The 56,127-nt window shown below is 62.5% G+C and carries 56 protein-coding genes and 1 tRNA gene (2 of these 57 only partly in view); 22 read left to right on the plus strand and 35 right to left on the minus strand.

The features are described 5' to 3' along the window. Positions 1–1,612, plus strand: partial view of a chloride channel protein gene (locus A4A58_RS01805; protein WP_068729247.1) — the 3' portion only. The gene continues 143 nt to the left of window position 1, outside the view; only the last 1,612 of its 1,755 coding nucleotides appear in the window; the start codon falls outside the window, past its left edge; it ends in the stop codon at positions 1,610–1,612. A gap of 10 nt (positions 1,613–1,622) precedes the next feature. On the opposite strand, the gene A4A58_RS01810 is transcribed toward A4A58_RS01805, so the two are convergent. Together A4A58_RS01810 and A4A58_RS01815 are read right to left on the minus strand one after the other, a co-directional pair. Then, positions 1,623–2,717, minus strand: a complete 1,095-nt coding sequence (locus A4A58_RS01810) for a DUF2855 family protein (protein WP_068729249.1) — start codon at positions 2,715–2,717, stop codon at positions 1,623–1,625. A gap of 132 nt (positions 2,718–2,849) precedes the next feature. Continuing rightward, complete coding sequence (locus A4A58_RS01815) at positions 2,850–3,506, minus strand: DNA-3-methyladenine glycosylase family protein (protein ID WP_068729251.1); 657 nt, start codon at positions 3,504–3,506, stop codon at positions 2,850–2,852. Between the two features lie 134 nt (positions 3,507–3,640). Here A4A58_RS01815 and A4A58_RS01820 point away from each other — a divergent pair, with 134 nt between their 5' ends. Next, positions 3,641–3,856, plus strand: coding sequence for a hypothetical protein (locus A4A58_RS01820; protein WP_068730379.1), 216 nt, complete (start codon positions 3,641–3,643; stop codon positions 3,854–3,856). A 95-nt stretch (positions 3,857–3,951) separates the two neighbouring features. On the opposite strand, the gene A4A58_RS01825 is transcribed toward A4A58_RS01820, so the two are convergent. From A4A58_RS01825 to A4A58_RS01845, 5 genes are all read right to left on the minus strand, one after another. Then, entirely contained in the window at positions 3,952–4,629 is a 678-nt protein-coding gene (locus A4A58_RS01825) for a DsbA family protein (RefSeq protein WP_068729253.1), read from the minus strand. A gap of 33 nt (positions 4,630–4,662) precedes the next feature. Continuing rightward, the gene (locus tag A4A58_RS01830; RefSeq protein WP_068729255.1) at positions 4,663–5,442 is read right to left on the minus strand and encodes a sulfite exporter TauE/SafE family protein; all 780 of its coding nucleotides are present in this window, start codon (positions 5,440–5,442) and stop codon (positions 4,663–4,665) included. Between the two features lie 108 nt (positions 5,443–5,550). Further along, a complete protein-coding gene (locus A4A58_RS01835) occupies positions 5,551–6,273 on the minus strand; it encodes an LrgB family protein (protein WP_068729257.1) in 723 nt (240 codons plus the stop codon). Further along, positions 6,270–6,656, minus strand: coding sequence for a CidA/LrgA family protein (locus tag A4A58_RS01840; protein WP_068729259.1), 387 nt, complete (start codon positions 6,654–6,656; stop codon positions 6,270–6,272). Before A4A58_RS01840 ends, A4A58_RS01835 begins: the two co-directional genes overlap by 4 nt. Before the next feature lie 78 nt (positions 6,657–6,734). Then, positions 6,735–7,256, minus strand: coding sequence for a hypothetical protein (locus A4A58_RS01845; RefSeq protein WP_068729261.1), 522 nt, complete (start codon positions 7,254–7,256; stop codon positions 6,735–6,737). Positions 7,257–7,450: 194 nt separating this feature from the next. On the opposite strand from A4A58_RS01845, the gene A4A58_RS01850 reads away from it, so the two are divergent. The 3 genes from A4A58_RS01850 (at position 7,451) to A4A58_RS01860 (ending at position 11,360) form a co-directional block, all read left to right on the plus strand. Then, positions 7,451–7,720, plus strand: a complete 270-nt coding sequence (locus tag A4A58_RS01850; RefSeq protein ID WP_068729263.1) for a PsiF family protein — start codon at positions 7,451–7,453, stop codon at positions 7,718–7,720. Positions 7,721–7,835: 115 nt separating this feature from the next. Then, on the plus strand, positions 7,836–8,900 hold the full coding sequence (locus tag A4A58_RS01855) for an AbrB family transcriptional regulator (protein ID WP_068729265.1): 1,065 nt from the start codon (positions 7,836–7,838) through the stop codon (positions 8,898–8,900). Between the two features lie 189 nt (positions 8,901–9,089). After that, a complete protein-coding gene (locus A4A58_RS01860; protein WP_081421658.1) occupies positions 9,090–11,360 on the plus strand; it encodes a TonB-dependent siderophore receptor in 2,271 nt (756 codons plus the stop codon). 31 nt (positions 11,361–11,391) lie between these two features. Here A4A58_RS01860 and A4A58_RS01865 read toward each other — a convergent pair whose 3' ends face one another. Continuing rightward, positions 11,392–11,931, minus strand: coding sequence for a disulfide bond formation protein B (locus A4A58_RS01865; protein WP_068729269.1), 540 nt, complete (start codon positions 11,929–11,931; stop codon positions 11,392–11,394). A gap of 177 nt (positions 11,932–12,108) precedes the next feature. Here A4A58_RS01865 and A4A58_RS01870 point away from each other — a divergent pair. The 4 genes from A4A58_RS01870 (at position 12,109) to A4A58_RS01885 (ending at position 15,809) form a co-directional block, all read left to right on the plus strand. Next, positions 12,109–12,193, plus strand: a tRNA-Leu gene (locus A4A58_RS01870). A 109-nt stretch (positions 12,194–12,302) separates the two neighbouring features. Further along, positions 12,303–13,607 (plus strand): hypothetical protein, encoded by a 1,305-nt coding sequence (locus A4A58_RS01875; RefSeq protein WP_244499626.1) that lies wholly within the window; start codon positions 12,303–12,305, stop codon positions 13,605–13,607. 175 nt (positions 13,608–13,782) lie between these two features. Next, on the plus strand, positions 13,783–14,697 hold the full coding sequence (locus A4A58_RS01880; protein WP_068729271.1) for an alpha/beta fold hydrolase: 915 nt from the start codon (positions 13,783–13,785) through the stop codon (positions 14,695–14,697). A 98-nt stretch (positions 14,698–14,795) separates the two neighbouring features. After that, positions 14,796–15,809: an LLM class flavin-dependent oxidoreductase gene (locus A4A58_RS01885; RefSeq protein WP_068729273.1), complete on the plus strand. Its 1,014-nt coding sequence runs from the start codon at positions 14,796–14,798 to the stop codon at positions 15,807–15,809. 6 nt (positions 15,810–15,815) lie between these two features. On the opposite strand, the gene A4A58_RS01890 is transcribed toward A4A58_RS01885, so the two are convergent. From A4A58_RS01890 to A4A58_RS01905, 4 genes are all read right to left on the minus strand, one after another. Further along, on the minus strand, positions 15,816–17,177 hold the full coding sequence (locus tag A4A58_RS01890) for a carbohydrate porin (protein WP_244499627.1): 1,362 nt from the start codon (positions 17,175–17,177) through the stop codon (positions 15,816–15,818). Between the two features lie 5 nt (positions 17,178–17,182). After that, the gene (locus A4A58_RS01895; RefSeq protein WP_068729275.1) at positions 17,183–18,214 is read right to left on the minus strand and encodes a transporter; all 1,032 of its coding nucleotides are present in this window, start codon (positions 18,212–18,214) and stop codon (positions 17,183–17,185) included. A 139-nt stretch (positions 18,215–18,353) separates the two neighbouring features. After that, positions 18,354–19,127: an acetoacetate decarboxylase gene (locus tag A4A58_RS01900; protein WP_068729277.1), complete on the minus strand. Its 774-nt coding sequence runs from the start codon at positions 19,125–19,127 to the stop codon at positions 18,354–18,356. 36 nt (positions 19,128–19,163) lie between these two features. After that, entirely contained in the window at positions 19,164–19,946 is a 783-nt protein-coding gene (locus A4A58_RS01905; protein WP_068729279.1) for a 3-hydroxybutyrate dehydrogenase, read from the minus strand. 205 nt (positions 19,947–20,151) lie between these two features. Between A4A58_RS01905 and A4A58_RS01910 the strand changes: the two genes are divergently transcribed. Further along, positions 20,152–21,312 carry a patatin-like phospholipase family protein gene (locus A4A58_RS01910; RefSeq protein ID WP_081421722.1) on the plus strand — a complete coding sequence of 387 codons (1,161 nt, stop codon included), beginning with the start codon at positions 20,152–20,154 and terminating at the stop codon, positions 21,310–21,312. Positions 21,313–21,539: 227 nt separating this feature from the next. On the opposite strand, the gene A4A58_RS01915 is transcribed toward A4A58_RS01910, so the two are convergent. From A4A58_RS01915 to A4A58_RS01950, 8 genes are all read right to left on the minus strand, one after another. Then, positions 21,540–23,168, minus strand: coding sequence for an inorganic phosphate transporter (locus tag A4A58_RS01915; RefSeq protein ID WP_068729281.1), 1,629 nt, complete (start codon positions 23,166–23,168; stop codon positions 21,540–21,542). A 136-nt stretch (positions 23,169–23,304) separates the two neighbouring features. Continuing rightward, on the minus strand, positions 23,305–23,982 hold the full coding sequence (locus A4A58_RS01920) for a hypothetical protein (protein ID WP_068729283.1): 678 nt from the start codon (positions 23,980–23,982) through the stop codon (positions 23,305–23,307). Positions 23,983–24,085: 103 nt separating this feature from the next. Further along, positions 24,086–24,334: a hypothetical protein gene (locus A4A58_RS01925; protein WP_068729285.1), complete on the minus strand. Its 249-nt coding sequence runs from the start codon at positions 24,332–24,334 to the stop codon at positions 24,086–24,088. Positions 24,335–24,450: 116 nt separating this feature from the next. Next, the gene (locus tag A4A58_RS01930; RefSeq protein WP_244499628.1) at positions 24,451–26,445 is read right to left on the minus strand and encodes a hybrid sensor histidine kinase/response regulator; all 1,995 of its coding nucleotides are present in this window, start codon (positions 26,443–26,445) and stop codon (positions 24,451–24,453) included. Positions 26,446–26,504: 59 nt separating this feature from the next. After that, positions 26,505–28,001 carry an ATPase domain-containing protein gene (locus A4A58_RS01935; protein WP_068729289.1) on the minus strand — a complete coding sequence of 499 codons (1,497 nt, stop codon included), beginning with the start codon at positions 27,999–28,001 and terminating at the stop codon, positions 26,505–26,507. 81 nt (positions 28,002–28,082) lie between these two features. Further along, positions 28,083–28,856, minus strand: coding sequence for a thioesterase family protein (locus A4A58_RS01940; protein ID WP_068729291.1), 774 nt, complete (start codon positions 28,854–28,856; stop codon positions 28,083–28,085). Positions 28,857–28,880: 24 nt separating this feature from the next. Then, a complete protein-coding gene (locus A4A58_RS01945) occupies positions 28,881–29,849 on the minus strand; it encodes an NAD(P)H-dependent flavin oxidoreductase (RefSeq protein WP_068729293.1) in 969 nt (322 codons plus the stop codon). 235 nt (positions 29,850–30,084) lie between these two features. After that, positions 30,085–30,729 (minus strand): glutathione S-transferase, encoded by a 645-nt coding sequence (locus A4A58_RS01950; protein WP_068730383.1) that lies wholly within the window; start codon positions 30,727–30,729, stop codon positions 30,085–30,087. Positions 30,730–30,884: 155 nt separating this feature from the next. Here A4A58_RS01950 and A4A58_RS01955 point away from each other — a divergent pair, with 155 nt between their 5' ends. Continuing rightward, the gene (locus tag A4A58_RS01955; protein WP_068729295.1) at positions 30,885–31,448 is read left to right on the plus strand and encodes a TetR/AcrR family transcriptional regulator; all 564 of its coding nucleotides are present in this window, start codon (positions 30,885–30,887) and stop codon (positions 31,446–31,448) included. A 2-nt stretch (positions 31,449–31,450) separates the two neighbouring features. Here A4A58_RS01955 and A4A58_RS01960 read toward each other — a convergent pair whose 3' ends face one another. From A4A58_RS01960 to A4A58_RS01975, 4 genes are all read right to left on the minus strand, one after another. Further along, complete coding sequence (locus A4A58_RS01960; RefSeq protein ID WP_068729297.1) at positions 31,451–32,038, minus strand: hypothetical protein; 588 nt, start codon at positions 32,036–32,038, stop codon at positions 31,451–31,453. A gap of 46 nt (positions 32,039–32,084) precedes the next feature. Next, on the minus strand, positions 32,085–32,666 hold the full coding sequence (locus A4A58_RS01965) for a YqaA family protein (RefSeq protein ID WP_068729299.1): 582 nt from the start codon (positions 32,664–32,666) through the stop codon (positions 32,085–32,087). A 67-nt stretch (positions 32,667–32,733) separates the two neighbouring features. Next, positions 32,734–33,132: a phosphoribosyl-ATP diphosphatase gene (gene hisE / locus A4A58_RS01970; protein ID WP_068729301.1), complete on the minus strand. Its 399-nt coding sequence runs from the start codon at positions 33,130–33,132 to the stop codon at positions 32,734–32,736. Between the two features lie 150 nt (positions 33,133–33,282). Beyond that, positions 33,283–33,714, minus strand: a complete 432-nt coding sequence (locus A4A58_RS01975; protein WP_068729303.1) for a hypothetical protein — start codon at positions 33,712–33,714, stop codon at positions 33,283–33,285. A 235-nt stretch (positions 33,715–33,949) separates the two neighbouring features. Between A4A58_RS01975 and A4A58_RS01980 the strand changes: the two genes are divergently transcribed. The 6 genes from A4A58_RS01980 to A4A58_RS02005 all read left to right on the plus strand — a co-directional run bounded on the left by A4A58_RS01980 (position 33,950) and on the right by A4A58_RS02005 (position 41,760). Further along, the gene (locus A4A58_RS01980) at positions 33,950–35,023 is read left to right on the plus strand and encodes an ABC transporter substrate-binding protein (RefSeq protein ID WP_068729305.1); all 1,074 of its coding nucleotides are present in this window, start codon (positions 33,950–33,952) and stop codon (positions 35,021–35,023) included. 201 nt (positions 35,024–35,224) lie between these two features. Next, a complete protein-coding gene (locus A4A58_RS01985; RefSeq protein ID WP_068729307.1) occupies positions 35,225–37,021 on the plus strand; it encodes a glucan ABC transporter ATP-binding protein/ permease in 1,797 nt (598 codons plus the stop codon). 207 nt (positions 37,022–37,228) lie between these two features. Continuing rightward, complete coding sequence (locus A4A58_RS01990) at positions 37,229–38,743, plus strand: D-alanyl-D-alanine carboxypeptidase family protein (protein ID WP_068729310.1); 1,515 nt, start codon at positions 37,229–37,231, stop codon at positions 38,741–38,743. Positions 38,744–38,877: 134 nt separating this feature from the next. Continuing rightward, positions 38,878–40,566, plus strand: a complete 1,689-nt coding sequence (locus tag A4A58_RS01995; protein ID WP_068729312.1) for a long-chain fatty acid--CoA ligase — start codon at positions 38,878–38,880, stop codon at positions 40,564–40,566. 54 nt (positions 40,567–40,620) lie between these two features. Then, on the plus strand, positions 40,621–41,166 hold the full coding sequence (locus tag A4A58_RS02000; RefSeq protein ID WP_068730384.1) for a DUF924 family protein: 546 nt from the start codon (positions 40,621–40,623) through the stop codon (positions 41,164–41,166). A gap of 108 nt (positions 41,167–41,274) precedes the next feature. Then, positions 41,275–41,760, plus strand: a complete 486-nt coding sequence (locus A4A58_RS02005) for a peroxiredoxin (protein WP_068729314.1) — start codon at positions 41,275–41,277, stop codon at positions 41,758–41,760. Positions 41,761–41,944: 184 nt separating this feature from the next. Here the strand turns inward: A4A58_RS02005 and rnhA are convergent, their stop codons facing one another. From rnhA to ispH, 3 genes are read right to left on the minus strand one after another with little or no spacing between them, the layout of a single operon-like run. After that, positions 41,945–42,394, minus strand: coding sequence for a ribonuclease HI (rnhA, locus tag A4A58_RS02010; protein ID WP_068729317.1), 450 nt, complete (start codon positions 42,392–42,394; stop codon positions 41,945–41,947). Next, positions 42,391–43,371 (minus strand): homoserine kinase, encoded by a 981-nt coding sequence (locus A4A58_RS02015; RefSeq protein WP_068729319.1) that lies wholly within the window; start codon positions 43,369–43,371, stop codon positions 42,391–42,393. Before A4A58_RS02015 ends, rnhA begins: the two co-directional genes overlap by 4 nt. Before the next feature lie 5 nt (positions 43,372–43,376). Next, the gene (ispH, locus tag A4A58_RS02020) at positions 43,377–44,342 is read right to left on the minus strand and encodes a 4-hydroxy-3-methylbut-2-enyl diphosphate reductase (protein WP_068729321.1); all 966 of its coding nucleotides are present in this window, start codon (positions 44,340–44,342) and stop codon (positions 43,377–43,379) included. 245 nt (positions 44,343–44,587) lie between these two features. On the opposite strand from ispH, the gene A4A58_RS02025 reads away from it, so the two are divergent. Further along, positions 44,588–45,283 carry a DUF1013 domain-containing protein gene (locus A4A58_RS02025; RefSeq protein WP_068729323.1) on the plus strand — a complete coding sequence of 232 codons (696 nt, stop codon included), beginning with the start codon at positions 44,588–44,590 and terminating at the stop codon, positions 45,281–45,283. A gap of 102 nt (positions 45,284–45,385) precedes the next feature. Here A4A58_RS02025 and A4A58_RS02030 read toward each other — a convergent pair whose 3' ends face one another. Further along, on the minus strand, positions 45,386–45,976 hold the full coding sequence (locus tag A4A58_RS02030) for an SMI1/KNR4 family protein (RefSeq protein ID WP_068729325.1): 591 nt from the start codon (positions 45,974–45,976) through the stop codon (positions 45,386–45,388). A 169-nt stretch (positions 45,977–46,145) separates the two neighbouring features. Here A4A58_RS02030 and A4A58_RS02035 point away from each other — a divergent pair, with 169 nt between their 5' ends. Then, positions 46,146–46,475, plus strand: coding sequence for a potassium channel family protein (locus A4A58_RS02035; RefSeq protein WP_068729327.1), 330 nt, complete (start codon positions 46,146–46,148; stop codon positions 46,473–46,475). 11 nt (positions 46,476–46,486) lie between these two features. On the opposite strand, the gene A4A58_RS02040 is transcribed toward A4A58_RS02035, so the two are convergent. From A4A58_RS02040 to A4A58_RS02070, 7 genes are all read right to left on the minus strand, one after another. Next, the gene (locus A4A58_RS02040; RefSeq protein ID WP_011665834.1) at positions 46,487–46,705 is read right to left on the minus strand and encodes an alkylphosphonate utilization protein; all 219 of its coding nucleotides are present in this window, start codon (positions 46,703–46,705) and stop codon (positions 46,487–46,489) included. A gap of 222 nt (positions 46,706–46,927) precedes the next feature. Next, positions 46,928–47,620 (minus strand): OmpW/AlkL family protein, encoded by a 693-nt coding sequence (locus tag A4A58_RS02045; RefSeq protein WP_068729329.1) that lies wholly within the window; start codon positions 47,618–47,620, stop codon positions 46,928–46,930. Positions 47,621–47,802: 182 nt separating this feature from the next. Then, positions 47,803–48,069: a hypothetical protein gene (locus tag A4A58_RS02050; RefSeq protein WP_068729332.1), complete on the minus strand. Its 267-nt coding sequence runs from the start codon at positions 48,067–48,069 to the stop codon at positions 47,803–47,805. 149 nt (positions 48,070–48,218) lie between these two features. After that, complete coding sequence (locus tag A4A58_RS02055) at positions 48,219–50,129, minus strand: propionyl-CoA synthetase (protein ID WP_068729334.1); 1,911 nt, start codon at positions 50,127–50,129, stop codon at positions 48,219–48,221. A gap of 67 nt (positions 50,130–50,196) precedes the next feature. Beyond that, positions 50,197–50,730, minus strand: coding sequence for a tetratricopeptide repeat protein (locus tag A4A58_RS02060; protein WP_068729336.1), 534 nt, complete (start codon positions 50,728–50,730; stop codon positions 50,197–50,199). A gap of 3 nt (positions 50,731–50,733) precedes the next feature. Beyond that, positions 50,734–51,735 carry a tetratricopeptide repeat protein gene (locus A4A58_RS02065; protein ID WP_068729338.1) on the minus strand — a complete coding sequence of 334 codons (1,002 nt, stop codon included), beginning with the start codon at positions 51,733–51,735 and terminating at the stop codon, positions 50,734–50,736. A gap of 29 nt (positions 51,736–51,764) precedes the next feature. Further along, complete coding sequence (locus tag A4A58_RS02070) at positions 51,765–52,706, minus strand: TAXI family TRAP transporter solute-binding subunit (RefSeq protein WP_068729340.1); 942 nt, start codon at positions 52,704–52,706, stop codon at positions 51,765–51,767. 206 nt (positions 52,707–52,912) lie between these two features. On the opposite strand from A4A58_RS02070, the gene A4A58_RS02075 reads away from it, so the two are divergent. From A4A58_RS02075 to A4A58_RS02085, 3 genes are all read left to right on the plus strand, one after another. Continuing rightward, complete coding sequence (locus A4A58_RS02075; protein WP_068729342.1) at positions 52,913–54,928, plus strand: TRAP transporter permease; 2,016 nt, start codon at positions 52,913–52,915, stop codon at positions 54,926–54,928. A gap of 86 nt (positions 54,929–55,014) precedes the next feature. Beyond that, positions 55,015–55,986: a TAXI family TRAP transporter solute-binding subunit gene (locus A4A58_RS02080; protein WP_068729344.1), complete on the plus strand. Its 972-nt coding sequence runs from the start codon at positions 55,015–55,017 to the stop codon at positions 55,984–55,986. A 38-nt stretch (positions 55,987–56,024) separates the two neighbouring features. After that, positions 56,025–56,127, plus strand: partial view of a TAXI family TRAP transporter solute-binding subunit gene (locus A4A58_RS02085; protein ID WP_068729346.1) — the start only. Its footprint extends 869 nt past the window's final position; 103 of the gene's 972 nt are visible here — the first part of the coding sequence; the start codon lies at positions 56,025–56,027; its stop codon lies beyond the right edge, outside the window.

Below are 56,127 nucleotides of genomic sequence, written 5' to 3' on the forward strand. Positions count from 1 at the left end.
CGTTCTTCACGCGGTGTTGTTCAATCTGGAATGGGGCCAGCGGCTCTCCAGCCAGTTCTGGATCGATCCGGTGCGCGCGATTCTGGTTCCCACCTTTGGCGGGCTGCTGCTGGGGGTCGCCTTCCTGCTGCTGTTGCGCTGGCGACCGGCCCGCGAGGTCGACCCCATCGAGGCCAACGCGCTCCATGGGGGGCGGATGTCATTCCGCGGCAGCGTCATCGTCGCGCTGCAAACCGTGTGGTCCAGCGGCGTCGGGGCCTCGGTCGGCCTCGAGGCCGGCTACACCCAGCTCGCCAGCGGGCTCGGTGCCTCCATCGGGCGCGCCTTCCACCTGCGCCGCGGCGACCAGCGCGTGATGGTCGGCTGCGGTGCGGCGGCCGCGATCGCCGGCGCATTCGGTGCGCCGCTGGCCGGCGCGTTCTATGCCTTCGAACTGGTGATCGGCGGCTACACATCGGCGAGTCTGATGCCGGTCGGCGTTGCCGCGGTGACCGGCTATTTCGTTGCCCATGCCTTCGATCCACTGTCGCTTGGCGTCGTTGCCGGCCGGTTCGGCGACGTGCTCGGTCATGATCTCGCAGTGGCGGCCTTGCTCGGCGTCTTCGCCGCGACCTTCGGCATCGGCATCATGCGTGTCGTCGCTTGGACCGAAGCGCTGCTCACCAAAATCAAATTGTGGCCGCCGCTGCGTCCGGCGCTGGGCGGGCTGCTGGTCGGGTTGATGGCGCTGCTGACGCCGCAAGTCATGGCATCCGGACACGGCGCGCTGCATTTCGGCGGCATGACGGCCTATCCGGTCGCATTGGTGGCCTTCGTGATGGCGCTGAAAACGCTCGCCTCGATCATCTCGCTCGGCACCGGTTTTCGTGGCGGTCTGTTTTTTGCCACGCTGTTTCTCGGCGCGCTCGGCGGCCATCTGTTCGCGGTCGGCTTCAACGCGACCGGCATCGGCTTCACCATCGATCCCGCCGTCTACACCATCATCGGCATGAGCGCGCTGTCGGCCTCGGTGATCGGCGGGCCGCTGACCATGTCGTTCATCGCACTCGAATCCACCGGCAATCTCTGGCTCACCACCGCGGTGCTGGTCGCCGTCATCATCTCCACCCAACTAACGCGCGAACTGTTCGGCTACTCCTTCGCCACATGGCGCCTGCATCTGCGCGGCGAGACCATCCGCAGCGCCGCTGACGTGGGCTGGATTCGCGATCTCACCGTCAAGCGCCTGCTCCGCCCGGACGTGCCGACTGTCGATTCCACCATGCCGCTCGACGAATTCCGCGAGAAGTTCCCGCTCGGCTCGAAGACCCAGGTCGTCGCCGTCGATCCCGAGGGCCGCTATGTCGGCCTCGCCATCGTCGCTGAAGCTCATTCACCGGATGTGGCGGCGTTCCGGCTCGACAGCCTGCTGCATTGTCGCGACGTCGTGCTGCATCCCGACATGAACATCCGCGACGCCATGGTGGTATTCGAGGGCGCCGAAGCGGAATCGCTGGCGGTGGTCGAGGCCGAAAGCCACCGCGTGCTCGGCACGCTCTCGGAAGCCCACGCGACACGGCGCTATGCTGAAGAGTCCGAGCAGCGCCGCCGCGAAGCCCTCGGCGAGATGTGATGGTCCGCCCTTAGCCGTCCACGAGCGACAGTATGTGCCCCTGATCAGGCGGCACCTGCCCCGCCAGCGTATCGCGATAGATTGTCTCAACAGCCACAGCGCCACGGCTCTCGACGATCGCGAGCGATTGTTCCAGCAATGGCACAAAGCCCGACCACGCCGCGTTGAACCGGGTATCGATGCCGCCCGGTCCCCATTCCTTGGCGCGCTTGCGGATCTGGTCCGGCGCGAAGAACCACGAGGGTTTGGCACCGGGAAGCTCCTCATCCACCGCTGCATCCTGATGGGTGAGTCCGACGCGCCCGCTATAAACGAGTTTGTCGCCGACGTGCCGATGCAGCCGGCCGCGCAGATCGGCATTCCCGGCCATATCGACGAAGGCCACCGGTTGATCGGCGGGCAGCGAATCGATGTGATCGTAGAGCACGACATCGTCGTAGCAGCCGAGCGACCGTACGAAATCGGCATTGCCCGTTGATGTGAGTCCGATCACACGAATCGGTTTGCGCTTGCTGTGCAGCAGATGCGCCAGACCGAAGGCTGTCTTGCTGGAGGCACTGGAGAGAATGACAGTGCGTGCACCGAAGAATTCCTCCTCAGCGAGAAAATCATCGACCAGGAACGAGAGCATAAATAAAGGCCGCAGCAGCGCCTGATAGTCGCCGTTGCGCCCGGCAAAGGCCGGATCACCCGTCACCCGCGCATAGGCATTGTAGACCGGCGCCACGCCCTGACGATGCGCCGCGCCATCGCGCAGACCGCGCTTGCTGACATCGGCCGCCTCGATCACCAGATGCGAGGCCATCGGAAAATAGCCGAACAGCCGCTCGCCTTCGGCGATTTGCGGATGCATCGAGGCGATCACTCTGCCGAAACCCCAGACCGGAATATTGCCCAACCCCTCCGGCGCCCTGAACAATTGCCAGTATTTCATGACATCGCCGAGCATCGCGTAAGTGATGTTGTTTGCAGTGAAGGCAAAGCGCTCGACCTCAACCAGCAGACAATCATCGGATAGTTCGTCGAGCCTCGGCAGTGCCATTTGTCGAAGCGCGATGTTCTGGAAGTCATTTTTAGCGACGTTGAATTGCGTGCATGTGCTCATGTTCGAACTCCGCAGCGTTTTGCTGCTGCGATCATTCCTGCGCGCGATGTCTGTTTTGCGACAGCGGAGTTGTTTAAAACAACGTCCGTTTCAAACACCGTTTGAGACAAGCCGTGTTATGTCGCCGCCTTGTTAAGTTGTCACCTTGCCGATCACGCCTTCGCGCTTCTTGATGGCGTGATAGTAGGCCCACCACAGATGCGCCGCCGCACCGCGCAGCGGACGCCATGGTTCTGCCAGCGGCGCCATCTGCTTCACGGTCGGGCGCTCCTTGAGACCGAGCCCGACCTTGATCGATTCCTGAATGGCGACATCGCCGGCCGGCCATGCGTCGCCATGACCGAGACAAAACAGCAGATAGACGTCGGCCGTCCATGGACCGATGCCGTGCAATGCGACCAACGTGTTATGCGCGGCGTCAGCGTCTTCCTCAGCGAGCACATCGAGATTCAACCGCTCCTCGACGAGCTCACGCGCCAGCGCCTTCAACGTCTTGATTTTTGCCGCCGACAGGCCAAGCCGGCCCAGACGATCGGTGCGCGCCTTGCGGATGGCGTGATGATCGAATGGCGAGAAGGCGCCGGAGACGCGACCCCAGATCGCCGAAGCCGACGCCACCGAGACCTGCTGCCCGCAGACGATCTGCGCAAGCCCTTCGAAACCCGGTGCGCGCTGGCGCAGCGCCGGCATCCCGGCCATGGCCAGAATCGGTTTCAGCCGAGGGTCGCGCTTCACCAGCTCCATCACGGCGTCGTCGAGCACGGACTGGTCGGTGAGATGAACGGTCATGATTCCCAAGGATCACCACGGCGTGACCGCAAGATCAATGCTGCCAATGAATGCGCTGCGGCAATAGCGCGCCATGCAACCGGGAACCAAAGCTTCGGACATCGCGTTATTCGTGCTCAATGGAGGCTACCGCCATGCGGACGTTTTTTGGAATGATCCTGGGTGCACTGATCCTGGGCATCGGCGTTTACATCTACGATTCGATGTCGACCTCGTCAGTGGCGAACGGCCAGACGGCGCAGGAGCGCCGGACGATCGTCAACTGGGATGTTGCTGCCAATGAATGGGAAGCGCTGAAGACGCGCACCAAGCAGGATTGGGCCAAGCTGACCTCGCAAGTGAAGTCATAAGACGACATTTCGCCAACAAAAAAGCCGGCTGAAGCCGGCCAAAAGCGCCCTTGCTCATGAGCGAGGGCGTTTTTCTGTCTTGAACGTACCGACTTTTACTTCTTCGCAGCCGCGGCTTTACGCGCATCGGCGATCGCGAGAACGAACTGGTCTTTCGTGATCGGGCCGGGAATGCGGAACTTGCCGACGATAAAGGATGGCGTGCCGTTAAAGCCGAAAGCCGTCGCCTGCTCGTCGATCTGCTTCAGCTTGGCAACGATAGCGTCCTGATTTTTCTGCAGATCGGCGACGGCGCGATCGACGTCGATGCCGGCCTTGGCGAGCCGGTCACGCGCGACCGCCTCGGTCAGTTTGGTATCGAGGCTGATCAGCGCGTCCTGTGCCTCGATGAACTTGTTCTGGTATCTCGCCGCGAGCACGAGACGGGCCGCATAGACCGACACCGGCCCCAGGATCGGCCAGTCCTTCGACACCAGGCGAACCTTGCCGTCTTCCTTCACCAAGGCGCGCAGGTCAGGCGCGATCTTGCGGCAATAGGGGCACTGATAGTCGAAATATTCGACGATGGTGATGTCGCCCTTCGGGTTGCCTGCGGCCGGGATGTCCGGATCGCGGAGTACCGCGGCTTCGTTGAGGACGTCTTCGTCCTTGGCGGCACCAGATGCCGCGAGCACCTTGCCGGACGCGCCCAGCAGCATGGCGCCACCGAAAAGCCCGAGCGCAGCACGGCGCGTCGTGGCGGTCTTCGAGGTATCGCGGGTTGCGGCGGTCATGATGTTCTCCGAAGACGCATCATGCGCCAGCGCTCACGTGATGTAGATGTTGCGGGCCAACATATAGAGCGCCACGACGATAATGATAGACGCAAAAACGGTATTCAACGCGCCGCGTCGCAGCGACAGATGCCGCGCCAGGCTGGTTCCCAACAGCCCGCCGAGCAGACCACCCAGAATGAACACCAGCGCGAGTTTCCAGGAGATCAGCCCGGACCAGGCATAGCTCGATGCCGTGGTGAGACCGAAGGCGGTGACCGCCACCAGCGACGACGAGATCGCACTCATGATCGACATGCCCGTGGCCGCCATCAGCGCCGGCACGATCAGAAAGCCACCACCAATCCCGAAGAAGCCGGACAGCGCGCCAGTGACAAGGCCGAGCGCAAGCAGCGAAGGCGTGTTCGACATGCTGATCTCAACCCGGTGCTCGCCGACTTGGGCGCGCGTCTTCAGCATCAGCACGGCGATCACCAGCATCAGGACCGCAAACAGCGCCAGCAGATTCTGCCCGTCCACCTGCTTGCCGAGAATCGAGCCTCCGAGCGCACCGGCGATTCCTGCGGCGGCAAATACCAGCGCGCAGGACCAGTGCACATTGCCGCCACGCGCATGATTGCCGAGATTGACCGCCGCATTGGCCGCGACCGCAATGGCGCTGGTGCCGATCGCGACATGCGGCTCGGGCACGCCCACGACATAGACCATCAGCGGCACAGCGAGGATCGAGCCGCCGCCACCGACCAGGCCGAGCGAGAAACCGACCAGTGCGCCCGAAGCCAGGCCGAGCGCCCCTTGCATCACAGTCATCATAAACGGCCGATTCTCGTTAACGACGGCGCGACCTTAATGGCCTTTTTGGCCCGGCTCCATGCAGTCAGCATCACAAATCCGCTTGCCGGGAAAACGCTGTCGTGACCATCAGCGCACCAGAAGGGTGACGGCGAGCGGCACCAGCAGAGAGGTCACCAGCGCATTCAGGCTCATGGCAATGCCGGCAAAGACACCGGCCACGGCATCCACCTGAAAAGCGCGGGCAGTCCCGATACCGTGCGGCGCCAGCCCGACGGCAAAGCCGCGGGCGCGATAGTCCGTGATACCCATGCGGTTCATCATCGGCGTGACGATGATCGCCCCCATGATGCCTGTGAGCACCACCGCCACCGCGGTCAGCGATGCGTCGGCGCCGAGCGACTCGCTGATGCCCATGGCGACGCCGGCGGTGACCGATTTCGGCGCCAGCGACAGCACCACGTTGTTCGGCAGGCCGAAGGCCTTTGCCAGCAACACGACCGAGACGATCGCCGTGGCACAGCCGACCACCAGCGCGGCGAGCATCGGCACGATCGCTGCCGCCACGACCTTGCGATTCTCATAGAGTGGCACCGCGAGCGCCACGGTCGCCGGACCGAGCAGGAAGTGCACGAATTGCGCACCGCTGAAATAGGTCGTGTAGGACGTCCCGGTCAGCAGCAGGAACACGGCGATGATCCACATCGAGTGGAATACCGGGTTGGCAAACGGATGTCGGCCGGTCGCCAGCGACAGCGCATCGGCCGTCGCATAGACCAGCAGCGTCACGGTCAACCACAGCAGCGGCTGCTGCGAAAGATAGACCCAGAGCGAGAACGGGTTGGCGCTCATGACGCGCTCCGCCCGCGTGTCATGACCCGGCTGATGACGAGAAACGTCGCCACCGTCACCAGTAGCGTGATCACCACCGAGATCGCCAGAACGCCGACGATGGCCGTGCCATGCTCGGCCAGCAGATCGAGCTTCTGCACCACGCCGACACCGGCGGGGATGAACATCAGCGACAGATGCGCGAGCAATCCCCTGGCGGCATTCTCCACGCCGCCGCCCTGCAGCGGCCCCTGCGCGAACAGCACGGCACGGTCACGCAGCAACAGCAGAACGAGCAGCAACAGCATGCCGAGCACCGGGCCGGGCACCGGCCATGCAAAAGCGCGCACGGCGATCTCGCCAGCGAGCTGGCACAGCAGGATCAGGGACAGACTGGCAATCATGGGGACTCCGCGGGTGACGGATCGTTATCGCCCGCGAAGCAAGTGATGTCGATCAACCCCAGCGCGCGGCTGATCCGATCAGGCGGCACCCTTCAGCTTCTTGGTGCATTCGCTGTAGTAGCCGCCGCCTTTTTCGATCCACTTCATGCCGCCATTGGCATTGGCGGCCTTGTTGGCATTGTACTGATCCACGCAGGTGTGCATCCGCGCCTTGCCAGCCGTCTCCTTGGCGTATTTCGGATCGACCGCCGACGGGAAGGTAGCAGGGCCCGACGGAGCCGCAGCTGTCGTCGCTGCCGGCTTGGGGGCTGCAGCAGGTTTCGGCGCAGCCGCAGGCTTGGCTTCGGCAGGCTTGGCTTCGGCAGCCTTCGGCGCCGCGGTTGCAGCAGGCGCAGCGGCGGGCGTCGTCGCAGCGGCATCGGTCCCGCATTCAGCTTTGCGGAAGTCATTCCATTTCTGGCCGTTCAGCGTGCCGGCGGTCTTGGCCGCCTGATATTTTGCACTGCATTCAGTCGCGGTAAGTGCATGGGCCGGACTGAAAGCAAGCAGAGCAAAACTGGACATTGCAATCGCGCAGGCGAATTTGACGGGCATCGTCATGGTGTTCTCTCCCTTTGCTACACAAAGTAAAAATAGACGACGGCATCCTATCGCGACCGCTGCACGTAGCAACGGGACCGTAGCTCCCTGCGAAAAATTATCGTGATCGCACCGTCAAATATATTTCAACTCATTCACCTGCCGTTCAGCCCGGCGCGCCCACGCTGATCTCCCGTTCAATCCGAGGTGCTGCCATGATCCGATTTGCTTCCAGCCTTGCCACTGCCGCCGTTGCCTCAGTCCTGCTGATGGGGGCGGCATCCGCACAGACCGCGGCACCGACGCCGTCGCCGACGACCAAGATGGCGCCCGCCGAGAAGACCGCCCCGGCCGACAAGAAGGCCGAGAAACCCCGCACCGCAGCGTCACTCGAATGTTCGAAACAGGCCGACGCCAAAGGCCTGCATGGCACCGAGCGTCGCAAATTCCGTTCGGAGTGCAAGAAGACCACGAAAACCAACTAAACTCTCGTCATCCGCCTGTCCCTCGCCCGGAAAGCGAGGGACAGGTAGACCACACCGCATTTGTCGCCAGGTACGGACTTTGCCATAAAGCGGGCTCCTTCAGCTTCCCGTGCACATGGCCATCGCTCTTCCCAGCTCCCTGCAGATCCGCACCACCTTCGAGACGCTCGTCATCGGCACGATCGGCGGAGCGCTATTCTATTGGGCGGAATTGCCGGGCGGGCTGATCTCCGGCGCGATGATCGCGGTCGCCGCTTACGGCATCCTCGGCCGCCCGGTCGGCCTGCCGCAGCCGATGGCCCATGTCATCCTGATGACACTGGGCCTGTCGCTCGGCTCGATGGTGTCGCCCGAGATGGTGCACAATCTCAGCGCCTATCCGGTGACCATCGCGCTGCTGGCGCTGGCCACGTTCTGCGCCACCTTCGGCAGCAGCATCTATCTGCAGCGCGTCCATGGCTGGGACCGCACCTCCGCGCTGCTGGCGGGCAGCCCCGGCGCGCTGTCGCAAATCATCATGCTGGCCACCGAGCGCAATGCCGACGTGCCGGGCATCGCGGTCGTGCAGATTTTCCGCGTCATCATCCTCACCGGCATGGTGCCTCTGCTGCTCGCCGCCACCGGCCTGATGGGTCACGGCCCGCTGCCATCGCGCGGACCGGAAGCCTCGCCGCTGGCGCTCGCCGAACTCGCCGCCGCGGCCGTCGCCGTGTCGCTGTTCATGCGCTGGATCAAATTTCCGGCGAGCTGGATGTTCGGCGCGATGATGGCCTCGTCGGTCCTGCACGGCACCGGCTGGGTCCACGGCACGCTGCCGCAATGGGCCTATATCACCGCGCTGGTCGGTATCGGCAGCCTGATCGGCTCGCGCTTCGGCAAGATCTCGCCGCATACCATTCTCAGCCATGTCTGGGCCGCGCTCGGCTCATTCGCAGTGGCCATCGCGATCTCGTCGGTGTTCGTGACGATCATCGCGCTCACCACGACTGCGAAGCTGAGCGATGTCGTCGTCGCTTTCGCGCCCGGCGCCATGGACGCCATGCTCGCACTGGCGCTGACGCTGCATATCGATCCGGTGTTCGTCGGCGCGCATCATCTGTCGCGCTTCATCTATGTCTCGATCGTCACGCCCGGCATCGTGCATCTGTTCGGCAAGGCGCAGGACGATATCGACGATTGATCTTCAGTCTTCGCAGACACCGATCGAAACAATGGAATTGATCTAACAAATATGAGCGCCTTGCAGCGATTGCAGATGCCTGCGTCGCAAGGTCTAGACGTATTCTACTGCGCATCGTAGTGCACCACAGAACCAATCAAGTTAGACGCTCGATCAAGCTGGCGTGACCAGTATCATCGAGGCGTTGAAATGAAATTGAGAACAAGAAAATCGACGAAGCAGACTGCACTGCTTTGCACCGTCAGCGTGATGGCATTGGCAATGGAATTTCCGCGCGATGCATTCGCGCAGGCCAGCCTGCCGCCAGTCACGGTGGATGCTCCGCAGCCCCAACAGCGCGCGCGCAGCACGACAGCAACGAGATCACAGACATCGACACGCGCAACGCGACGCACACGCGCGACGACGCCGCAGATTACACCCGCGCGATCTGTCAATGAGCGAAGCTATAGCGCCGACAACAACAGCTATGTCGCAGGTCAGGCCAGCTCGGCATCGAAGACGAATACGCCGCTGATCGACACGCCGCGCTCGGTGAGCGTCATCGACCGCAAGGAACTCGATGATCGTGGCGTCACCAGCATTCCAGAAGCGGTTCGTTACACAGCCGGCGTCACCACCGGCGCCTACGGCTACGATCCGCGTTTCGATCAGATCTATGTCCGCGGCTTCACGACGACGACGCTCGGCGACTTCCGTGACGGACTGAAGCAGTTCCCCTCCGGCTTCACCACATTCCGGACCGAGCCCTATCAGCTCAACAGCATCGAGGTGATCAAGGGCCCGGCTGCCGTGCTCTATGGGCAGTCCGTCCCCGGCGGCCTCATCGATCGCCGATCGAAATTTCCGGTCGAGAATCAGGTCAACGAGATTTCACTGCAAGGCGGCACCTATGGCCGCATGCAAACGGCGTTCGACATCGGCGGCGCCAATTCCGACAAGTCGCTGCTGTACCGCCTAGTGGGCCTGGGCCGCGCCGGCGAGACCAATTACGACATAGCCGACGAGCGGCTGATGTTGGCGCCATCGATCACCTGGCGACCGACCATCGACACCACGCTGACGGCCTATGCCATCCTGCAGAAGGACGAAACCGACGCCAGCGTCGCCATGCTCAATCGCGACGGCCAGCTGGTGAACGTCAACGGCGCGACCATCAAGCTGCGCTCGAGCGATCCGAAATACGACTATCTGCGGCAGCAGCAGGCGCAGGTCGGCTACAAGCTCGAGCACCGCTTCGACGACGTCTTCACGTTCCGCCAGCACACGCGGTTCGGCGTGCTGCATGCGGAATCGCGCTATGTCAGCGGCAGCTTCGCGACGCCAACATCGACCGTCTATGACCGCGGTGCCGTGGCCGTCGGCGACGACCAGACGAGCTGGCAGACCGACAATGCGCTGCAGGCCGACTTCGCCACCGGCCCGGTCGTCCACCGCACACTGTTCGGCGTGAATTACGATCACAATACCTGGGACTTCAAGCTCGGCCTGGGCGCCGTGAATCCCGGCTATGCGCTCAACATCCTTAATCCCGTCTACGGCATTGCCGGCCCGACCCCGGGCTATACGTCCGGTTCGCGTTCGACGCAGGAACAGGTCGGCGTCTATCTGCAGGACCAGATGCGACTCGGCAACTGGCACCTGTCGGTCAGCGGCCGTCAGGACTGGACCGATCGCACGCAAATCAATTCCTATACGGGCGCCGTCACAGGCGCGCGCAACGACAACGCATTCTCCTACAGCGCCGGCCTGCTCTATCACTTCGAGAACGGCATCGCGCCCTATGTGAGCTATGCGACCTCGTTCCAGCCGGTTACCTCGCTCGGCATCGACGGCATCGTGCTGGCACCATCCGAAGGCGAACAGATCGAAGGCGGCGTGAAGTATCAGCCACGGCCCGACGTGCTGCTCACGGCGTCGATCTACGACCTCAAGGAGAAGAACGCCGCCACGCTCGCCGGCTATGTCAACGGCATCGCCTATTACGCCTCGGTCGGCGAGATCCGCGTGCAGGGCTTCGAACTCGAGGCACGCGCACGACTCACACCGGAACTCGAAACGGTGACGGCCTACACCTATTCCGACGCGGAGATCACCAAGAGCTCGATCACGACCGAGCTCGGCAAGACCCCTGCGGTGACGCCGAAGCACACCGCATCGAGCTGGATGAACTACACCTTCCTGAACGGTTCGCTTGAAGGCCTCGGTCTCGGTGCCGGTGTCCGCTATATCGACGCGACCTGGACGTCGAACGACAACACCTCACGGAACAACGGCTATACGCTGTTCGATCTGGCCGCGCGTTACGATTTCGCCAAGCTTGGACCGAAGTTCGCGGGCTATCAGGCCTCGATCAACGCCAACAACGTCGCCGACGAGCAGGTTGCGGTCTGCAATTCCGGCTACTGCTATTTGAGCCAGGGACGCACGGTGATCGGCACGCTGCGCTATCGCTGGTAGCGGTGCGCCAGCGGGCAGGACCGGCGGCGGATCAGCGCCGTGCGGTCTTGCCGGCGCCCCACAGTGCGATCGCCGCCATCGCCAGCGAGATCAGCACATTGTAGCCGGCCAGCGACAGGCCCAAAAAGCGCCACTGCACCTCGTCGCAGCGGATCACCTTCACGGTGTCGAGGCGCTCCAGCAGGCTGCCCGCCTTGCCGAGATCGACCACCGGCCCCGAACAGTCCGTCGGCCCCTGCCAGAATGTCCATTCGACGCCGGCGTGATAACCGCCGAGCACCGCATTGGCGAGCGCCGCCAGCGCCAGCAGCACGAGGCCGGTCACAACCAAGCCGCGCGGCGCGTCCCTGGCGGCAGCAATCGCCACCAGCACCGCCAACGGGATCGCGAGATAATAGGCATAGCGCTGTTCGAGGCAGAGCGGGCACGGCCGGATATCCAGCACCAGCTGGAAGAACCAGGCCCCCGCCAGCGTCGCCAGTGCAATCAGGCCGACCGCCAGTGCGGCGACCAGCGCCGGGTTGGATGAGGCATGCACGGGCGCGGATTGAGGGGCGGTCTGGGCAGTCACGGTGCTCTCCGGAGTGGCTGTTGCGTCCTATCCCGGGGCACACACCCTGTCGAGGCGGCCCCGATCACACTGGAGTGTGCGCGGCGGCCCGATCGGCCAAACCGCAGGTTGACCCGCCGCCCGCGCCCGCTATATTCCGCCCGCTTCGCGCCCCCGGTCTCCGGCCGGCGTCCGAAGGCCCCTGTGGCGGAATTGGTAGACGCGCTCGACTCAAAATCGAGTTCCGCAAGGAGTGCTGGTTCGATTCCGGCCAGGGGCACCATATTTAGTCATCCCAATCCCAAACGTCCCCCTTAACCACCCGGCGGATTGTGCGGCCGGCAGGCCCCGGATTGCTTCACCTCATCGGGTTCATCTGATCTGTTGGGTTCATGAACGGACGCGATACACGTGATGACGGCATGACCGACCTGAGCAGGCGAGCTATCCTAATCGGGGGCGCCGCATCGATGATGCTGCGTCCCGGCTCATTGGCTGCCCTGCCGCTTCCCGGCCCGTCCGATACCTTTACCGACAGTGTCGGCGTCAATGTGCATATCAGCAGCGAGCCCTATGCGAGTAATTTCGACCGCTTTCACGATCTGCTTGCGACCAGCGGCATTCACCATCTGCGCGACGAGTTGCGCCCCGGCAACGATCTCGATCGCTGGCGCGCGCTGAACAAGCGCTCGAACATCCTGTTCAATGTTGCGGTGTCGCCGGCGACCAACACCGTGCCGGAGATGATGACCTATCTCGCCGCATTAGGCATCGAGCGCGTCTCGGCGATAGAGGGCCAGAACGAGGGCAACAGCGACTGGTTCCTGTCGCTGCCGCTGGCGAAGCCGGGCTGGAGCAATGTCGTCGTGAACTATCAGCGCGAGGTGCACCATGCGCTGCGTGCGCGATATCCGGCGGCGGAGGTACCGCTGCTGTCGCCGAGCGTGATCAACTGGAAGCCCGCCGACGTCGCGCTGCTGCGTCCCGCCGCCCAGTTCAGCGATGCCGTCGCGATCCACTCCTATGTACAGAAGGCGCAAGAGCCGGAGACAACCAACGACTATGCCGCCGTGTCCTGGTATCTGCACAATATGCGCGACGCGTTCAAACCCGGCGCACCCGCGCTGGCGACCGAATGCGGCTATTGCAATGTCGTGAAACCCGGCACCTCCGGCGTCTCGGAGACAGCGGCGGCGCTCTATCTGCCACGGCTGCTGCTTAACAACTTCCGCCTCGGCATTCTCCGGACATTCCTCTACGAATTCTTCGATGGCGGTACCGATCCCGACGACGGAGAGCATCATTGGGGTCTCGTCCGCAATGATGGCTTACCAAAGCCCGGCTACCATGCGATCCAGAATCTCCTGTCAGCGCTAAAGAGCGCGCGCCGTGCTGGCGACAGCCAACCGCTTCGCGTCGCCACGCGGTCGCCCGATCTGCGGCACATCGCGTTTCAGGATGCACAGGGACAACCGCTGCTTGCGGTGTGGCGCGCGGTGCGCTGCTGGAATGTGGAGAAGGCCGAAGACATCCCGGTGCCCACGGAGCCGATCGACATCTCCGTCGATGGTACCGCCGCCTCGCTCTCGTTCAACCGTCCGAATGATGGCACCGACTGGCGGCGCGTGCCAGTGATCGACGGTCGCGCGACGATTCCGCTCGACGGGCGCGTGGCGATCGTCCGGCGTTCCAGCTGAGCTGGTATGACCTGCTGTGGCTTGAACCGCGCTGCCGCGCTTTGTATCCTGCACCTGCGTACGAACTGACGGTGAGCAGCAAAGTCTTTCAGACAAGGTCTTTTAGACTCTGCGGTCCGGCCAAGCATGCGACAGCTTCGCCTTCTGCTCCAAAATATAACGGATTCTCCCCGATATGGACTATGCGCCTTCCGCTCCGGCCCTTGCGGCCGAGACGCACGCTTTTCAGATTCTGCTCGAAGACGGCGCCACGGCCAGCATACGTGTCTATGGAAAAGGCCCACGGATCATCTGCAGCCATGGCAATGGCCTCGCCATCGATGCCTTTCAAAGCTTCTGGCGCCTCTTCACGGATGACTACCAGACCGTGGTGTTCGACTTCCGTCATCACGGTCGGAGCAGTCCGTATCGCCAGCCCATCCCGCATGTCTGGCCGCAGCTCGTCCGCGACTATGAAGCAATCATGCGAGGGATCACACGCGAACTCGGCGCGGCGCCGAGCCTCGGTGCATTTCATTCGATGAGCGCACTGACGACCCTGCTGCATGCTGCCGAATATGAGACGCCGTGGATCGGCATCGTCGGCTTCGAGCCGCCGGCGACGCCGCCAGCGCGCTATCCGGAGTTCCAGAGCTTCCGCACGGAAAATGACAGGCTCGCCGGACGCGCCGCGCGGCGTCGTACCACCTTTCCGAACGTGCAGGAGCTGTTCGAGTCCTATCGCCGCAGCTCGGCATTTGCCGGTGTCGACGATGCCGGACTGCAAGCGCTCGCCGCATCCACGCTGCGCTGGAACGACGACAGGCAGCTCTATGAACTTGCCTGCGCAAGGGAATTCGAGGCCAGCATCTTCACCATGCAGGATCTCCCGGGCGCCTGGGAGCGGATGTGCAGCGTCAGGCTACCGGTGCAGCTCGTCGCCGGTGAACCAAAGACGAGAACCAGCCCGTTCGTCGACATGGAGCGTGCCTTCGCACGCGATGGCGGCTTTGCCTTCACCACCGTGCCTGACGCCTCGCATTTCATGCAGATGGAAAAGCCGGCCGAATGCGCCGCGATCGTCCGCGCTTTCCACGCGGGCCTGACCTGACCGCTCGGGAGTAACGCCGGGCTGCCATGCCGGGCGCGCAACCGGCTGGCAATCGGCCCCAGCCATGCCCACATGGCAAGGGCAATGGGAGCCCCGTCATGACCGCACTTTCGATTCTCGACCTCGTCCGCGTTACCCAGGACACCGATGCGCGCGGCGCGCTCGACAATTCCCGCGATCTCGCCGGTCATGCGGAACGCTGGGGCTATCAGCGCTTCTGGGTCGCCGAACATCACAACATGATCGGCATCGCCAGCGCCGCGACATCGGTGGTGATCGGCCATATCGCAGCGGGGACCAAAACCATTCGCGTCGGTGCCGGCGGCATCATGCTGCCGAACCATGCCCCCATCGTCATCGCCGAACAGTTCGGCACACTGGCGCGACTGTTTCCCGGCCGCATCGATCTCGGCCTCGGCCGCGCACCCGGCACCGACCAGATGACGATGCGGGCGCTGCGCCGCTCGCTGCAGAATTCCGACAATTTCCCGCAGGACATCCAGGAGCTGCAGGCCTATTTTGCGCCGGCCGCCGCCGGTCAGCGCTTGCAGGCGGTGCCTGCCGCGGGCACCGACGTGCCGCTATGGATCCTCGGCTCCTCGACCTATGGCGCGCAGCTCGCCGCGGCCCTCGGCCTGCCCTACGCCTTCGCCTCGCATTTCGCGCCCGAGCAGTTGCTGCATGCCCTGCAGATCTATCACCAGCACTTCGAACCCTCCGAACAGTCGGCGAAGCCGCATGCGATGGTCGGCGTCAACATCATCGCCGCCGACACCGATGCCGAGGCCAAGCGGTTATGGACCACGCAGCAGATGTCGTTCACCAACATGTTCCGCGGCACCCGCGGGCTGAGCGCGCCGCCGATCGACGATATCGAGACCTACTGGGCACCAGCAGAGAAGATGCAGGCCATGGGGATGCTGCGTCGTTCGATCATCGGCTCGAAGGAGACGGTGCGCGCCGGCATCGCCGCGTTGGTCGAGGAGACCGGTGCGGATGAGTTGATGATCGTCTCGGACGTCTACGACCACGCCACGCGGCTGAAATCATACGAAATGATTGCCGAGGCTGCCGCGGGTCTCAACAAGACACCGGCTGAAGCGACCTGCTGAGACCTCTCAGAAATTGATGGTGGTGCGGACGCCGAACACTGCGGCGTCCTTGATGCGCTTCGTCTGTGTGGCGTCGTTGGGATCAACAGCGCCACCAGCAGGATGCATCACATATTGAAACACCGGCTGCACCGCCACGCCAGGTGCGACCATTGCGAGATAAGTCATTTCCAGTACTGCTTCAAAATCGCGGACCGGCGTTGCTATGCCGGTGAAGCGCTGCACGTCGCGATCGAGCGCGCGTGCGCCGTCAGAAACGCGTGCATAGGTCATGGCAATGCCGAACTTGTCGTCGGGCCGCTCGGCCGAGAAGCCTGACACCTGGATGCCGCCATCGAGATAGAAGCTGATCAGATTGCGATCCGATGGACTGATCGATGTGCGCGCAAAGAAGCCGATGCCCTTGTCCGGGCCGAGCGCGCTGAAAGCGAGTCGCTGCTCATAGACCGCGAAGATTCCGCGATTGCCGCGCCGCATCAACGGCTCGCCGGTGCCGAGCGGATCGGCTTGCGACAGACCTTCCGCGGTCCAGCGCTCATCGTCGAACTCGTTAAAGTGATACCAGCCGCCACCCGTGATTGATCCCGGCAATTCCGACGCACCCAGCTTGTAGCCATATTTCAACTGCCCGATCACCCACGGCGGATCGTTGACACGAAATGCGAGGCCGTGAGGATTGCTGATCTGCGGATCAACCGGACCGGGAGCCGCCGCACTGCCGTTAAATACGGCGAGATAGGCCGTGAACTGCTCCGACAGAAACGCCTTCAGGCGCACACCCGGTACCGCGAGCGGCGGCGATGGTCCGCCGGCCGGCAGGATTACGCCGGTGATGCCGGGCCAGCCCAGCGCCGAGTTGACAAAGATGTCGTCATATCTGCTGTCGATGAATTCGAGATCGGACGGCTGCTGACCGACCTTCACCAGCAGCTTTCCGCCGAACAGCGCCTGTTCGATCCAGAACTCATAAAGCCGCGTCGCCGGCAGCGCTTCGATGCCGCTGACCAGCATCAGATTGCCGATATAGTCGCGCGACAAGCCGTTGCCGTGGATCTGATAGACATTGGCGTGAAACGTGGCGCCGCTCCAGCCCACCGCCTTGTCGAGATCGACATCGACGCCGAGATCGAACCGCCCCTCATAGATGGCGCCGCGCCGGATGCCGCCGGATGCATTGCCGAGCGCCTCGCCGATATAAGTCGCCGACAGCGCAACGCCCCATTCGGCAAGCCGGTCATTGATCGGCTTCAGTCCGCTATCGCGCCAATCGCCGGCATGTGCCGATGACAGCGAGATCACGCAACAGGCGACAAGGCCGGCGAGCGCCATCATCGGACGGGCCATCCAGCACGGAAACGCACCGACCATGATGGCTACCTGACAATCCTGAGGCGCTTCATCACGGCATAGGCCGATGCTGACGAAACCAATATCAGCGCGCCCGCCCAGAGAAATCCGGTTTCCGTGTCGGTCAGCGGCAGGCCCTTGGTGTTCATGCCGAAGATGCCGGTGACGAGCGTCGGCGGCAGCAGCAAGGCTGTCAGCACCGAGAGCACACGCAGGCTTTCGTTGCCGCGTTCCTCGATCTGCAGATGCAGTTCTTCCTGCAGCAGCCGGCTGCGCTCGCGCATCTCGACCACATTATGGTCCAGCCCGTCGAGCCGCTGCGCCAGCTTGCCGGCACGCAGCTGCAGAGACGGTTTCAACTCACGCTGACCTTTGGCCTCGAGCCGCTGGAACACGACGCGCAGCCCGGACAGCTGCCGATGCAGCCGCACGCAGGTCCGGCGCAGACGACCGAGCTTCTGCAGCATGTCGCGGGAATCGCCGGAGACCACTTGCTCCTCGATTTCATCAAGCGATATCGCCAAACTGTCGGCGACCCCGTCCATGGTGTCGGCGACATTCTCGACGATGGTCTCCAGCAGCGCGGCCATGCTGTCGATGCGCTGGCCCTGCTCGAGCGAACGACGCGTGGCATCGACGGCGCAGAGTGCATGATGCCGGCCACTGATTAGGAGCCGTTCGGTCATCAAGAAGCGCAGATAGCCGGTGTCTTCGGTCGCCTCGTCGATGTCCCGCAACAGATCAGAGATCACGCCATAGATGCTGTCATCGGTGGCATGGAGCTGCTGATAGGTGTCCTTGGATAGCAACAGGGCACGGGCCTGCTCCGGCGCATGCAATGAAATCTGCGCCAGCCATTGCAGCGCGCGCGCATCAGTCAGGTTGAAATGCAGCCAGAGCAATCCGCCATGGGCAATGTCAATGGTCGCATCGACCGACAATGGCTCTGGCTTGCCGTCGGAATGGATACGAAAGGCCCAGACCAAACCCGGAATCGGCTCGGACGCGTCGGGTATCGGCGTCACTTCTGGGGATGCGACCGGCACCTTAAACTGCATCGGACACCCACCGTTTTTCACACCACGCAATACGCATGCGTCACCAAAAAAATAAAATATCTGCCTGCGGCTCTCCAACTGTGTCGGTCCGCCGCAGGCACTTAATGACACCCTTGTTACAGGGGTATGTCAGCCGCCACTATTCGGCGGCTTCGGCGAGTGTATCGCTCTGCTTGTTGTAGTCATGGACGACGCGGCCATAGGGCAAAGTCAGATCGGCCAGGAAATGATGCGCACCGATCACGCGGCGCACCGGAAAGTCGGCGACCGGCGCATTGACGTGCGGGACCAGATGCAGGCGTCCCGGGCCGAACCATGAGCCCTTCACAGTGATATCAGTCAGGTTGATCGCTACCAGCTGGCACACTTCCGCGCTGCCATCGACGCCAGGGATCAGCTTCAGATTGATCTGGGTCTTGGACAGCGTGGCGTGCGTCGCTTCGCCATTGCCCGCCATGGCGCCGTGCTTGTAGGCCATCGTGCCCATGGCCACCTGCTGCCCGGCATATTCCAGCGTGCCGGTCAGCGTGTCCTTGACCACTTCGAGTTTCGGATGGGCGTATTTCTTCGGGAAGCCCCAGATCTCGCGGCCGGCGGCGATCGGCGGATCGTCGTCCAGATACATCTGCGACACGAAGTTGACGTCCTCGCCCTTGAAGCGCGCGGGGATCACCAGACCGGTCTCGGTATAGCTGCCGAAGCCGGAGCTATCCGGCATCTTGATCCACTCATAATGCACGATCGGCTGCTCGATCGGCTCCAGCGGTTCAGGCAGGCCCATCCGGATCAAATCAGGATCGGTCTCATAAGTGATGACGAGGAATTCGCGATTGATGAAGCGATAGGGACCGGCGGGATAGCTCGGACCCGCCATCGGCATCGACGGCAGACGGAGGATGTCTTCCTGGCGCATCGGAAACTCCTTGAGTGTGAAATCGCTGGGTTGAACTCAGTGCGCGGTCCAGCCGCCATCGACTGGCAGCGTGACGCCGGTGATCGAACGGGCGTGGTCGGTGCAGAGGAAATTGACGACCGAAGACAGTTCTTCAACGGTCACGAAACGTTTGGTGGGCTGAGCGGCCAGCAGCACGTCCGAGATCACCTGCTTCTCAGTGATGCCCCGCGCCTTGGCCTGTTCCGGGATCTGTTTTTCGACCAGCGGTGTCATCACATAGCCGGGGCACACGGCGTTGACGGTGATGCCATGCTCGGCGGCTTCCAGCGCCGCCGTCTTGGTCAGCCCGGCAATGCCATGCTTGGCCGCGACATAGGCCGACTTGAACGGCGAGGCCACCAGCGCATGGGCCGAGGCAATGTTGACGATCCGGCCCCAGGACTTCGCCTTCATGTGGGGAATGGCGAGACGCGTGGTGTGAAACGCGCTCGACAGGTTGATCGCCACGATCGCATCCCACTTTTCGACCGGGAATTCCTCGAGCGGCGCGACATATTGAATGCCGGCATTATTAACCAGGATATCGACACCGCCGAACTCCTGCGCAGCCTGCGCCATCATTGCGGCGATGTCATTGCCGTCGGCCATGTTGGCGCCGCTATAGAGCACCCGGACCTGATGGCTATCAGCGATCTCGCGGCGGATCGCCTCGATCTCATTGGCGTCGCCGAAGCCGTTGAGCACGATATTGACGCCGCTGGCTGCAAGGCCGCGCGCGATGCCGAGGCCGATGCCGCTGGTGGAGCCGGTGATGATGGCGGACTTTCCAGACAACATGCGCGCAGCCCTTCGTAAGCAAACGTTAATAACTGCTCCTTTGCTAGCGATGCTGTTTGACGGCGGTGTGAGGAATTTCCTTCAGCCGCGTGACGCGCTTCATAGACTGATGCGCAGTCATCGAATTTGCTATTTGTCACAACGCCGTCACCGCTCATCTGAATTCTGCCGCCAACATCATGTGATCGTTGAGGAGAACACCCAGATGGATGCGCGGACACCCGATTCAGACGTGACGGCCGAGACCAGCTGGCGCCCCGACCGCTGCGATCGTGTGGCACTGGTGCTGCAGGGCGGCGGCGCGCTCGGCGCCTATCAGGCCGGCGTGTATCAGGCGCTGCATGAGCAAGGCATGGAGCCGGACTGGGTCTGCGGCGTATCGATCGGCGCGATCAATTCGGCGATCATCGCCGGCAATCCGCCGGAAGACCGGTTGGAGAAGCTGCAGATTTTCTGGGACCGCATCACTGCCCGCAAGGTCTGGCACTACACACCGGACGGCGACGTCTATCGCAAGGCCCGCAATCTCGCGAGCTCGTTCATGACCACGACCCTCGGCCAGCCCGGTTTCTTCAAGCCGCATGAGATGAATCCGTGGTTCAGCCCGGCCGGTGCGAAGACGGCGACAAGCTACTACGACACCTCGCCGCTGCGCGACACCCTGCTCGAACTGGTTGACTTCGATCTCATCAACTCGCGCAAGACGCACTTCGCCGTCGGCGCAGTGAACGTCATCACCGGCAACTTCCTGTATTTCGACAACAAGAAGGAAGTCATCGCGCCCGAACACGTGATGGCATCAGGCGCACTGCCGCCAGCTTTGCCGATGGTGAAGATCGGCACCGATCATTTCTGGGATGGCGGCATCGTCTCCAACACGCCGCTGCAGCACCTGCTCGACCAGGAAGACAGGATGAACTCGCTGGTCTTCCAGGTAGATCTGTTCAGCGCCCGCGGCGTGCTGCCACGCGATATTCAGGAGGTTCTGGCCCGGCACAAGGACATCGTCTATTCGTCCCGCACCCGCCACAACACCGACATCTACCGGCGCATGAACAATCTGAAGTCGGAACTCTACAAGGTGCTGCAGCGCATTCCCGACGACCAGCTGAGCGACGAGGAACGCGCGCGGCGCGACAGCCTGTCGGATCTGCCGGAGATCACCATCCTGCAGATGATCTATCAGCAGAAGGCCTATGAGGGCGATTCCAAGGACCACGAGTTCTCGGCGACCTCGATGCGCGAGCACTGGCAGAGCGGCCTCGACGATACCCGCCGCACATTGACGCGTCGCGACTGGCTGGCGCTGCCGGAGCAAGGCAAGGGCATCGTGGTGCACGACGTGCATCGCGAGAGCAGTTCGTAGCACCGTCATTCCGGGGCGGGACCGACGCCGACAGGCGACGGGACCGAGCCCGGAATCTCGATGTGTTTTCACCATATCAAGATTCCGGGTTCGCGCGCGCAAGTGCGCACGCGCCCCGGAATGACAGTGTGGCAAACAAAAAGCCCGCGCAGATGATGCGCAGGCCTTTTCTTTTGGCGGTTTGAAAGAACGAGGCCGCTACGTTTCCGCAGCGGCCTCGTCTGTTCTCAGAACAACTGGCTGAACAGCACGTAGAGCGAGGCCGAGAGCATGATGGCGCAGGGCAGCGTCAGCACCCAGGCCATCAGCAGGTTGCGGATGGTGGCCATCTGCAGGCCCGAACCGTTCGCCGCCATAGTGCCGGCGACGCCGGACGACAGCACGTGGGTGGTCGAGACCGGCAGACCGAACACGTCGGCCGCGCCGATGGTGGCAGCGGCCACGAGTTCGGCCGAAGCACCCTGCGCATAGGTCAGATGCGTCTTGCCGATCTTCTCGCCGACGGTGACGACAATGCGCTTCCAGCCCACCATGGTGCCCAAACCGAGCGCGATCGCCACGGCGATCTTCACCCAATCCGGGATGAACTTGGTCGCGGCATCGAGCGAGCCTTTATAGGCATTGAGGGTCGCGACATCTTCCTTGTTGAGGTCGTTTTCCTTGTCCTTCATCAGGAAGCGGATGGCCTCCGATGCGAGATACATGTCGTTACGGGTGTTGCCGACGGATTCCGCGGGCACCTTGTCGAGTGTGCCGTAGCTGCGGACCTGATCGCCGACCTGCTGCACGAGAACGGCGAGCGACGGATAGGTGCCTTCGCTGATCTTGCGCTGCGACACGTAGGTGGTCACCGCCGGACGAGGATCGCCGATGATGCTGTGGCCCGCACCCTTGGCTGCAATCACCTTGGCGGCCGCGATGGAGTTGATCTGAAACTGGGCGACGCGGGATTCCGGCAATGCACGGTTCAGTGCATAGGCGGTCGGCACGGTGCCGATCAGCACCAGCATGATCAGGCCCATGCCCTTCTGACCGTCATTCGAACCATGCGCGAAGGACACGCCGGTGCAGGTGGCGATCAGAATGCCACGGATCCACAGCGGCGGCGCCTTGTTGCCGTCCGGCGCCGCGTACAAAGCGGGGTTGCGCACGAGGAATTTCAGCACCAACAGAAGAATGGCGGCGCAGGCGAAGCCGAACAGCGGTGACAGCAGCAGCGCGTAGCCGATTTCGGTGGCCTTGCCCCAATCCACGCCCGAGGTACCGTCACGGCCGCGCATCAGCGCGTTGGCGATACCGACGCCGATGATCGAGCCGATCAGCGTGTGCGACGAGGACGCCGGCAGGCCGAGATACCAGGTGCCGAGATTCCAGATGATTGCTGCGATCAGCAGCGCGAACACCATGGCAAAGCCGGCGCCGCTGGAGACCTGCAGGATCAATTCCACCGGCAGCAGCGAAACGATGCCGAAAGCCACCGCGCCCGTGGAGAACAACACGCCGAGGAAGTTGAAGAAACCCGACCACATCACGGCGAATTCCGCCGGCAGCGAGTGGGTGTAGATCACGGTGGCCACCGCATTTGCGGTGTCATGGAAGCCGTTGACGAATTCGAAGCCGAGCGCGATCAGCAGCGCCACGAATAGCAGGAGGTAGGGCAGGTAGCTGGTGACGCGGGTGCCGGTGGCATTGACGTCGACATAGATGCTGTAGGCGACGAACAGGAGGCCGGCGGCCAGGATCCCGAAAAACAGGATCATCGTCAGCGGGTTAAAACCCTTGTCGAGATTGGGCCGCGACGCCGGCTCAACAGCCGCGCCTCCGGAAAGGGATTGATTGGCAGTGAAATCGGTCATGAAACGCCCCCGTTACAGGTTAAGAGGCGTTAATCTCTGCACCACGGATGCGAAACCCGGATGACAGGCGCGACAATTTGTCTGTTACGGGTTGTGACAGTCATGCGTCGCGGACGGGCCGGCATGTGACAGGCGCTCAGATCGCCGAGGCGACCTTTTCGAGTCCGATCATGCGCGCCAGTGCACGGACTTCGCGCTTCTGATCCTCACGCAACTGGAACAGCAACGGCATCGCAGCGGACTTGAGTTGCTGCACCTCGTCGCTGTCGGGATCGATCGGCGGCGCGCCGGCTGAAGGACTGGTCTGCTTGGTCTCGTGGATCCTGCGCGCCACGTTGCGCAGCGCCGCTTCGACGCCGGGCCAGTAGGATTCCTGCGACGCGGTCAGATTGAGCCGGCCCTTGATCGCCGAAATCTGCGCATCGCTGAGCAGCGTATAGGTCTTCTGCACCGGCTTGGCAGCAGCCTTGGGCTTGGCGGTCGGCTGCGGCACCACGATCGGCGCAAGCACCGTCGAACCGGGCGCTTCGATCGGACTGTCGGATGCAAAGGCCTGGCGCAACGGACTTCCGTCAACGCTCGGGACCTGCCGCGGATCAAGTGACGCCATCATGGCGCCGGCGACTGGCAGCTTGTCTTTCTTGCCTTGGGAGTTGGAAACCGGTTCACGCGACACCGCGACCGAATTTTGCGCGACGCTGTCGCCATATGACAGCGACAGCGATGGGATGCTATCGCGACCGAGGATGCTCGCAACGGCCACGCCGGTCAGCAACAGGCAGCCCAGCACAAGAAGGGTCAGCGCACGCGTCAAGCCAGTCTCCGAAATTCAGGACCACCAGAGGTACCTGTCCTCACAAATGGAGATTAATTAAGGCCTAACCATACCGCAACGGTGCGATAATACTCACAGACGCTCAGGCGGCGTTAGCGAGAACATAGGCTTCCTGGATGTCACTGACGATATCGGAGGCTTCCCACAGCGCATCCGGAGCGACCGATTGCATGCTGATGGTCCAGTTTGCGCCTTTTCCGGCGCGGGGCGTGCTGACGATGTCGAACTGCACCTCGCGGCACAGTGGATGACGGCCGAAAGCTGCGGCCACGCGTGCCTTGATCTCCTCGATCGTGGCCGGCGTTTTCGCGAAATAGGCTTCGATATCCATGATGGCCCCTGAATCGGTTGATTCCCGATCGGGGCATTGTTGGTTCCACAGGATTTAACGAATGGTTAATTTTGCTGCAGCGCTGGCAGATTGATACCACCCCTGCCGGGGTGGGCTCAGCCCAGCAGTTGATCGAGCCGGTCCCGGAGCTGATCCTGATGATACGGCTTGGCAAGCCGCGGCAGATCGAGCTGAGCGCCTTCGGGCAAATCCGCATAGCCGGTGGCGAGCAGGACCGGCAGCGACGGCCGCATCTCGCGGGAATGAGCCGCAAGCTCGATGCCCGTCATGCCGGGCATCATGTGATCGGTCATCATCAGATCGAGCGGCTCGTCGCTTTTCAGAATCTCCAGCGCATGCCGCCCCGAATTCGCGGGGATCACGCGATGGCCGAGATCCTCCAGCATCTCCGTCGTCGACATCGCAATGAGGGGATCATCATCGACAAACAGGATCACGGCAGAGCGCGCGGCATGGCGCATGACATTGGCCGTATCGGCCGCCTCCGGCTTCCTGTCGGTGACCGGCAGCACGAGGGTCGCCGTCGTTCCCTTGCCGACGACGCTCGAGAGATCGAGCGTGCCGCCGAGCTGTACAGCCAGACCGTGCACCATGGACAGACCGAGACCAGTCCCCTTGCCGACCGGCTTGGTCGAGAAGAACGGCTCGATCGCCTTCTTCAACGTCTCCGGCGACATGCCGGCGCCGTTGTCGATGATCGACACCTTGAGATAGTCGCCGGGCTTCAGAACCGGGTCGCCCTTGCCGACCCGATGCTTCTTCACTTTGATATCGATGGAGCCGCCGTCCTGCATGGCGTCGCGCGCATTGATCGCGAGATTGAGGATGGCGAGTTCGAGCTGATTGGGATCGATCTGCGCCCGCGGCAGATCGTCGGGAATATCGAGACGCAGCGCGACGCGCGGCCCGAGCGAGCGTTCGAGCAGATCGCTCATGCCGCGGACCAGCGCACCGAGATCGACGGCCACGGCTTTCAGATCCTGCTGCCGCGCGAAGGCCAGCAGTCGCTGCGTCAGCGAGGCGCCGCGCTCGGCGCCCTGCATCGCGCCATCGACCAGTCGTTTCAGGCGCGGATCATCCGGCATGCGCTTGCGCAGCAGATCGAGATTACCCATCACCGCCATCAGCAGATTGTTGAAGTCATGCGCGACGCCGCCGGTGAGCTGGCCGATGGTCTCCATCTTCTGCGCCTGACGCAGTTGGTCCTGCGCCTTCTCGCGCGCCGCGACTTCCTTCATCAGGTCATTGCTGCGTTCCCCGACGCGCTGTTCGAGCGTCGCCGTGAGCTCGGCAAGCGCGGACCGCTCCGCCGTCAACTGCTCCAGCAAGTTGTCACGATCGATATCGGCAGACTTTCGCGCCGTAATATCGACGGAGACTCCGACCAGCGTTTTCGGCTTGCCGTCAGGCCCACGGACCATGCGCGCACGCGTCTCGACCCAATGCACCGAGCCGTCCGGCCAGATATTACGGTATTCAACATTGTAATCCGCGCCGGCCATCAGCGTCGCATCGAGCGCCTGCTGGCGTTGCTCGCGATCATCGGGATGAACCGCGGCCTGCAACTCGCTGAACGTGAATGACTGATCCGGCCGGCGGCCGAAGCATGCCTTGGTCGTGTCCGAGACCTCAAGCCGCAGTTCGGGCAGATGCAATTCGAGCGTCCCGAGCCGTCCCGCATCGAGCGCCGTCTGCAGCAGCCCCTGACTGTCGCCAAGATCTTCGAGAATGGCACGCGTCTGATATTGACGCCGGCGCGCGCGGACGGCCGAACCGACGATCGAAATCAGGGTTGTCGGGTGAAACGGGCGCTCGATGAACGTCACATTGCCGAGTAACTGTCCGAGACGCGCCGCATCCGGATTGCGCTCGGGGCCGCCACCCTGACGCGTCAGCAGCACGATCGGGAAATCGGACCACGACGGCTGATCATGCAGCCAGTTGCCGAGGCCGCGCAAATCGACAGTCTTGATCGCCTCGTCGGCGATCACGGCGACACCTGCGCCGCCCCTGATCTCCTCGAGCAGCGACAGGAAGTCCTCGCAGGGCTGCGCGTAAAAACCGGCCTCGCGGATCAATGCGGCAGCCACTGCAGAATCACGCCCTGTGGGAGCGAGGATGACAGCGCGCTCGGAGGAACGCCCCGGTTTCACGCCGAGGATCCCTCGAGCAGAGAGCTTTGACCACTATAGATGGGTACGCCGCGCAACACGCCCTGGAATTCGCTGAGCGGCGCACCAATTGTCAGCCCTCGCCCGCCGATCCGGTACTCGCGAATGGTGTCCTCATGCGCGCTGGTTCGTTTCTTGATCACTGAAATGGCGCGACGAACGCTGCCCCGAGCTTCGAAATAGCGAAGAAGAATGACGGTATCGGCGAGATACGTCACGTCTACCGGCGCCTTCATGTCGCCGACGAGCCCGTGCTGTGCCACCGTCATGAAGGTCGCTGCACCCCTGCGGTTGAGATATTGCAGCAGCTCATGCATGTGCAGGATCAGCGAGTTCTCTTCCGGCATCGAGGCCTGATAGCCGTTGAGACTATCGATCACGACGGTCTTGATGTTGTGCTCGTCGATCTGACGACGGACGCGATGCGCAAATTCACCCGGCGACAATTCGGCAGCATCGACCTGTTCGACGAACAGATGACCGCTCGCCTGCATGGCGGCAAGATCGATTCCGATCCCCTTCATGCGATCGAACAGCAGTCCAAGCTCCTCGTCGAAGACAAACATCGCGGCCTTCTCGCCGCGCTTCACCGCTGCGACCACATTGACGATCGCGGTCAGCGATTTGCCCGTGCCCGCCGGCCCCAGGATCAATGTACTCGAGCCTGTTTCGATCCCCCCGCCCAGCAACTGGTCGAGTTGCGCGATGCCGCTCGACTTGGTCGTGCGATCCATGCTGTTGCGGAATTCGGATGCGACCAGCCGAGGAAAGACGTTGAGGCCGCCCGTGGTGATGGTGGCATCGTGGTAGCCGCCGCGAAACTTGACACCGCGATACTTGATCACCCGCGCACGCCGACGCTCTGCGCCATAGGAGGGCGCCAGTTCTTCGAGCCGCAGCACGCCATGCGCGACGCTGTGTACTGTCTTGTCGGCTACTTCCGCCGTGAGGTCGTCGAGCAACATCACCGTCGTGCCGAATTTTGCGAAGTAATGCTTGATAGCCAGTATCTGGCGGCGATAACGCAGCGAACTCTGCGCCAGCAACCGGATCTCAGACAGGCTGTCCAAGACGACCCTGCTCGGCTGGGTGCGTTCCACCGCCTCGAATATCTGCTTGGTGGTTTCGCCGAGCTCGAGATCGGACGAATAGAGCAGGCTCTGCTGCTGATCCTCATCAAGCAGGCTTTCCGGCGGCAGGAGTTCGAAGACTTCAATGCTTTTGTCGAGAGTCCAGCCATGGGACGCTGCGCCATCGCGCAACTCGCTATTCGTCTCGGAAAGCGTGATGTAGAGACCCTTCTCTCCGACCCGCGCGCCCTCCAGCAAGAACTGCAACGCGACCGTGGTCTTGCCTGTCCCCGGCGCGCCTTCGACAAGAAAAATGTGACCTCGGGAGAATCCGCCGGAGAGGATATTATCCAATCCCCAGATGCCGGTCCTGGCTTTGTCGTCCTGCACGTGCGTCGAACTCATACTGCCCCCTGACGCGCGATAACCGGGGCAATATCAATCGGTTCCCTGTCCTGGACAAAAATTCTAGAAAGCGCGCGGTCGTCAACGTTTCTCAATGACCAGGCTCTGCACTGCCCGGCCGAAATAACCATTGATATCGGCGAGCTTCGACGCAGCGAGACCGGCGCCATTCGGCCCGATCCAGCTCTCCCCGTCCAGCAGGATCCAGTCGCCCACCGGCGGGCGTGACAGGCTCACGGTGAGGTCGGCATTCAGGAAGGTCCAGTCATCGAAACTCAGCACTGGTGAGGAGCCGTTGCTGAAGTCGGCCGCGATGACAGCACGCATCACCTGCGAGAGGCCGGCGCCTTCGACGATCGGCCGGTTGGCCCGGTACCAGATCGCGCCCGGCCCCAGCGACAGGAAGCCGCCACGCACAGCGCGAATGGTCATGCCCGTGACGAAGGGACTGCTGGCATAGCGCGGCTCCAGCAATCCGCCCTGATCCGGCGGCGGCACCGTGACCGGCGGATCAGTGACCTCTGGCGGCAGCGGCTGTGCCTCCGCCCTGATCTTCAGCACTGTCGCACGCACCACGACTGTGCCGTTCGCCATCAGTCGGACGCCAACGAGCTGAATCTTGCGGCCTTCCCGCAGCACTTCCGTCTCGAAAGTGAGCGGCGCCACCGGCACCGGCCGCAACAAGTCGATGGTGACACGCGTCACATGCATCGGGCTTGCGGTGGGCATCTGTTCGGCAAGCCACGTCACCAGCGCCGACGGTGCGGAGCCATGCTGCATGGTCTCGTTCCATGGACCCGCAGCATGCGGGCTGGTGACGACATGGTTGCCGTCCACGCGATAGATGGCGTCCATCAGATCGGCCTTCTCAATGCAGGATCAGAGCGGCGGATCGATCGCTTCGTCGTATTCCTTCTTGAAGCGCGCCACGAGCTCGGCCACTGGCACGACCTTCGACACGCTGCCGATGCCCTGGCCGCTGCCCCAGATTTCCTTCCAGGCCTTCGGCTTGGCCCGCTCGCCGCTGGCGTCGGTGCCAAAATTCATCTTGGTCGGATCGGACTCCGGCAGATTGTCCGGATCCATGCCGGCGGCGACGATGGACGGCTTCAGGTAGTTGCCGTGAACGCCGGTGAAGAGATTCGAATAGACGATGTCTTCTGAGCCGGAGGCCGCGATCATGTCCTTGTAGCCCGGCACCGCATTGGCTTCGGTGGTGGCGATGAAGGCCGAACCGATATAGGCGAAGTCGGCACCGAGGATACGCGCGGCGCGAATGGCGCGACCGTTGGCGATGGCGCCCGACAACGCGATCGGACCGTCGAACCACTGCCGGGTCTCGGCGACGAACGCCAGCGGCGAAATCTCGCCGGCATGACCGCCGGCGCCTGCCGCAACGAGGATCAGGCCGTCAGCACCCTTCTCGATCGCCTTGTGCGCGAAACGTTGATTGATGACGTCATGAAACACGATGCCGCCCCAGGCATGGGCCGCCTGATTGAGTTCTTCACGCGCGCCAAGCGAGGTGATCATCATCGGCACCTTATGCTTTTCGCAAAGCGCCATGTCCTGCTCGAGCCGGTTGTTGGACTTGTGCACGATCTGGTTGACCGCGAAGGGCGCGGAGAGCCGATCCGGATGCGCCTTGTCATGCGCGGCGAGTTCTTCCTTGATCCGGTGCAGCCATTCGTCGAGCAGCGCCGCCGGACGTGCATTCAGCGCGGGAAACGCGCCGACGATTCCAGCCTTGCACTGCGCGATGACGAGATCTGGCACCGAAATGATGAATAGCGGCGAACCGATCACGGGCAGCGACAGGCGGTTCTTGAATAAAGCCGGCATCGACATGGAAAATTCCTCGACTTCTTTTCTTGATTTGTGCGCGATCGGGCGCGCCTGCCCCCGGTCGATCCGGGTGCGGGCGGACGATGCCAGAAGCGTGGGGCGGATGGCAATTGCGCTGCGGGAGAAAAAAGCCGGACCCCGAGCGGCGTTCGCCCGGTACGCGGAATAATGGGGCACCACATTATCCAGGTGGCGCCCCATTATCGGGATGACTGATCGATTGTCGGCAAGCGCCCAATCAAGCGGGTTCTGACATCGTCACACGGTTCTTGACGCTGGGACGCTCGTTCATCCTTGCGTACCAGGCGTGGAGAGCCTCGTACTCCGCAGGCACCTCGAGCTTCACGAGACCGGCGAAGATCAAACCGCCAATTACCGTGATATCGGCCATCGAGAAAAACTCGCCGGCAATGAACGGCTGCTTTTTCAGCACCCCGTTAAAGTACGCCATGCCCCTGAGCGCCTTGTCGCGCTGGCGAAATCCCCACTCGGCATTCTGATAAATCTCGACATGGGGTCCGAGCCCCGGTGTCGCGTGATGGAAATAGACACTAATGGCGTCGAGCAGCTCCAGCTCGGCACGCTTGCTCATCATGTGAATCAAGCCCGTCTCGCGCGGCGTGCCGCCGGTGAGTGTGGGGGAGCCGTCAAGTCCGTCGAGATATTCGGTAATGGCCGTGCACTCCGCAATGAAAGTGCCGTCGTCGAGTTCGAGCACCGGCAGCGTGCCTGAGTAGTTCTTGGCGAGAAACGCCGGCTTCTTGTGCTCGCCTTTCGTGAGATCGACCGACACAAAATTGATGCGCGATCGAAGCTTCTTCTCGGCCACCGCGATCCGGACGCGCGCCGGGTAAGGCCCTGTGCTCCAGTCGTGAATCGTCATCATCGGGAGCTTTGTCGCGTTGCCATTGGAGATCTGAGTATTCATCAATTCATCCTACCTATCAGTTGGTAGGTCGATTTACTTCTTTGATTTGCCGGCGTCAACGCCTATCTATCACTTGGTAGGCCGCAAGCACGGGGTTGTGAGACCGGGATATGAGTTCGAATTCCAGAGAAGCCATCCTGGCGGCCGCGAAACTGACCGCGCAGGCCCATGGCTATAGCGGCCTGAATTTCCGCGATCTCGCGGCAGAGGTCGGCATCAAGGCTGCGAGCATCTACCATCACTTCCCGAGCAAGGCCGATCTCGGCGCCGCCGTCGCCAGGCGCTATTGGGAGGACTCGGCCGCCTATCTCGAGACGCTGCTGGCCGAGTCCACCGATCCGGCCGCGTGCCTGCGCCAATATCCCGGCACGTTCCGCAAGGCACTGGAGAGCGGCAACCGCATGTGCCTGTGCAGCTTCATGGCCGCCGAATATGACGACCTGCCGGAGCCAGTGAAGAAAGAGATCCGGACCTTCACCGATATCAATGTGGCATGGCTGAGCAAGGTTCTCGTCGCTGTAACCGCGCTGAGCCCTGAGAAGAGCGAACCTCGTGCGCGCGCCATCTTCGCCGCCATCACCGGCGCCCAGTTGATGGCAAGAAGCCGCGCGGATGTCTCGCTCTATGACGCGCTCATCGAGAGCTATCGCGCAGCGAGTCTGTTGCCGGCATAGACCTACTGGCAGAGCGCCTGGGTGACATAATTTTCCGTCTTGCAGTCACCCGGCTCCGGCGCGCGGCCGGGGATCATGGCCCTGGGCGAGCAGCTTTGCGCTGCGTCGGTGTCGAGGCTCTTGCCGTCCTTGAATCCCTTGCTCTGACACAGTTTGTCTGAGGCCGCCTTGCAGTCGGGTGCGCCGTTGGCAGCGACCGGACAGACTACCCGTCCCTTCACCACCGTGTTGAGCTTGGTCAGGCTGTCGGTGCCGAGCGACGGCATCGCGGGCAGCGATGGCAGCAGCGAGGTGGAATTCTTGAACAGCTTGCCGATTTCGTTGAACAGGCCGGGATTTTCGGGCGCGGGCGGCGGTGACGGCGGTGGCGCCTGTTCAGCCATAGGAGCCGGCGCGAAAGCCGCAGCAGGCGGGGGTGCGGCCGAGGGAGCCGGGACAACCTGAATCGTGATCGACTTCTGCGGCGCAGGCTGCTGCTGCATCGCCTGCGACCAGGCGCACATCGTAGCTGCGCCCACGGTCAGCACCGCGATCGCAGCGACGACGCAGTTGCGGGTTACCGGAGCCAACAGGCGGGTCAAATCGAACATGATGCGGAACGTATCCCGGCACCTGCGCCGGGGGAAGCATCCAGATCTAGAACAGCCGGAATGCGATGATGAAGCCGAGCACCAGAACGCCCACGCCCAGCCCCACCCACAGACCCAGACGCTTCTCGATGGTCTCGCGAATCCACACGCCATACCGATTGAGCAGGATGGCGACGACATAGAAGCGCACGCCGCGGGCAACCACCGACAGCGCGATGAACATCCAGATATTATAGTTGGCGAAGCCTGACGTGATGGTGACAAGCTTGTAGGGGATCGGCGTCAGCCCCTTCAGCAGGATGATCCATGCGCCATATTCGGCATAGCCGGCGCGGAATGCCTCGACCTTGTCGCCGTAGCCATAGAAATGAATGACCCATTGGCCGACGGAGTCATACAGCACCGCGCCGATGAGATATCCCACCACGCCGCCGAGCACTGAGGTAATGGTGCAAATGCCGGCATAGAGCCAGGCCTTCTGTGGCCGGGCCAGCGCCATCGGAATCAGCATCACATCCGGCGGCACCGGAAAGAACGAACTTTCCGCGAAGGACACGATGCCCAAAATCCAGAGGGCATAGGGCTTGTGGGCGGCGTCGATACACCAGTCATACATTCGTCTGAGCATGGTTCGCGATGAACCATCCTGACGCCGATTTGTCTATGGCTGGGCTGACACGCGCGAGACGAAAAGCTTAACTCAACTTGCGAAGGCGACGACCTTCGAGCGCGACAATTGGCCGCCGCGCAGCGCTTTGCTCGATGGATTTGGGCCGTTTCGGCGGTTTCGGGAGCTTTTCGGCGATACCGAGCATGTCTTCACGCCGGCTCATCTCGGCCCAGACCTGCTCAGGACGCACGCCCGCGGCCGCCCACAATACAGTCAAATTGTAGAGAAGATCGGCGCTTTCGCGGATCACGGCGTCCGGTTTGCGGTTGACCGCATCGATGACGACCTCGATGGCCTCTTCGGCGAGCTTCTTCGCCATCTTTTCCGGCCCCTGCTGATAAAGCCGGGCCGTTCGCGAGACCGACGGATCGAGATCCTTGGCCGCGATCACCGCCTGATAAAGCCGGTCGAGCGAATCACTCATGCAACTACACTATCTCAAAGCTGTAGCCAGCGCGTTAACGGCTGGCATTCAAGTGTCTGCAACGACGTCAAAACGCCGGCCGCAAGCGCGACCGGCGTTTGATAGTTAAGTGACAGTTGCATGACGGAATAAGTTGTGACCGATCGCGAACTACCAGGTCATACGACGCGAGTTGTCATAACCATGTCCGCCGCCGTAGCCGCGATACGGTACGCCACCGTAATAGGCAGGACCGCCATCATAATAGGCTGGACCACCGCCGTAGTAGCCGTAGCCCGGGCCATTATCGTAGTAATAGTCGCGACGGCTCTGCGTGGCAGCGATTGCGCCAATGGTACCGACGATGGCGCCAAAGGCCGCAAGGCCGGCAGCATTGCCGCCACCGCGATAGTGGCGACGGCGCGCGCTGCTGAAATCGGTCGCATCGCTGGTGCCGTGCGTGGCCGCGGCCTGGCTCGTGCTCTTGGCCACAGGCGCCGCGATTGCTCCGGTCGGCGCAATTGCCGAGATGGTCATGGCCGCAACACTCGCCAAGATGGCGGCGCGGCCAGTCTTATTAAACAATCCATTTCGTACGAACATCTCAATGTCCTCCATGGTCGTCTGGCCCTTTGGGCCTCTGTATAGCCAACCACTTCGGCCACTATGGGTTCCCCAACCCCAACGGCAGCTGAACGATCGGTGTCCAAATCGGGGCAGTCATCTCCCGTTCAGCCTTTTACGGTTAGAAACGACGCGCAAGATGTCGCACCATACCGCCATCAATCAGACATGGCCGGCGGGGTAACTGCCGGTCCGTCAGTCGTTAAGTATCTTGATGCCCAGAAACGCGACCAACATTTCCCGGCGGCATGTCCTCCTCTCGCTGAGTGCGCTGGGCTCCGTCGCTTTTTGCGCATCATCGGGACAGGCCGCCGCTGACGACAAGACGCCTGACGACAAAACACCGACCAATATGCAGTTTGCGCTCGACCGCGCGGTCGATGCGATTGCCGCCCCCTTCGTGCTGGCCGATGCCCGCGGCCTGTACCGGGCCGAGAACCTGAATGTAACCACCACCGTCGCCGCAGGATCGAAGGAGACCATCGCGCGGGTCGCCTCCGGTGCCTGCGACATGGCGCTGGCCGATCTCAATGCTTTGATCCGCTATCGCGGCGATTCCGATGCCGCAACGGTGAAGGCCGTCTTCGTACTGCTCAATGTAGCACCCTACGCCATCGTCGCCCGCAAGAGCCGCGGCGTGATCTCGCTCGGCAGCCTTGAGGGAAAAGTGCTTGGGGTCGCTGACCGCGATCTCGCGATCCGGCTATGGCCGGCGCTGGCCAAGCGAAACAACATCAAGCTTGCAGCCGTGAAGCTGGAGAAGATCAGCGCCGCGGTGCGCGAACCGATGCTCTCGGCCGGTCAGGTCGATGCGGTCACCGGCTTCTCCTATCTCTCGGCGGTCAACCTGCGCGACCGCGGCGTCCCCGCCGATGACCTCGCGGTGTTTCGTTTCGCCGAGTTCGGGTCCGCCGCCTATGGCCTCGCGCTGATCGTCAATCCGAAATTCGCTGCCGCCAGACCCGAGGCCGTGAAAGCATTCATTCGTGCCGTCACCGCCGGGACGCAGTTGGCGATCCAGGACCCGGCCAAGGCGATCACCGACGTCATGACCCAGATGGAGAATAGTTCGCGCGAGCTCGAACTGACGCGGCTCCACATTGCCATTACCGACAATATCCTGACCCACGACGTCCGCCGCGACGGGCTGGGTGGCATCGACGCCGCACGCTTTGAGGCGTCGCTCAACGAGATCGCCGAAGATTTTACCTTCAAGAAGCGGCCCTCGGCCGCGGACATCTTCGACGACAGCTTCCTGCCGGGCTCGGTCGGCCGCAAGATGAACTGAACGCGACAGTCAGTAGCCCGCATGAGCGTAGCGACATGCGGGGCAAATAGCGTCGTTCCCGGATATCGCTACGCTCATCCGGGCTACAGATGCTGAAGACATTCAACTGAACAACTTTTCCCGAAGCTGTATTCGGCTGCCATCCCCGCCTAGACTATGCGCAATCGGTTATCCCGTTCGCGCTGCGCTGAGTGACCTCCCATGATCCGTCTTTACACCCGTGTGCTGGAGCTGCTCGGCAAGGAGAGGCGCCTTGGCTGGATCCTTGCGGGCGCCAATCTGCTGCTGGCCGGCGCACAATTCGCCGAACCGGTGCTGTTCGGCCGGATCATCGACGTGCTTTCCGGCAATCTCTCGACGGCCGCGATGCAGACGGACAGCGCATCGCCCTGGCCGCTGCTGGCGGCCTGGGTCGCGTTCGGCCTGTTCACCATCGTCTGCGGCGCGGTGGTGGCACTTCATGCGGATCGCCTCGCGCATCGCCAGCGCCAGACAGTGCTGACCGATTACTTCGAACACATCATGCAATTGCCGCTGACCTTCCACACCGGTACGCATTCAGGGCGCCTGATGAAAGTGATGCTGGCCGGCACCGATGCCCTGTGGCGCGTCTGGCTCGGCTTCTTCCGCGAGCACTTCGCCTCCATCGTCTCGCTGTTCGTCCTGCTGCCACTGTCGATCTATCTCAACTGGCGGCTGGCGATCCTGCTCGTGATCCTGTGCGTGGTGTTCACGGTGCTGACTACAATGGTCGTGCGCAAGACATCGGGCATGCAGAGCGACGTCGAGGAACATTACGGCGACCTCTCCGCCCGCGCCTCCGATGCACTCGGCAATGTCGCGCTGGTGCAGAGCTTCACGCGCATCGATGCCGAAGTGCAGGGCCTGCGCGGCGTCTCCAGCCAGTTGCTCGAAAAGCAGATGCCGGTGCTGTCGTGGTGGGCATTGGTCTCGGTGATGACGCGCGCCTCCACCACCATCACCGTGCTGGCCATCTTCACCGTCGGCATCGCGCTGCATCAGCAGGGTCTCACCACCGTGGGCGAGATCGTGATGTTCGTCTCCTTTGCGACGATGCTGATTCAGAAGCTCGAACAGGTCGTCTCCTTCATCAACACCATCTTCATGGAAGCGCCGCGGCTACGCGATTTCATGAACGTCCTCGATGCCGTGCCTGCCGTGCGCGACCGCATCGACGCCATGGATCCCGGCCGGCTGCAAGGCATGGTCGAGTTCAACGACGTGTCGTTCTCCTATGACGGCAAGCGGCCGGCCATCGCGGATCTGTCCTTCACAACTCTGCCCGGCCAGACCATCGCTTTGGTCGGCGCCACCGGCGCCGGCAAATCCACGGCCATCGCACTGCTGCACCGGGCCTTCGATCCGCAATCCGGCATCATCTCGATCGATGGCATGGATATCCGTGCACTCACACTGTCGGGCCTGCGCCGGAACATCGGCGTCGTGTTCCAGGAGGCGCTGCTGTTCAATCGCTCCATCGCCGACAATCTGCGCGTCGGCAAACCGGACGCGACGGATGAAGAGTTGCGCCTTGCCGCCGCGCGCGCCCAGGCGCTCGATTTCATCGAGCGCAGCGATAACGGTTTCAATACCAATGCCGGCGAACGTGGCCGCATGCTGTCCGGCGGCGAGCGGCAACGGCTGTCGATCGCCCGTGCACTGCTGAAGGATCCACCGATCCTGATCCTCGACGAGGCCACCAGCGCGCTCGATGCCGTGACCGAAGCCAAACTCAACGTCGCTCTCGATGAAGTGATGAAGGGCCGCACCACCTTCGTGATCGCGCACCGGCTGTCCACCATCCGCAACGCCACGCGTATCCTCGTATTTGAGAACGGCCGCGTGATCGAAGCGGGAACTTTCGATGAACTCGTGATGCAGGGCGGCTATTTTGCCAGTCTGGCCGCCGCCCAGTTCATGGTTCAGGAGAACGCACGTGCCAGCATGGCTCTGCCCGATGCTGCCGAACCCCTTTGATGTCTCTGGAGAACCGGTCGAAATTTGGCCCCTTTCATCACCGATTTAACCGGCTCGCCACTGTTCTGATGCCCTCGGCCGGTATAGGTTTGCAGCCGTCACCGCGTGACGGCAGACCGACATGAGAGCCCCGAACCTCAAATCCAAGAATTGCTGCGCGCGGTGCTGGAGCACTGCAGGCGGGCCGCAAAGGACCGGAATCGGATAGTGCAATTTCACTTCGCATCGCGCCGCCTGCTATCACTCAACTGGTTCATTCTCGCCGCGGCACTTGCGCTCGGCGTGACCGCACCGCGCACGGCCAGCGCTGAAGCGCTTCTGCTCGTCGAAGCCGATACCGGCAAGGTCCTGCAAGCCGAGAACGCGACCTATCCGTGGCACCCCGCCTCCGTCACCAAGCTGATGACGACCTATGTCACGCTGCAGGCGGTGAAACAGGGACGCATCAGCCTCGACACGGTGGTGACAGTGTCGCCGATCGCCTCCGCACAGTCGCCATCGAAGATGGGCTTCAAGGCCGGCACGCAGGTTACCATCGATAACGCGCTGAAGATGATGATGGTGAAGTCGGCCAACGACATGGCCGTCGTGCTCGCCGAAGGCGTCGGCGGCTCCGTCGATGGATTTTCCACGATGATGAATGCCACGGCTCAGAAGCTGGGCATGACGCAGACCCACTATGTCAATCCGAACGGCCTGCCTGCCGACGAACAGGTGACCTCGGCCCGCGACCTCGCGATCCTTGCGCGTGCGATCATTCGCGACCTGCCGGAATACGAATATTTCGTCCATATTCCCGCGATCAAATTCGGCCGCCGCATCACGCCGAACTTCAACAAGCTGATCGGCCGCTATCCCGGCGCCGACGGCATGAAGACCGGTTTCATCTGCGCCTCCGGCTACAATCTCGTCGCCACCGCCACCCGTGGCAACAAGCGGCTGATCGCGGTGGTGCTCGGCGCCTCGTCCGGCCAGGCGCGCGCCGTCAAGGCAGCGCAGCTGCTGGAGCGCGGCTTTAACACCGGCACTGGCGGCCTGACCTGGCTGCAGCCGGCGCTCGGCACCGTGGATGCCCTCGCACCGATCGACGCCGCGCCGCCCAACCTGCGCGACGAGATGTGCGGACCGAAACGCAAGCGCCCGGCCAGCGACGCCGATGATGAAGTCGTCGCCAGCAACGAAGCCAGCAGCCAGGCCATGTCGTTCTTCACCGCTGGCCTGCAGCCGCCAACACTGCGCCCGGTCGATATGATCGCCGCAGCCGCCGCACCGGTCGAGCCGGTGATCGTTTATATTGGGCCGAAGAAGACCGGTGCCGACCTGATCGCCGCCAATGCGGTGGAAGAAGCCCGGCAGACGCCGAAGCCCAAGGCCAAGAAGGGCACGAAGACCGCGGCCAAAAAGCCGGACGTGGCAGCCGACACCAAGGACGCCAAACCCGCAGCGGCCGCCGAAGCGAAGCCAGCCGCCAAGCCTGCGGCCAAACCCGCCGCCTCCAAACAGGCAGCAGTCAGGCCCGATGCAGCCGCGCCAAAGCCTGCGGCGGCAGCCACGCCCACAACAGCCAAACCCGCGGCAGCCAAACCTGCAGCCGGCAAGCCTGCCACGGCAGCCACCGCCGCTCCGGCCACAACGCCGGCCAAGCCGAAGGCAGCGGCCAAACCCGCACCGAAGGCTACCACCGGCGAAGCCAAGCCGGCTGCGGCAGCTCCGCGCACCTAGACCTTCGTCGACAATGCCCAACGATCATCGTTAACGCAGCCGTTTCCGGCCGCGTCATGTTGCGCCGCGCCTTGCTATCAAGGACAGCTTTGCTCAATACTTCGACGAAATAATCAAATCGAGGGGGAAGTGTCATGGAGCGTATCTGGCTCAAACAATATCCGGCAGGCGTGCCAGCCGACATTGACGTCAATCTGTATCCGTCGCTGGTCGATCTGCTCGAAGAGAGCTTTGCCAAATTCCGCGATCGCAAAGCCTTCATCTGCATGGACAAGTCGATCACCTATCGTGAGCTCGACGAAATGTCCGTGGCGCTCGGCGCCTATCTGCAGAACAAGGGCCTCGCCAAGGGTGCCCGCGTCGCGCTGATGATGCCGAACGTGCTGCAATATCCGATCGCCACCTCCGCGGTGCTGCGCGCCGGCTATGCCGTGGTCAACGTCAATCCGCTCTACACGCCGCGCGAGCTTGAGCATCAGCTCAAGGATTCCGGTGCCGAAGCCATCATCGTGCTGGAGAACTTCGCCTCCACGGTGCAGCAGGTGATCGCCAAAACCAATGTAAAACACGTCATCCTTGGCAGCATGGGCGACATGCTCGGCTTCAAGGGGGTGATCGTCAATCTCGTGGTCCGCCGCGTGAAGAAGATGGTGCCGGCTTACGAATTGCCGGGCGCAGTCTGGTTCAATGATGCGGTCTCTGCCGGGCGCAGCATGAAGATGAACAAGCCGGTGCTCGGACCCGACGACGTCGCCTTCCTGCAATATACCGGCGGCACCACCGGCGTTTCCAAGGGCGCGACGCTGCGCCATCGCAACATCCTGGCCAATGTGCTGCAGAACGATGCCTGGCTGCAGCCGGCACTGCGCAAGCCGCCGCATGTGGACCAGCTGTTCATCGTCTGCGCGCTGCCGCTGTATCATATCTTCGCACTGACGGCCTGCTTCCTGCTTGCCGTGCGCGCGGGCGGCGTCAACCTCCTGATCCCGAACCCGCGCGATATGCCGGGCTTCGTGAAGGAGCTGATGAAGTATCAGGTCAACAGCTTCCCGGCCGTCAACACGCTCTATAATGGCCTGCTGAATACGCCCGGTTTCGACCAGGTGGATTTCTCCAAGCTGAAGATTTCCAACGGCGGCGGCATGGCGGTGCAGAAGGCCGTGGCCGAACGGTGGCTAAAGACCACCGGCTGCTTCGTTGCCGAAGGCTACGGACTCTCGGAAACCTCGCCGACGCTGACCTGCAACCCGGCCGATGTCGATCAGTTCAACGGCTCCATCGGCGTGCCGGTGCCATCGACCTGGATTTCGATCCGCGACGACGACGGCAACGAAGTCCCGCTCGGCGAGCCCGGCGAGATTTGCGCCAAGGGTCCGCAGATCATGTCGGGCTACTGGAACCGGCCGGACGAGACCGCCAAGGTGATGACCGCGGACGGTTTCTTCCGCACCGGCGATATCGGCATCATGAGCCCCGACGGTTTCACCAAGATCGTGGATCGCAAGAAGGACATGGTGCTGGTCTCGGGCTTCAACGTCTATCCGAACGAGGTCGAGGACGTCATCGCCAGCCATCCCGGCGTGCTGGAATGCGCCGTGATCGGCGTGCCCGATCCGAAGACCACCGAGGCGGTGAAGGCCTTCGTCGTCAAGAAGGACCCGAACGTCACCGCCGAGGACATCATCAAGTTCTGCGGCACCCAGCTCACCAATTACAAGGTGCCGAAACAGATCGAATTCCGCACCGCCCTGCCGAAGACCAATGTCGGCAAGATCCTGCGCCGCGAACTCCGCGACGAGAAGAAGCAGGCCTCAGCGGCCTGACACACTGCTATAGGGTGGGCCCGCTTTCGCATGGCCCACCCTATGGATTTCAGCATGACTGCAACGACTCCCGCCGACATCATCGCCTTCTGGACAGACGCCGGCTGGGACCGCTGGTACGCCAAGAACGACGATTTCGATGCCGAGATCACCCGCCGCTTTCGCGCGCTGTGGGATGAGGCCGTCACCGGCGGCCTTGCATCCTGGGAAGCAAGTGACGAGGGCACGCTCGCGCTGATCCTCCTACTCGACCAGTTTCCCCGCAACATGTTCCGCAACGACCCGCGTGCTTTTTCCAGCGATCGCCTCGCTTGCGACCTCACGATCAGGGCCGTCGCGCGCGGCGTCGATCAGCGCGTCGACCAGCAGATGCAGCAGTTCGTCTATATGCCGCTGATGCATTCGGAAGACCTCGTCGATCAGGAGCGCTGCTGCGCGCTGTTTCGCGCCACCGGCGAGACCGACAATCTGAAATTCGCCGACGAGCACGCTGACATCATCCGGCGCTTCGGCCGTTTCCCCCACCGTAACCGGGTGCTGGGGCGCAGCACGACTGCGGAGGAACAGGCGTTTCTGGATGCCGGCGGCTTCGGCGGCTGACGTCATTATGACGCGCGCAGCAGGCCAAGTTTTGCGCAGCGCCCAATATTGCTCGCGTCATGCAGCCGGTCTAAACACACTCACCCTTACTTTCAGGAGAGATCGACGATGACCATTCAAGTTGGCGACAAGCTGCCCGAGTCCAAGCTCCGTGTCATGACCTCCGAAGGTCCGGCCGTGAAGACCACCGACGACGTCTTCAAGGGCAAGAAAGTGGCGCTGTTCGCAGTGCCCGGCGCCTATACCGGCACCTGCCACAAGATGCATCTGCCGAGCATCTTCCTCAACGCCTATGCCATCAAGGACAAGGGCGTCGACACCATCGCGATCATCTCCGTCAACGATGTGTTCGTGATGAACGCCTGGAAGAAAGACACCGACCTGCGCGACGAAGCGGTGTTCCTCGCCGACGGCAATGCCGACTTCACCAAGGCGATCGGCATGGAGCTCGACGCATCGGGCAACGGCCTCGGCATCCGCTCGCATCGTTATTCGATGCTGGTGGAAGACGGCAAGGTGACCAAGCTCAACCTCGAGCCGGCACCGGGCAAGGTCGAAGTCTCCGGCGGCGACACGCTGCTGGGTCAGCTGTGAGCTGATCTTGTTTCCCCTCCCCCCTTGCGGAGGAGGGTGCCTGAACGAAGCGAAGGCGGGAGAGGGGTAGCCACAAAGTACCGCGCTTGCAGCTAACCCTCTCCCGTCTTGAACGCACTCCGTGCGTTCAATCCAACCTCTCCCGCGGCGCGCAGCTCCGCTGGGGGAGAGGGGAAGAAAAGAACTACCGCCCGCGGTTCTCCGCCAGCCCGTCCCGCGACAGCTGATCCGCGCGTTCGTTCTCGGCGTGGCCGGCATGGCCCTTGACCCAGTGCCAGCGCACGTCGTGGGTCTTTAGCGCGGCGTCGAGGCGCTGCCACAGGTCGACATTCTTCACCGGCTTCTTGTCCGACGTCTTCCAGCCGTTTTTCTTCCAGCCGTGAATCCAGCTCATGATGCCGTTGCGCAGATACTGGCTGTCGGTGTGCAGATCCACCGAACACGGCTTCTTCAACGCTTCCAGCGCCGAGATCGCCGCCATCAGCTCCATGCGATTATTGGTGGTGTGCGCCTCGCCGCCCTTCAATTCCTTCTCGGCATCGCCGAACCGAAGGATCGCGCCCCAGCCGCCGGGGCCGGGATTTCCCGAGCAGGCGCCGTCCGTATAGATCGTCACAGGTGTCGCAGCGGTCACGCGGGCTGCCTCGCCACTTCGACGCCGTAGTCGGCCATCGACGTCACCGACTGGTGGAAGCGCAGCTTGCGGACATACTCGACCGGATCCTTCGGCTTCACGAAGGCGCCTTCCGGCACATTGAGGAAATCCACCAGCCGCGTCAGCAGGAAGCGGATCGACGCACCGCGCGCCAGTAGCGGAAACGCCGCGCGCTCGGCAGCGGTCAACGGACGCACCGCCTCATAGGCATTGAGGAAAGCGCGCGCCTTGGTGGCATTGAACGACAGATCCGGCTCGAAGCACCATGCGTTCAGGCAGATCGCCACGTCATAGGCCAGCATATCATTGCAGGCGAACGGGAAGTCGATCAGGCCGGAGAGCTTGTCGCCAAGAAAGAACACGTTGTCCGGAAACAGATCCGCATGGATCACGCCTTCCGGCAGATCGGTTGGCCAATGCGCGACAAGATAGTCGAGTTCGGTCTGCAGGAAAGCGCGCAGCCCGGGCTGAACCGTATCGGCGCGCGGTGCCGCGAGTGCGAGCAAACCGCGCCAGCCATCGACCGACAGGTTGTTCTTGCGGACCAGTGGGAAATCGCGCCCGGCGACATGCATCCTCGCCAGCGCCTCGCCGACACCGGCGCAATGCATCACATTGGGACGGCGCGGCCACATGCCTTCAAGAAAATTGATGATCGCCGCCGGCCGACCGGCGAGCGATGCGTAGACCTCACCGTCGCGATTCTTCTGCGGCTGCGGGCAATTCACGCCGCGCGCGCACAGATGCGCCATCAGGCCCAGGAAGTATGGCAGGTCGTCCGCTGCCACGCGCTTCTCATAGAGCGTGAGGATATACGCGCCCTTGGAGGTGTGCAGCAGGAAGTTGGAATTCTCGACGCCTTCGGCGATGCCCTTGTAGGAAAGCAATTCGCCGACGTCGTAGCTTTTCAGGAAGTCCGCGAGATCATCGGCGGCAACATCGGTATAGACCGCCATCGCGGTTACGCCGCGGCCTCGGGACGCAGCGAACGCGGCAGCGGGAAGAATTCGTTTTCTTCAGCGGCCGACACCGTCTCCACATGCAGCTCATAACGCTGCGCGAAGGCATCCATGATTTCTTCGACAATCACTTCCGGCGCCGAGGCGCCCGCGGTGATGCCGAGGCTCGTGATGCCCTCGAACATGCTCCAGTCGAGGTCCGACGCACGCTGCGCCAGTACCGAGACCTTGCAGCCCTCGCGCTCGGCCACTTCACGCAACCGCTGCGAATTCGACGAGTTCGGCGCGCCGACAACGATCAGCGCATCGACCACCGGCGCCACCTTCTTGACGGCAAGCTGGCGGTTGGTGGTGGCGTAGCAGATGTCTTCCTTGTGCGGCCCGTTGATGGTCGGGAAGCGCTTCTTCAGCACAGCCACGATTTCCGCGGTGTCGTCGATCGACAGCGTGGTCTGGGTCACGAAAGCGAGATTGTCCGGATCCTTCGGCTGGAAGGTCTGGGCGTCTTCCGCCGTCTCGATGAGCTGGACAGCGCCGGGCGGCAGCTGGCCGACCGTGCCGACCACTTCCGGGTGATGCGAATGCCCGATCAGCAGGATTTCGCGGCCACGCTTGAAGTGGATCGCCGCCTCGCGGTGAACCTTGGTCACAAGCGGGCAGGTCGCGTCCAGCGAGAAGAAATTGCGCTCCTTGGCGTCGGCCGGAACCGATTTCGGCACGCCATGGGCGGAAAATACTACCGGCGCAGAGGTGTTGTCCGGGATCTCGGCCAGTTCCTCGACGAAAATCGCGCCCTTGGTCTTGAGGCTGTCCACCACATACTTGTTATGGACGATCTCGTGCCGGACATAGACCGGCGCGCCATGGATGGCGAGTGCGCGTTCGACCGTATCGATCGCCCGGACGACGCCTGCGCAGAAGCCGCGCGGCGAACAAAGAACGATTTTCAGGGACGGTTTGGTCGTCATATCGGGGCGATCCAGGGGCCTGGGCACCAAAATGGCAGGTGCGATGGGTCAGATTGGCAAAATTCAGCCAAAGAGCTTGTCTGAATAAGGACTTGGGGCCGGTTTGCGGCGCTGTCAAGGCCGAACTGCCGGGCATTGCGTGGTTGCCCTCTGACAGATTATATAGAGCCTTAATTCCCGTCATCACCGATGACCAGACGGCTTCGCCTCCCAAAGAGGTGGGCGAAGCGCAAAGGAGATGTGCCATGAGCAATGCCCCGCTGATGCCAAAGGCGACGGCCGTGTGGCTGGTCGACAATACGGCGCTGACCTTCGATCAGGTCGCCGATTTCACCAAGATGCACCCGCTCGAGATCCGCGCTATTGCCGACGGCGACGCCGCCCAGGGCATCAAGGGCATGGACCCGATTTCCAACGGGCAGTTGACCCGCGACGAGATCGAAAAGGGTGAGCAGGACAAGAATTACCGGCTCAAGCTCGAAGAGAGCAAGGTGATCCTGCCGCCGGCCGCCAAGAAGAAGGGCCCGCGCTACACCCCGGTGTCGCGCCGCCACGAGCGCCCGAGCGCGATCCTGTGGCTGGTGCGTAACCATGCCGAGCTGAAAGACAGCCAGATCATGCGCTTGGTCGGCACCACCAAGACCACCATCGCCTCGATCCGCGACCGTACCCACTGGAACGCTTCGACCCTCACCCCGATGGATCCGGTGACCCTCGGCCTGTGCTCGCAGATCGAACTCGATTTCGAAGTGCAGCGCGCAGCCAAGGAAAAACCGACCGACCAGGCCTATGGCGGCGCCACCCTGCTGCCCGCCTCGGAAACCACCCGCAAGGACGAGTTGGAGACCGCCGAGAGCGGCAGCGGCGACCTCAATGTCGACGCCGTGTTCGCCAAGCTGAAGGGCATCGGCGGCGGCAAGAAGCAGGACGACGAGGAATAAGCGCCTGCGCTGCGCACAGATACGCGGCGACAAGGACAGAATTGAAAACGCGGCGGTTCATCCCGCCGCGTTTTTGTTTGTTTCAGGTGATGCCTCGCCAACTCACTCCAGCGGACGGCGGATGCTGACATTGATGCTGCCGTTATCATCATAGACCACCAGCTTGGCGATGAACTGCGAGAACGACGTGGCGACTTCGTTGAAGCAGCCCTGCTGATGGATCATGTAAGCGAGGACATCGTCGGCATTCTGCAGATCGACACCGGCGTCGGCCAGCTCGTCGATCTCCGGAATGACGTCCTGATCGACAAAGTAGATCTTGCCCTTCGCATTACCGCTGAATATCTCGACGATCGGATCGCCGCCGCGACCTTCCGCCACCGGATAGCAGAAGGCGCGAAACACTTTGTCCCAGAGACCCGCGTTGGCGAGAAACACGCGCAGATCGTTATATTCGAAGCCTGTGTCGAGACCGCGCAAATAAGTGATGTAATCGAATGTCTCGACGCCATCGGCCAGCGGGCTGGCTGTGTCGAGATCGAAATAGAAGCCGTTATGTGCTTTCAGAAACGCCATATAATCGGATGAGAATTCGATGCCCTGCTCCGCGGCAAAAGCCGCTATGGCTTTGTCCGTCACCGGCTTGAATGTCATTGCATCGGGATAGTCTTCGAACCTGAACTCGTTCGCCATTGTGTACTCCGCTTATGCGTAAGGAATCCCGCCTGAGCGGTGCCTCCCTTGGTGCTGCGGAGGTAGCGCGAGGTTCATGGCCGCGCCCGACGCATAATCTCCGCTTTCCAAACGCCATCGAATCCTGCGACATCCAACCTGCGCGGGGGCGTATGGGGGCAACGCTGCGATGGCATCTCTCTGGCTTGGTCTGGTGCGCTTGCTGGCCGGTTTCCGCCGCGGCCTGCGCGATCCGGAATTTCGCGCGATCCTGTTCCTGCTGGCCATCGCCATGACCGGCGGCACGATCTTCTTCCGCATTGTCGAGCACTGGCGATGGATCGACGCCGCCTATTTCAGCGTGATGGCCCTGACCACGGTTGGCGACGCCACGCTGTCGCCGACCACGGCCATCGCCAAGATCTTCACGATGCTGTTCTCGATCTGCGGCATCGGACTGATGCTGGCGTTCCTGTCGCGGCTATCGACGTTCCGCGAGCATGAGGAAGGGCGGGAGTGATATCGTAGCCGTCACGCCTTCTTCAGAAATTCCGTCCGCAACACCAGGCCCTTCACCTTGTCGGTGCGGCCTTCGATCTCGTCTTCGTTGTCGGTGAGATGGATGTTCTTGATCACGGTGCCGCGCTTGAGCACGGTGGACGAGCCTTTCAGCTTGAGGTCCTTGATCAGCGTGACGGTGTCGCCCTCGGCGAGCAGCGCGCCGTTCGAATCCCTGACCTTGATATCCATGATGCGTCCTTTGCGGGGTGCCTGTCTTCCCCTCTCCCCCAGGCAGCGAAGCTGCGCAAGGCGGGAGCTGGCGGACGAACTCGTCCGCCATGGTGGATCGAACACGCGAAGCGGGTTCGAGACGGGAGAGGGGGTTGGTGCAGAACACTCCCCCTCTCCCGCCTTCGCTTCGCTCAAGCACCCTCTCCCACAAGGGGAGAGGGGAAGCAAGAAATACCGGCACTAGAACTTGTACGTAATACCCGTGCCGACCAGCCACGGATCGAGCGTCACCTTGCCGGTGATCGGCGTGCCGCCGGCCAGCGTGCCTTCCCAATCCGGGCGCAGCCACAGCTTCTTCACGTCGACGTTCCAGCCCCAATGCTTGTCGATCATGTAGTCGAAGCCGAATTGCACAACCGGCGCGGCAGAATCTTTCAGACGGCTGCTGGTCACGCCCACTCCGCTCGCACTCTGGCTGAAGAACCAGGTGTAGTTCACGCCGGCGCCGATATAGGGCTTGAACGCGCCAAATTCAGTGAAGTGATATTGCAGCGTCAGCGTCGGCGGCAGCAGCCAGGCCTTGCCGACATCGAGGCCGGCGATGGTGCCGTCGCCGGTGACGTGATGCCTGGTGACGCCAAGGATCAGTTCGGCTGCGAGGTTCGGCGTGAAGAAATACGAGATGTCGAGTTCAGGCACGACCTGATCCGAGGTCTTCAGGTCAGAGCCCGGCACCTGATGAACCGAACCGCCATTCTCCGGAATGACGCCGAGCACGCGCAGGCGGATCATCCAGGGATTCCACACCTCAACCACCGGCGCCTTGGTGTACGGCGTCGCGGCCGGAAGATCGGCAGCGCCTGCCGTGGTCACCATGCTGGTCATCGCCGTTGCTGCCATCAACAACGACATGGTCGTCAGAATTCTCTTCATCGCGAAGCGCCCTGTCTTTCGATTCGTTCGGGGGTGAACGATCTCACCCGATCAAATCCGAAAGACGCTCGCCGCGGCGCTGACACGTTGATCTCCATCAAAAGCACGCTGCCGCAAGACATCTCGCTGCGCGGACGTTGCCTTTGGGTGACACAGTCTTGCGGAATATCAATCCGCGGGTGTTACGGCCGGCTCGGATTGTTCAGCATATACTCGCCGAGATTGCGCTGCGCGCGGTCAGCACGATTGATGGCATTGCTGCGCTGAACGTCGCGGTCCTTGCGGCAGGCCGCATATTCCGGCGAGCCGACAGCGACACCATTGGCGCGGCAGATCGCGTCATCGTCATCGCCAAGACTCGACATCGGAATATCCGTGCGGCGCGCGCAGGCGCTGAGCAGCATCGCTGTCAGCGTCAGCGCGATGAGAGAGGTCGAGGTCAGTCGCATGCATGGTTCCGTTACTTGATCTTCTCTGTCATTGCCGGGCTTGACCCGGCAATCCAGCTTTGCCGTTTGAAAGGAAGATGGATGCCCGGGTCAAGCCCGGGCATGACGAGAGAGTGTTTAGCGCGAAATGCGGGATTTGTAAGGTCTGCTCAGACCCTGCCCTTCAGCGCCGCGCCGATTTCGTCCAGCGACTTCGGATCCTCGATGGTCGCGGGCATGGTCCAGCTGTCACCGTCCGCGATCTTCTTGATGGTGCCGCGCAGGATTTTGCCCGAACGCGTCTTCGGCAGCCGGCCAACAGCGATGGCGAGCTTGAACGCCGCGACGGGGCCGAGCTTTTCGCGCACCAGCGCTACCACTTCCTTCTCGATGTCAGCAACCGGCCGCTCAACGCCGGCCTTCAGCACCAGGAAGCCGCATGGCACCTCGCCCTTGATCGTATCCTTGATGCCCAGCACGGCGCATTCGGCAACATCGGGATGCGAGGCCAGAATCTCCTCCATGCCGCCGGTGGAGAGCCTGTGGCCGGCGACATTGATGATGTCGTCGGTGCGGCCCATCACATAGACATAGCCGTCGTCATCCAGATAGCCGGCATCGGAGGTTTTGTAGTAGCCGGGAAATTCGTTGAAATAGGCTTCCTTGCAGTGCTCGTCCTGCTCCCACAATGTCGGCAGACAGGCCGGCGGCATCGGCAACTTGATCACGATGGAGCCCATGGCGCCCGCGGGCAGCGGCCTCGCGGCTTCGTCCACCACCTCGACCTTGTAGCCGGGCATCGGCACCGTCGGCGAGCCATGCTTCACCGGCAACTGGCCAAGACCCACCGGATTGCCGGCGATGCACCAGCCGGTCTCGGTCTGCCACCAGTGATCGATGACCGGCACCTTCAGCTGCTTCTCGGCCCAGTCCACCGTCGGCGGATCGGCGCGCTCGCCGGCGAGAAACAGCGTGCGAAATTGCGAGAGATCATACTTGCGAATGAAACTGCCGTCCGGATCGTCCTTGCGGATGGCGCGGAAGGCAGTCGGGGCCGTGAAGAAAGCAACGGCCTTGTGTTCGGAGATGACACGCCAGAACGCGCCGGCATCGGGCGTGCCAACCGGCTTGCCCTCATACATGACCGAGGTCGCGCCATGAAACAGCGGCGCATAGACGATATAGCTATGGCCGACCACCCAGCCGATGTCGGAGCCGCACCACCAGACCTCGCCCGGCTTCACGCCGTAGAGATTCCACATCGACCAGGCGAGCGCGACCGCGTGGCCGCCATTGTCGCGCACCACGCCCTTCGGTTTGCCGGTCGTGCCGGACGTATAGAGGATGTAGAGCGGATCCGTCGCCAGCACCGGCACGCAATCCGCGGACTTCTTCGCCGCTATCGCCTTGCTGCGCAATTCGGCCCAGTCGTGATCGCGGCCGGCCACCAGATCGCAGCCATGCTGCGGCCGCTGCAGGACAATGCAGCCATCGGGCTTCGCGTTGGCGAGCGCGATCGCTTCATCCAACAGCGGCTTGTATTGCACGATGCGGCCGGGCTCGATCCCGCAGCTCGCCGACAGGATCAGCTTCGGCCTCGCATCGTCGATGCGCGTCGCGAGCTCCTTTGCCGCGAAGCCGCCGAACACCACCGAATGCACCGCGCCGATGCGCGCGCAGGCGAGCATGGCGACCACAGCCTCAGGCACCATTGGCATATAGAGGATAACGCGATCACCCTTGCCGACGCCAAGGTCCTGCAGGATGGCGCCGAGCACCTGCACCTCATGCAGCAGCTGCGCATAGGTGAATTTCCGGACCTCACCCGTCAGCGGCGAGTCGTGGATCAGCGCGACCTGATCGGCGCGACCACCCGCGACATGGCGATCAAGCGCGTTGTAGCAGGTATTGAGCACGCCGCCGACAAACCAGCGGCCATAGAGACCCACGGACGGATCGAACACCTTCTTCGCCGGCACGATCCAGTCGATCGCCTTCGCCGCCTCGCCCCAGAAGCCTTCCGGATCGGACAGCGACTGCGCGTGGACGTCGTGATAGCGGCTGGATGCATTGGTCGTCATGGCGTCTCTCCCGCCCCCGGCTTTACCGCCGGGGTTCATTGTCTCGTCATTGTCACGGGATGACAGGCTATTTCAAGGGTGCCTTTGGTTGTGGCTTGACCGACATCTCCACGCCGATCCGCTCGATTTCCTGCGCCAGCGCCTTGTAATTGGCGCGCGCCACGTCGAGTTGCGGATCGAGCTTGATCGCGGCGCCAAAATCGCGGACTGCGCGCGGCCGATCGCCCTTCTTGCGCCAGAGTTCGCCGCGCGCATTGAACAGAACGGCCTGCGTCGGATCGAGCCGCAGCGCCGCATCGTAATCGGCGATGGCACGATCGGTCTCATCCTTGCGCATGTAGACACCGGCGCGCGCGATCAGTGCTTTCAGCCGGTCGGGCCGCTCGGTCTTTTCGTTGTCGATCAGCGTGCTGCAAACTGCGAGAATCTTCTCGTCATCGCCTGACGCAACAGCCGCCACACACAACGCGGAATCGACAGGCGCAGTGACTGCCGGCTCGTTGACCGCTGGCCATGCCCTGTCGGGAGCCACGCAACATAATACGAGCAGGACGCTGATGACGCGCGGCACGCTGCCAACATATGAATTGCGAAAAGTCATTGTCTATCGCGTGCTCGCATCGGCGGATGGATGCAATCCGATCGCCGGCCTGCGCGCCGCCACCCGATATTTCTCAAGCTGCTTGCGATGTCGCAAAGCGATATCCAGCGTTGAATCGATCTGAACGGCTGCGTCGAAATCGGCCAGAGCGCGCGCAGGGTCGCCCTTGTCGCGCCAGGCGACGCCGCGATTGTTATAGGCCATCGCCAGCTCCGGCTGAAGCTGCAGCGCCGTCGTGTAGTCGGTGATAGCGCGATCATATGCGCCGCTGAGACTGAAAGAGTTTCCGCGATTCACGAAATAGCTCGCCTTCGGCTCCAGCCTGATCGCCGCGTCGAAATCCGCAATCGCGCGGCCATAGGCATTGTTGCGCGCATAGGACTGACCGCGCGCATCGTAATGGTCCGCGGTCGGCTCCAGGCGAATGATGTCGCTCTGGTCGTCGATGACCAGATCGAAGCGCTTGACCTTGGCATAGGCCGCGGCGCGATCGATGAGACCCTGCACCCGATTGGGATCGAGCCGGACCGCCTCGTTATAATCGCGAACCGCCAATCGATTTTCGTGCATCGATGCGAAGGTCGCGGCGCGGCTCGCAAATAATCGGGCCTCGTTCGGCCGCAGCTTGATCGCGCGATCGAAATCATCGAGCGCACGATCGAATTTCTTGCCGGCCGCAAGCGCCTTGCCGCGGGCTTCGAGCGCTGCAGCCGAGAGGGGATCAAGCTGAACCGCCAGATCGCCATCCGCAACGGCGAGGTCGACCTGTTCCAGCCTGAGTTGCAGCCCGGCGCGCACGATCAGGGCATGAACGCGGTCGGGCAATGCCGCCGTCGAGCCGATCACCAGGCCGCAGATGCCGAGCATCTGCTCGGACGGCAAGGCGTCGTCATTCGCGCAGGCGGCAGCGGTCTCCGCCGCATCCTGCGCCCGAACGACGGCATGGGGCAGCGATGGCGCCGCAAGAGCGGCGCACAGAACCAATGTCCGAAACGGATGACCCATGAAAGCCCCAGCAAGCCAGCGGGACCACTCTACCTGATCAGGCCCCGCTCCCGATAGTAGCGCAGTGCGCCGGGATGCAGCGGCACCGGGCTTTTGCTCAAGGCGCTCGCCAGCCGGATCTCGTGGCCGGCGCGGTGGGCGATGGCGAGTTCGTCCAGACCGTCAAACAGGTGCTTCGTCATCTGATAGACGAGATCGTCGGACACCGCGCTGCTCGTCACCAGATAATTCATCACCGACGCGGTCCGCACGGGTTTGTCCTGGCTGACATAGGTCCGGGCTGGAATCCTGTCCGGCTTGAACGGCGCGCCGATCTTTCTGACCATCGCGGGCGGCACCGGCACGATGACGATATCCGTAGCTTCGCTGAGTTCCTTGATCGACGTCACACCGAGACCGGCAGACTGCAGCGTCGCGTCCAGTTTTTTCTCGATCATCATCGTGGTGGATTCGGCAAAGGAGACATACCTGACCTCGCCGAGATTCTCGTAGCGCAGCCCCGCAGCGCCCAGAATGGCGCGGGCATTCAACTCGGTGCCGGATCTCCGCTCGCCAACCGAGAGGCTTCGGCCCTTGAGATCGCTCAGCGTCCTGATGCCGCTCTCTTTGGTGGCAACGATCTGGATGTAATTCGGATAGAGCGCACCGATCACCCGCAGCCGGTCCTGCTTGCCGTCGAAGCCCGCCGTGGCATTGCCGGCCCAGGCGTCCTTCAGCGCGTCGCCAAGCGCAAAAGCCACCTGCCCGGTGCCTTGCTGCAGCCGCGAGAGATTTTCGACCGAACCATCGGTTGTCTGCACCTGAACTTTCGCGCCGGGAATATCCGCATAGATCATCGCGATCGAGACGCCGAGCGGAAAATAGATCCCGGATGTATTGCCGGTCAGCAGCGTGATCGACGGTTCGGCGCGTGCCGCTGCGCTGCACATGACGACCACAGCCGTCATGGCCGCTATCAGACGCTTCCTCATACTCATTTTATTCCTGTCATTCAGGCTGCGAAGGTGAACCGCAGCCCTCATGCGGTCAACGGCGTCCCCACAGCGAACGCCGTTGCCGCGACGAAAGTTTCACCGGTAAGCCCTTGCGCCAGCCGGGTAAAACGGCATGAATGCGCCGCACTCAGAATAATAAGGTCGGCCAAGCCGGCTGCGGGAAATATCCCGGGGGATGAAACATGGCTGACCAGAAATCAAACGCGAGCGATGACACCGTTGCCGTCTCCGACGAGGCATTGGCGAAGGCTGAAGCCTTCATCGAAGCCGATGAAGGCGCAACAAATCGCCTGCTGGGCTGGGCCGGAACGATCTCCACCGGCATCGCCGTCGTCATGAGCCTGTTTCATCTCTATGCCGCCTACGCGATCGTGCCGACGCAGGAGCTGCGTTACGTCCACGTCGCCTTCACATTGGTCCTGAGCTTCCTGCTGTTCCCCGTCGCTGCTCGCTTCCGCAACCGCGTGCGCTGGTGGGACATCGTGCCGGGCATCGTCGCCATCGGCACCATTGCCTATGCGCTGTGGGGCGGCGACGATTTCACCGACCGCGCTACACTGCCGGATCATATGGATGTCATCGTCGGCATCGTCTTCATCGTGCTGCTGCTGGAAGCGACGCGACGCACCACCGGCCTGATCATGCCGGTCGTGTCCGTTTTCTTCATTGCCTATGCGATGCTCGGCCCGCATCTTCCGGCGCCGTGGACCCATCGCGGCTATGACCTGCCGCGCCTCGTCGGCCATCTCTTCATCACGCTGGAGGGCATCTTCGGCGTCGCAGTCGACGTGTCGGCCACGCTGATCATCCTGTTCACGATCTATGGCGCGTTCCTGTCGATGTCCGGCGCCGGAAAGTTCTTCATCGACTTCTCGCTATCGTTGATGGGAAACAAGTCGAACGCCGCGGGCCGCACCGTGGTGCTGTCCTCGTTCCTGCTCGGCGGCCCCTCGGGCTCCGGCGTCGCCACCACGGTGATGATCGGCACCGTCGCCGCCCCGATGCTGGCCAAGGCCGGTTTCGAGAAGAACGCTGCCGGCGGCCTGCTGGCCGCGGGCGGTCTCGGCGCGATCCTGTCGCCGCCGGTGCTCGGCGCCGCCGCTTTCCTGATCGCCGAATTTCTGAAGATCAGCTATCTCGACGTGATCTGGATGGCGACCATCCCGACCTGTCTCTACTACCTGTCGCTGCTGATCATGGTGGAGATCGATGCCAAGCGGTTCGGCGCCCACAATGTCAATGTCAGGCCTGAGCTCAGCCTCGGCGTGATGATGAAGCGTTACGGGTTCCACTTCATTTCCCTGCTCGCCGTCGTCGTCTTCATGATCATCGGCTACTCGCCATCGCTGTCCGTGTTCTACGCCACGCTCGTCACCTTCGTGCTCAGTTTCCTGCGCAAGGACACTGCGCTGGTGCCGAAGAAACTGGTGAAGGCACTGGCCGATGGCTCGATCGGCGCGCTCAATGCCGCCACGACCTGCGCCTGCGCCGGCATCGTGGTCGGCGTCGTCACGCTCACCGGCCTCGGCCTGAAGTTCTCGTCGATCGTGATTTCCTATGCGGGCGGCAGCCTGCTGCTGACGGCGATCTATACGGCGCTGATCGTCTGGATCATCGGCCTCGCCGTGCCGGTGACCGCCTCCTACATCATCTGCGCCGTGATCGCAGCACCTGCGCTGATCAAGCTCGGCGTGCCTGACTACGCCGCACACATGTTCATCTTCTATTACGCGGTCCTCTCGGAAGTCTCGCCGCCGACCGCGCTGTCGCCCTTCGCGGCGGCGGCCATCACCGGCGGTGACCCCTACAAGACCACGCTGCAATCGTGGAAATACACGCTGCCGGCCTTCCTGGTGCCATTCGTCTTCGTCTGCGACCCGCAGGGCGTCGGCCTGCTGCTGAACATTCCAAAGGGCGGCTCGTGGGTGGACATCGTCGAGATCACCTTCAAGACCACGCTGGGACTGCTGGCACTCGCCGCCGTCGCGCAGAACTGGGCACTGCGACAAAATACACCGATCGAGCGCGGCCTGCTTCTGCTATCGGGATTACTGCTGGTGTTCCCGAGCCTGATCGAGGCGATCATCGAATCGATCATCGGTCGCGACATCAGCTACACATTCGTGCCCGGCCTCATCATCGGCCTCGGCGTGCTGCTCTGGCAGGCAAGGACGAGGACGCAACCGGCACCGGCATGACCAACGACAGAAACGAATAACGTCAAGTTATCGCACGACGCGGACGTCGCAGATAAGCGGTGCCGCCGACTTCAGGGAGTGACGCGATGAAATCGACAGCTTTCAGACACAGGGCGTTCAGCCTTGCACTGCTCGGCATCGCCTGCGCGACGACCGGCGCTTCTGCGGAAGACAAGACCATCGCCATTGCCACCGGCGGGACCGGTGGCATCTTCTATCCGCTCGGCGGCGGTCTCGCGAACCTGTTGTCGAAGAAACTGCCGCATACCCAGGCCACCGGCGAAGTCACCGGCGGCAGCGTCGACAACATCAAGCTCCTGGAGACCGGCCAGGCCGATCTCGGTTTCATGACCGGCGACGTCGCCTCCGACGCCGTGAAGGGCGAGAACAAATTCAAGAAGCCCGTTCCGCTGCGCACCATCGTCGCCGTCTATTCCAGCCCGGTGCATGTGGTGACCATCGCCGGTACCGGCATCGAGAAATTCGCCGATCTTAAAGGCAAGCACATCTCTGGCGGCGCGCCGGGCAGCGCCACCGAGGCGCAGACCTTCCGCCTGCTGGAGGCCGCCGGCCTCGACAAGGACAAGGACGTCAAGCGCGAACGTCTGTCGGTGGCAGAATCCGCGTCCGCGCTCAAGGATCGCAAGATTGATGCCTTCTTCTGGGGCGGCGGCGTGCCAACCGCCGCCGTCGTCGACCTTGCCGCAACGCCCGGTGTCACCATCAAGCTGATCGATATCGACTACCTGTTAGAGCCGATCGTGAAGAAATACGGCCAGATCTTCGCGCCCAGCGTGATCAAGGCCGGCAGCTATCCGGGCCAGACCACCGACAGCCGTGGCTTCGCCGCCTGGAACCAGATCATGGCCACCGACAAGATGTCGGACGAGACGGCCTACGCGATCACGAAGACAATCTTCGAGAACAAGGCCGATCTCGTCGCCGTCCATAAAGAGGCGGAGAACATCAATCTCGCCACGCAGACATCAGCGCAATCGCCGGCGCCCTATCACCCCGGCACGCTGAAATATCTCAAGGAAGTCGGCGCGGTGAAATAGTCACCGCGACATCATTAAAACCGGAGGAGAGGACAACCATGTTCAAGCGTTTCAGAAAGACATCGATTGCCGTGGCGCTGGTCGCCACTGCCGGCCTTGCAGGCGCGGCCATCGCGCAGCAGAAGACCATGGCGATCGGCA

The sequence above is a fragment of the Tardiphaga robiniae genome (assembly GCF_001618955.1).
GTDB classification, from domain to species: domain Bacteria; phylum Pseudomonadota; class Alphaproteobacteria; order Rhizobiales; family Xanthobacteraceae; genus Tardiphaga; species Tardiphaga robiniae_A.

Excerpts from the sequence above, each read along its gene's own strand:
- A4A58_RS01810 (WP_068729249.1), bottom strand. The coding sequence starts at position 2,717 with ATGAGCACATGCACGCAATTCAACGTCGCTAAAAATGACTTCCAGAAC.
- A4A58_RS01815 (WP_068729251.1), bottom strand. The coding sequence starts at position 3,506 with ATGACCGTTCATCTCACCGACCAGTCCGTGCTCGACGACGCCGTGATG.
- A4A58_RS01820 (WP_068730379.1), top strand. The coding sequence starts at position 3,641 with ATGCGGACGTTTTTTGGAATGATCCTGGGTGCACTGATCCTGGGCATC.
- A4A58_RS01825 (WP_068729253.1), bottom strand. The coding sequence starts at position 4,629 with ATGACCGCCGCAACCCGCGATACCTCGAAGACCGCCACGACGCGCCGT.
- A4A58_RS01830 (WP_068729255.1), bottom strand. The coding sequence starts at position 5,442 with ATGATGACTGTGATGCAAGGGGCGCTCGGCCTGGCTTCGGGCGCACTG.
- A4A58_RS01835 (WP_068729257.1), bottom strand. The coding sequence starts at position 6,273 with ATGAGCGCCAACCCGTTCTCGCTCTGGGTCTATCTTTCGCAGCAGCCG.
- A4A58_RS01840 (WP_068729259.1), bottom strand. The coding sequence starts at position 6,656 with ATGATTGCCAGTCTGTCCCTGATCCTGCTGTGCCAGCTCGCTGGCGAG.
- A4A58_RS01845 (WP_068729261.1), bottom strand. The coding sequence starts at position 7,256 with ATGACGATGCCCGTCAAATTCGCCTGCGCGATTGCAATGTCCAGTTTT.
- A4A58_RS01850 (WP_068729263.1), top strand. The coding sequence starts at position 7,451 with ATGATCCGATTTGCTTCCAGCCTTGCCACTGCCGCCGTTGCCTCAGTC.
- A4A58_RS01855 (WP_068729265.1), top strand. The coding sequence starts at position 7,836 with ATGGCCATCGCTCTTCCCAGCTCCCTGCAGATCCGCACCACCTTCGAG.
- A4A58_RS01860 (WP_081421658.1), top strand. The coding sequence starts at position 9,090 with ATGAAATTGAGAACAAGAAAATCGACGAAGCAGACTGCACTGCTTTGC.
- A4A58_RS01875 (WP_244499626.1), top strand. The coding sequence starts at position 12,303 with ATGAACGGACGCGATACACGTGATGACGGCATGACCGACCTGAGCAGG.
- A4A58_RS01880 (WP_068729271.1), top strand. The coding sequence starts at position 13,783 with ATGGACTATGCGCCTTCCGCTCCGGCCCTTGCGGCCGAGACGCACGCT.
- A4A58_RS01885 (WP_068729273.1), top strand. The coding sequence starts at position 14,796 with ATGACCGCACTTTCGATTCTCGACCTCGTCCGCGTTACCCAGGACACC.
- A4A58_RS01890 (WP_244499627.1), bottom strand. The coding sequence starts at position 17,177 with ATGGTCGGTGCGTTTCCGTGCTGGATGGCCCGTCCGATGATGGCGCTC.
- A4A58_RS01895 (WP_068729275.1), bottom strand. The coding sequence starts at position 18,214 with ATGCAGTTTAAGGTGCCGGTCGCATCCCCAGAAGTGACGCCGATACCC.
- A4A58_RS01900 (WP_068729277.1), bottom strand. The coding sequence starts at position 19,127 with ATGCGCCAGGAAGACATCCTCCGTCTGCCGTCGATGCCGATGGCGGGT.
- A4A58_RS01905 (WP_068729279.1), bottom strand. The coding sequence starts at position 19,946 with ATGTTGTCTGGAAAGTCCGCCATCATCACCGGCTCCACCAGCGGCATC.
- A4A58_RS01910 (WP_081421722.1), top strand. The coding sequence starts at position 20,152 with ATGGATGCGCGGACACCCGATTCAGACGTGACGGCCGAGACCAGCTGG.
- A4A58_RS01915 (WP_068729281.1), bottom strand. The coding sequence starts at position 23,168 with ATGACCGATTTCACTGCCAATCAATCCCTTTCCGGAGGCGCGGCTGTT.
- A4A58_RS01925 (WP_068729285.1), bottom strand. The coding sequence starts at position 24,334 with ATGGATATCGAAGCCTATTTCGCGAAAACGCCGGCCACGATCGAGGAG.
- A4A58_RS01935 (WP_068729289.1), bottom strand. The coding sequence starts at position 28,001 with ATGAGTTCGACGCACGTGCAGGACGACAAAGCCAGGACCGGCATCTGG.
- A4A58_RS01940 (WP_068729291.1), bottom strand. The coding sequence starts at position 28,856 with ATGGACGCCATCTATCGCGTGGACGGCAACCATGTCGTCACCAGCCCG.
- A4A58_RS01945 (WP_068729293.1), bottom strand. The coding sequence starts at position 29,849 with ATGTCGATGCCGGCTTTATTCAAGAACCGCCTGTCGCTGCCCGTGATC.
- A4A58_RS01950 (WP_068730383.1), bottom strand. The coding sequence starts at position 30,729 with ATGACGATTCACGACTGGAGCACAGGGCCTTACCCGGCGCGCGTCCGG.
- A4A58_RS01955 (WP_068729295.1), top strand. The coding sequence starts at position 30,885 with ATGAGTTCGAATTCCAGAGAAGCCATCCTGGCGGCCGCGAAACTGACC.
- A4A58_RS01960 (WP_068729297.1), bottom strand. The coding sequence starts at position 32,038 with ATGTTCGATTTGACCCGCCTGTTGGCTCCGGTAACCCGCAACTGCGTC.
- A4A58_RS01965 (WP_068729299.1), bottom strand. The coding sequence starts at position 32,666 with ATGCTCAGACGAATGTATGACTGGTGTATCGACGCCGCCCACAAGCCC.
- hisE (WP_068729301.1), bottom strand. The coding sequence starts at position 33,132 with ATGAGTGATTCGCTCGACCGGCTTTATCAGGCGGTGATCGCGGCCAAG.
- A4A58_RS01975 (WP_068729303.1), bottom strand. The coding sequence starts at position 33,714 with ATGTTCGTACGAAATGGATTGTTTAATAAGACTGGCCGCGCCGCCATC.
- A4A58_RS01980 (WP_068729305.1), top strand. The coding sequence starts at position 33,950 with ATGCCCAGAAACGCGACCAACATTTCCCGGCGGCATGTCCTCCTCTCG.
- A4A58_RS01985 (WP_068729307.1), top strand. The coding sequence starts at position 35,225 with ATGATCCGTCTTTACACCCGTGTGCTGGAGCTGCTCGGCAAGGAGAGG.
- A4A58_RS01995 (WP_068729312.1), top strand. The coding sequence starts at position 38,878 with ATGGAGCGTATCTGGCTCAAACAATATCCGGCAGGCGTGCCAGCCGAC.
- A4A58_RS02000 (WP_068730384.1), top strand. The coding sequence starts at position 40,621 with ATGACTGCAACGACTCCCGCCGACATCATCGCCTTCTGGACAGACGCC.
- A4A58_RS02005 (WP_068729314.1), top strand. The coding sequence starts at position 41,275 with ATGACCATTCAAGTTGGCGACAAGCTGCCCGAGTCCAAGCTCCGTGTC.
- A4A58_RS02015 (WP_068729319.1), bottom strand. The coding sequence starts at position 43,371 with ATGGCGGTCTATACCGATGTTGCCGCCGATGATCTCGCGGACTTCCTG.
- ispH (WP_068729321.1), bottom strand. The coding sequence starts at position 44,342 with ATGACGACCAAACCGTCCCTGAAAATCGTTCTTTGTTCGCCGCGCGGC.
- A4A58_RS02025 (WP_068729323.1), top strand. The coding sequence starts at position 44,588 with ATGAGCAATGCCCCGCTGATGCCAAAGGCGACGGCCGTGTGGCTGGTC.
- A4A58_RS02030 (WP_068729325.1), bottom strand. The coding sequence starts at position 45,976 with ATGGCGAACGAGTTCAGGTTCGAAGACTATCCCGATGCAATGACATTC.
- A4A58_RS02035 (WP_068729327.1), top strand. The coding sequence starts at position 46,146 with ATGGCATCTCTCTGGCTTGGTCTGGTGCGCTTGCTGGCCGGTTTCCGC.
- A4A58_RS02040 (WP_011665834.1), bottom strand. The coding sequence starts at position 46,705 with ATGGATATCAAGGTCAGGGATTCGAACGGCGCGCTGCTCGCCGAGGGC.
- A4A58_RS02045 (WP_068729329.1), bottom strand. The coding sequence starts at position 47,620 with ATGAAGAGAATTCTGACGACCATGTCGTTGTTGATGGCAGCAACGGCG.
- A4A58_RS02050 (WP_068729332.1), bottom strand. The coding sequence starts at position 48,069 with ATGCGACTGACCTCGACCTCTCTCATCGCGCTGACGCTGACAGCGATG.
- A4A58_RS02055 (WP_068729334.1), bottom strand. The coding sequence starts at position 50,129 with ATGACGACCAATGCATCCAGCCGCTATCACGACGTCCACGCGCAGTCG.
- A4A58_RS02060 (WP_068729336.1), bottom strand. The coding sequence starts at position 50,730 with ATGACTTTTCGCAATTCATATGTTGGCAGCGTGCCGCGCGTCATCAGC.
- A4A58_RS02065 (WP_068729338.1), bottom strand. The coding sequence starts at position 51,735 with ATGGGTCATCCGTTTCGGACATTGGTTCTGTGCGCCGCTCTTGCGGCG.
- A4A58_RS02070 (WP_068729340.1), bottom strand. The coding sequence starts at position 52,706 with ATGAGGAAGCGTCTGATAGCGGCCATGACGGCTGTGGTCGTCATGTGC.
- A4A58_RS02075 (WP_068729342.1), top strand. The coding sequence starts at position 52,913 with ATGGCTGACCAGAAATCAAACGCGAGCGATGACACCGTTGCCGTCTCC.
- A4A58_RS02080 (WP_068729344.1), top strand. The coding sequence starts at position 55,015 with ATGAAATCGACAGCTTTCAGACACAGGGCGTTCAGCCTTGCACTGCTC.